Source organism: Pandoraea sp. (assembly GCF_004297875.1).
In the GTDB taxonomy this organism is placed as follows: domain Bacteria; phylum Pseudomonadota; class Gammaproteobacteria; order Burkholderiales; family Burkholderiaceae; genus Pandoraea.
Genome location: NZ_SCSK01000029.1, coordinates 1 through 56,233, shown reverse-complemented (window position 1 = coordinate 56,233; position 56,233 = coordinate 1). Strand labels below are relative to the sequence as shown.

The window sequence follows — 56,233 nt, the reverse complement described above, 5'->3', positions numbered from 1 at the left end:
GGTGCCGTGCCGCAGGCGCTCGGCAAGATCCGGCGTCTGTTCGATCTCGCCTGTCGGCCCGACGTGATCGATCGCCATCTGGGCCCGATATCGCAGCGCCTGCCCGGCATGCGCGTGCCGGGTACGGTCGATGGTTTCGAGATCGCGCTGCGCGCGATTATCGGCCAGCAGATTTCCGTGGCAGGCGCGCGCTGCCTGCTAACCCGTTTGGTCGAACGCTTCGGCGAGCCGCTCGCGGCGGCGCCAGCCGGCCTGACGCACCTGTTCCCGAGCGCTGCCGCACTGTTGGCGGCACCAGACAACGAGATCCAGGCCATCGGCCTGACCCAGGCGCGTACGGCCACCGTCATGGCGGTGACGCAGGCCGTCGCTACCGGCGCCTTGCGCATCGAACCGCTGGCGCCGCTCGACGAGACAGTAGCCGCATTGCGATCCATTCGCGGCATCGGCGACTGGACCGCACAGTACATCGCGATGCGCGGACTGGGTTGGCCCGATGCCTTTCCGGCGGGCGACCTCGTCCTGCAAAGGCATTTTGGCCTGGCCAACGCCAAAGCTCTTGGCATCCACGCCGAACAATGGGCACCCTGGCGCGCCTATGCCGCCCTGCATGCCTGGCAACAACACCAGGAAGAGACCACGGCGGTATGATCTATTGCGCGTCCACTCCCACGCCCCTTGGCGATATGCTGCTCGTGTCCGACGAAAGCCATTTGTGCGGCGCCTACTTTATGGATCAAAAGTACATCCCGCGGGTCGCTCCGCACTGGCGCACGGATGCCGACCTGCCGGTCATGCGACAGGCGCGAGAAGAACTCGATGAGTTTTTTCGAGGCCAGCGACGCCGTTTCACTGTCCCGGTCAACCCGCGCGGCACTGCCTTCCAACGCCGCGTATGGCAATTGCTGGCGGCGATTCCGTATGGTGTGACTGTCTCCTATGGAGACCTTGCCCGGCAATTGGGCAGTGCTCGCCACGCCCGGGCCGTGGGTAGCGCCACCGGCCGCAACCCCCTATCCGTGATCGTGCCTTGCCATCGCGTGCTGGGTGCCGGCGGCAGCCTCACCGGTTACGCGGGCGGGCTGCAGCGCAAGCGCGCACTGCTGTGCCTGGAGGGGATTCATCAGGCATAGTTCGTTTGACGGCAAAGGCATACCGGGACGCAGATGGACTACAATGAAAAGTTTTCCATCTTTGGACCGCTCGACCTATGCGCTCTCGTAACGCCAAACGCCTGACTCCCGACGCCGAAAAGCTGGTGGGCTTTTCCCTGGCGCTCGCCGCCTCGGGAAGCCGCATGGAGGACCGCTTTTGGGAGGGACAACTCGACGAGTTGCTCACCCGCCTGCTGCGCACCGGCAATCAAAACGCGCTCGACGCTGCGCTCGATCATCTGCAGCAGAATCACAGCGATGCCTACGGCGCGCTTGCCGATTTGCTCGAATCTCAGAGCGAGTCCGCTCACTTGACAACGGACTCCGGCGCGCCCGACGCCGCCTCGCGGTGGGATGCCCTGCTGATCGCCATACCAGTGCTGGCCTGGACGCGCTATGTGATACCTTCCGGCCCGATCAAGGAGGATGTGCTTGACACCTTGAAGGCGCATCTGCAGGCCCATGTACTGGCAGGCGAGACGCGTGTGGCGCTCGCTCCATACATCTACAGCATCGACCAGTTGCCCCGCACTCACTGCGAGACCTGGCGTCTGACGCAATTGCTCTCGCAAGCGGCGCTGCAAGGGGACCCGCCGCGCCTTAATCTGGGCGAGCTGCCGGAGACCGCTCCCATCCTCGCCGACCCCCGCTTCCTGCTGGCCGCCGTCGCCGTGCCGGCGGGCACGGCGACGTTCCGCTGGCAGGAAGACGGCGGTCATCGTGCCGAGCGCGGTCAGTGCCAGGAAATGTGGGCACAGCAAGGCGGCCCCAATCTGGCGGCGCTGCTGCCCGCCTGCGAATTCGAATGCCTGCTGCCGGACGCTTACTATGCGAGTTGCCGCGAAGCTGACGAACGCATCCGCCCGCATACGATTCGTACCGCGCTGCGCTATCTGGAGGACGTGCTCTCGCTCACGCCTGCCGAGCTGCGCGCGGTCGTCGCAGGTTTCGGCGAGGAGCGGATCGACGAGTACCGCATCGGCTTTACCACGCGCGGCAGCAACGATGTGATCTACGGCGTGGTGTGGCCGCTCTATGGCCGCGAGAGCGGCGAGGCCGAAAACGGCCTGCTCGACGAGGTGTTGAATTTGCTCAAGGAATGCGGCATTACCGACATCCGCAAGCATCCGGGCTGCTTCGATCCCGAATATTGCGACGATTGCGGTGTACCGCTCTATCCGGACCCGCTTGGCGAGATCGTGCATGCCGAGATGCCCGACGACGCCGAGCCGACCCCACCGCAATTCCACTGAGCGCCGTGCCGCTGCGCGTCAGACGCCGCTGTCGACGCAGCGATGCAATGCGTGCCCGGAGGCCAGGTACTTGCGCTCGAATGGCGTGATCGGTGACGACGGCCGCCAGAGCTCGATCACCGGCGTGCGCCCATTGAGCAACTGCAGCGCGAACGCGAACTCCTCGATATACACCGACCAGTTGCTGCGACACTCCAGCACGCCCCCCAAAGCGGCAACGGTCGGGAACACCGCATGACCATGCCAGCGTCGCGCGAGTTGCCCGAGCTTCGGCCACGGGTTCGGGTACAGGATATAGTGGCGCGCCAGCGGCACCTGCGCCAGTGCCAATTGCCGCCAAAAATCAACCAGATCGGCTCGTATCCATATAAAATTTTCGGGCCAGGGATCGCGCCACCAATCTTTACCGCGCTGTAGTCGATGCGCCGATTGATCGACGCCGACGACGAAATGGTCCGGATAGCGTGTTGCCAGATGCAGGGTACTCTCACCGACGCCGCACCCGGCGTCGAGAATCAGTGCGGGTTCGCCGGCACCACGCCAGGCCTGCATCGCCTGCTCGAATGCCATTACGCTGTATGACGCCAGCGGTTTGCGGAACACCGCGCGTCGATGACGCTCCAACAGCGTGACAAGCCGCTCGTGCGCCCCCACTTGTTCACTGCTGACCGGGCGCGAATTTGCAAACATCGACGACCTTACCTTTGAGATAAAAATGGGCTGTATTTTAGAACCGACACGCACCGGCTAGCCGGAAAAACGATCCATCCATGGCCCGCAATGCCCCGGGCAGCTCAGTTCGGGTAAGATGCACGGACTGCAACGGGGCTTGCCAGCCTTCGCAATTTCCCTCGCCGAAGAATACCGATGTCATCCCGAATTCTGTCAAGATCCCTGAAGAGCTTGATTCGATGGGCCTATGCCGGGCTCGTCCTGCCGCTTGCTATTGCGCCCATGAGCGCGCATGCCGATCAACTCATCGACCAACACGACCAGCTCGTGAAGCAGTTCGAAACCGAACGCCACGCCAACCCATTGATCGCCGATTGCGCCGCCCACGCCAGCTTCGTGGTGTCCACCGCACCGGGCTACGACAGCGTGGTCTATCCGCCCGCCGCGCTCGACACCGATCATGCGCACATCGAGCCGTGGCAAAAACCGTTCGACGATCGCAAACAGCGCATCAACGTATCGACGGTGGTCACCATTGACGCGCTGGGCCACCGCCCCTCCGGCAAGGAAGATCCGATTCACATTCGCTGCGGTTACAACGAAGGCCAGCTAATGGCGTTCACATACAAGGCGCCGCTGCCGCAGGTCGAGCCGGTACATCATTACCGCCACAAGCCGGTCTATCACCGCCGGTACGCGCATCACCGCGTGGTCCACCATCGGGCCACGAAGAAAGTCACTCACGCCAAAACGACTCACCGAAAAGCGAGCACCACGCACACGACCCGGCGCACCACTTCGAGCAAGCACCATGCGCCGCCCGCTCACAAGTCCGGCACCAACTGAGCGCCGCAGGCACGGGCTCAATCCCGCACGGCCATGACCTGACGGCAAATCGCCTCGAGCATCGCAGCGCCGAGCGCGGCGCTGCGCGCGCCGCTCCAGCCGACCCGCGCATCAGGCAGATTGGCGTTGTCCTTGAACGGCATTTCCAGCGTCAGCGAGAGGCAACCGAATCGGTGCGACATATATTTGGAGGCCAGCTTGAGCGCCTCTTCCTGGTATTTGCCTGCCGCATAACCGTACTGATCCTGAAAATCCGGGCTGGCCTGCTTGAAGTGCTCGATGAACGATCGCTGCGCCGCTTCCTGCGTCGGCGTAAATCCAGGCAACATTTCGTTGCCGGCGACGAAGACATAGGGCAACGCCTCGTCGCCGTGGATATCGAAGAACATATCGCAGCCGGCTGCATGGATCGCCTCACGCACATGCCACACTTCGGGGCTGCGCACCGGGTCGGGAGCCAGCCACTCGCGATTGAGATTGGCGCCAGCGGCATTGGTCCGCAGATTGCCCCGCGCCGCGCCGTCGGGGTTCATATTCGGCACCACGTGGAATACGGCATGCTCGAGCAATGCGCGAGCGACCGAATCGCCGGCCCAATCGCCGGCGCCGATCAGGCGGCGCAGCATGCCCTCGACGAACCACTCGGCCATCGTCTCGCCCGGATGCTGTCGCGCAATCACCCAGATTTTCTGCTTCGCCGGACCGGCTGTGCCAATCGTCAATAGGCTGATATCCCGGCCATCGACCGAATTGCCGAGATCGGTCACCCGCACCAGCGGCGAATTTTGCGCAGTACCGACCAGCGCCAGATGGCGTTCCTCGCTGTACGGCTCGAAATAGGCGTAATACACGCTATCGTGCGCCGGGCAGTGTTCGATCACCATCACCTGCCCATCGAACGTCGTCGGCACGCGAAACCAATTGACCCGGTCATACGACGCGACTGCACGATAATCGCGCCAACCCTCTGCAAAAGTGCATTGTGCGGCGTTATCGAAGTGAATACGACAGACCTGCCCTACAGCACCCTGCAAGCGAAAATAGAACCATTGGGCAAACGTCGCGTGCGAGTCCTTGCGAATGCGCACGTGAATATCGTCGGCTTGCCGGCAGGTAATGACTTCGATCGCGCCCGCGTCGAAGTGCTGGCTGATTTTCAGTGTCATGTCAGGTCATTCCCACGATTGCGCGCGAGGCCCGCGCTTTACGCCAGCTTACGCCGAAATACCCAGATCGCGTCGGTTGATGCGTCTTCTGCAAAAGCGTACCCCTCGCTGTCGAACTGCCTCAGGCGCTGCACGTCGCGCACGCCATGCTTGACGGCATAGCGCGCCATCAGGCCGCGCGCGCGCTTGGCGTAGAAGCTGATGATCTTGTATTTGCCGTTCTTCCAATCCTCGAACACCGGCGTAATGATCGGCGCCTGCACCAGGCGGCGCCTGACGGATTTGAAGTACTCTTCCGACGCCAAATTCACCAGCACACGACTTTTGACCGGCTCTTCGGCCAACTGTGCGTTGAGCGCCTGGGTAATCTGTTCGTCCCAATACGCATACAGGTCACGGCCTTTGGCATTGTGCAGACGCGTACCCATTTCCAGGCGATACGGCTGCAGCAAATCGAGCGGGCGCAGCAGACCATATAGTCCGGACAGAATTCGCACATGTCGCTGCGCGAATTCGATCTGCTTGTCCGTCATCGACTTCGCGTCGAGCCCCTCATACACATCGCCATTGAATGCCAGGATCGCCTGCTTGGCGTTTTGCGGACTGAATTGCGGCGACCAGTCGGCATAACGCTGGACGTTGAGGGCTGCCAGCGGATCCGAAATATTCATCAGTTTCGCCACTTGAGCCGGCCCAAGCGTGCGCAGCGTTTCGATCAATTCGTGTGCCTGGGGGATGAATTGCGGCAGTGTGTGGCGGGCGGTGTGAGGCGGCGTGTCGAAATCCAGCGACTTGGCCGGCGATAGAACGATTATCATGGGAGCGAATTTTTCTCGTTTCTGTTGCTTGACTGCGCAATGCCACGGCAGCACGGTTTATGTGGAGCCACCGCGGCAACGCCGTTCATTTCCGACCCGCATTTTAGCCAATGCCCATGATCTTTGCTCCGCCCATGCCGGCGGAATTATTGCGTCTGCAGGAATACGCCCGCACACTGCCCGCCCGTGCACGCTGCGTGATCGATTCGAACGTCTGGATCGATATTCTCGTATTCGACGACCAGGATAGCCGCGCGATTCGCGACGCCTTGCTGGGTGGCGCGCTTGATGCCATCATCAGCACACCTTGCCGCGACGAACTCGCGCATGTGCTCGCCTATCCGCAATTCGCCGCTCGCGCTGTCGACATTGCACAGGCGCTCGCCTGGGTGGATCGTCACACGCGACTGCTCGACGCGCCGGCGGACGGCGCCGCACCCCGCGTTTTGCCGCAGTGCCGCGACCCGGACGATCAGAAATTCCTCGAACTCGCCCGCGACGGCACAGCCCACTGGTTGATCAGCAAAGACAAGGCACTGCTCAGGCTCAAGCCGCGCATTGCCCGCGACTTCGGTTTCCAGATCGTGACCGCGGCAACTTTCTCACGGCTCTCGGCGCCGCCCACGTCACCGCACGGGCCAGAGTAAAATAGCCCGAAGTTCGCGCCGCCGACTCGACGGCGCTCATTGCCCATCGACCGCTTACGTCCTGCCGCCCGTGACCATGAACGCCGCCCTTGACCTGCCTCAAATTGCTTCGCGCCTGCCCAACGTCGGCACCACGATCTTCACCGTGATGTCGGCGTTGGCAACGGAACGGGGCGCGGTCAATCTGGGGCAGGGATTCCCCGATTTCGACTGCGATAGCCGCCTTCCGGACGCAGTCGCGGACGCCATGCGAGAAGGCCACAACCAGTATCCACCGATGGCTGGGGTCCCCGCCCTGCGTCAAGCCATCGCCGCCAAGATTCAGGCTCTGTATGGCGCTCAACTTGATTGGGGGCAGGAAATCACCATTACCGCCGGCGCCACGCAGGCGCTGTTCACGGCAATTCTTTGTTCCGTGCATCCCGGCGACGAGGTGATCGTTTTCGAACCCACCTATGACAGCTACGTCCCGTCGATCGAGCTCGCTGGCGGCAAGCCGGTTTTCATCACGCTCGATGCGCCCGGCTACCGCATTCCGTTCGATCGCCTTGCGGCAGCCATCACGCCGCGCACCCGACTCATTTTGCTCAATACGCCGCATAACCCGAGCGGCACCGTCTGGCATGCCGGCGACATGCAACAGCTCGCCGATCTGGTGCGCGACACCGACATCCTCCTGTTGTCCGATGAGGTCTACGAACACATGGTCTACGACGGGCAACGTCACGAGAGCGTGCTGCGTCATCCCGAGCTGGCCCGGCGCAGCTTTGTCGTGTCGAGCTTCGGCAAGACCTATCACGTGACCGGCTGGAAAGTTGGCTACGTTGCGGCGCCGGTGCCATTGAGCGCCGAATTCCGCAAAGTCCATCAGTTCAATGTATTTACGGTGAACACGCCGATGCAGCACGGTCTGGCGCGTTACATGGAAGACCCCGCCCCCTACATCGACCTGCCGGCCTTTTACCAGAGAAAGCGGGACCTGTTTCGTGCGGGTCTGGCCAACACGCGCTTCAAGCTGCTGCCGTGCGAAGGCACTTATTTCCAGTGCGTCGACTACAGCGCGATCAGCAGTCAGACCGAGGCCGAATTCGCCGCGTGGCTGACTACCGAAATCGGTGTCGCCGCCATTCCGGTGTCGGCGTTCCACCATGCGCCGCACGAATCCGGCGTGGTCCGCTTCTGTTTCGCCAAGCAGGACGCCACACTCGAGCAAGCGCTGGCCCGGCTCGCCAGGATCTAGTGCTTGGCGTGCTGCGCAAGATAAGCCTTGCGATCAGCTGTCACGCGCTGGGCCGAGGGCCGCTCGCCGATCAACTTGACGTACCCCTTCCAGTCGATGCCGTGATCGATCAGCATATCGCTGCCGTAGATCTGCTGGGTTGCCAAGCCAATCACGGGCAAATGCACGAATGCCGCGCAGTCGGCCGCGCTGAATTCTTCCCCCGCCAAATACGGGTCGAATCTGGCTACCTGGCGGAAGGCGCTGATGTGGCGTTCGAGGCGCTTGTGCACGCGTGCCTGGGCGCTCTCGCTCAGCGTGCCGCCAAAGAACGCCTGCGGATAAAGCTCGCGTGCCACCAGCTCCAAATGAAGTTCGAGAAAGACAATCAGCTCGCGCTGCTTGCCGGCAGCAAAGGCGTCGCGCGAATACATCGGCGGCTCCGGGTGGAGCGCCTCAAGATATTCGATCATCGGCTGGGATTCGCATAGCGTGCCGTGCGCCGTCTCGAAAAACGGCACCTTGCCAAGCGGCGAGCGGGCCAGGAATGCCTCATCCTGACTCGGATAGGCAAATGACTCTTCGAATGGCACACCCTTCTCGAGCAGCACCATCTTCACTTTGTTGTAGTAGTTGCTCAGGGCAAAGCCGCACAGTTTAAGCATGTTGTCTCCAGGAGAAAGGCGCAGGCCGTTCCGCAGGGTGGAAACACCGACCACGGGCCGAGCCAGCCACGATAGAATCAAACAATTGACCGATTCTAACCTCCTCCGCAGTCGCATATCATGAGTTCTCCCTCTACAGCCATTCAAACGCTGGGGCTCGTCGGCACCGGCGCCATGGGGCGCGGTATTGCCCAAATCGCCGCGCAAGCCGGGCTCACCGTGAAGCTTTACGACGCCAATCCGGCAGCCGTCGACGCTGCCCTGGGCGCCCTGCGAGACACCCTGGACAAGCTGGCCACCAAGGGCAAAGTGAGCCCCGAACAGGCCAAGGCCGCGCTCGAGCGCCTGCATCCATGCACCCAACTGGCCGATCTCGCCAGTTGCCAACTGGTCATCGAGGCCATCGTCGAGCGACTTGACGTCAAGCGCGAACTGTTCAAGCAACTGGAGAGCATTGTTGCGCCGGACTGCATCCTTGCCTCCAATACGTCGTCGTTGTCGATTACGGCGATTGCCGCCGCGTGCGCCAAGCCTGAACGAGTCGCGGGCTACCACTTCTTCAACCCCGTGCCGCTGATGAAAGTCGTGGAAGTCATCGATGGCCTTCGCACCGGGCGCGCCGTCGGCGACGCCCTGATGACGCTTACCCGGACGCTTGGCCATACGCCCGTGCGTGCCAAGGATATGCCCGGATTCATCGTCAACCACGCCGGCCGCGGCATGAATACCGAGGGGCTGCGCGTGGCCAGCGAGGGCATTGCGGACTTCGCCACGGTCGACCGCATCATGCGTGAGCAGGCGGGCTTCCGGCTCGGCCCGTTCGAGCTGCTCGACCTCACGGCACTTGATGTTTCTCATCCGGTGATGGAGTCCATCTATCATCAATTTTATGAGGAAGCGCGCTTCCGTCCGTCGCCGATCACCGCGGTACGGCTCGCTGGCGGCCTGGTCGGACGCAAGGCGGGCGAAGGCTTCTACCGCTATGTCGACGGCAAACAGCAAGTGCCGGCGGAGGCGCCGGCCCCCGTCACACAGCCGGCACGCGTTTGGGTCAGTCGCGCCGATACGCGCGCTCACGAGGCAACGATGCAGTTGCTGACCAAGCTTGGCGCCATCATTGACCAAGGCGAGCGGCCTGCGGACGATGCGCTTATCATCGTCACGCCGCTGGGCCAGGATGCCACCACCTGTGCGGTCGAACAGCAACTGGATGCGCAGCGAACCGTCGCGCTCGACACGCTGTTTCCATTGCTGGACGCCAAACGCCGCACGCTGATGACGACGCCGGTTACGCGCCCCGACGTGCGCGACGCCGCCCACGCGCTGCTGGCCAAAGACGGCGTGCCGGTCAGCGTGATTCGCGATTCGGCTGGATTCGTCGTGCAACGCATGGTGGCGACGATCGTCAACATCGGTTGCGATATCGCTCAACAACAGATTGCGTCGGCACAGGATATCGATCGGGCCGTCACGCTTGGGCTCGGCTATCCGCGCGGTCCGTTGACGCTTGGCGACGCACTTGGCGCCCGCGAAATCGTGACGATCCTGCGCAATATGCAAAGTTTCTATGGCGACCCGCGTTATCGTCCGTCGCCCTGGTTGACCCGCCGCGCGCAGCTCGGCGTTTCGCTACTGACCGAAGAGAGCTGATATGAGCGCCGAACTGCTGGCTGAACGGGTCGATCAGACCCTGGTCCTGACGCTGTCCAACCCTGGAGCGCGCAATGCCCTGCATCCCAGCATGTATGCGGCCGGCATCGAAGCGATCGTCACCGCCGAGCGCGACGCGTCGGTGCGAGCCATCGTATTGACCGGGGCCGATAATTTCTTTTGCGCGGGCGGCAACCTGAACCGCCTGCTGGAAAATCGCGCCAAGGACAAGTCGGTGCAGGCCGAAAGCATCAATCGGCTGGCCGAATGGGTCGAGGCCATCCGCACCTGCCCCAAGCCGGTGATCTGCGCGGTCGAAGGCGCCGCCGCGGGTGCCGGCTTTTCGCTGGCGCTGGCCTGCGATTTGCTGGTTGCCGCCGACAACGCGAAATTCGTCATGGCTTACGCCAAGGTTGCGCTGACGCCTGACGGCGGGGGCTCCTGGTTTCTCAGCACTGCGCTGCCGCGCCAATTGGCTACCGAGATCCTGCTCGAGGGCAAGGCGATCGATGCACAACGGCTTGCCAACGCCGGGTTGGTCAATCGTGTGGTCAAAGCGGGTGAGGCGCGTGATGCAGCGCTGGCGTGGGCCGAACAGTTAAGCCAACTGTCACCGCATGCGCTTGGCCGCATCAAGGCGCTGATCGAGGCGGGGCCCGCCAACACCCTGCGCCAGCAGTTGCAGCTCGAGCGCGACAATTTTATCGAGGCGCTGCATCATCGCGACGGTCTGGAGGGAATCAGCGCGTTCCTGGAAAAGCGCCGGGCGCAATACAAATGACGAACACGCCACTGACGAATCCGGGCGCGCCACTCAGTGCCGATGCGTACGCGCCACCCAAGCGTCGCCGCATTTATCTAATGCGGCACGGCGCTGTCACTTATTTTGACGACAGCGGCAAACCCATCGTGCCCGAGAGCGTTCCACTCAATGCCGCTGGCCGCGCGCAGGCCCGCGCAGCGGGAGAGTTGTTTGCCACGCAGGCGATTCGCTTCGACCGCGTCATCGTCAGTGGATTGCCTCGCACGATCGAAACGGCCCAACACGTGCTTGCCGAAATCGGCCAGGACATCGCGCTCGAATCCTGGCCGGAATGGCAGGAAATCCGCGGCGGCCGGCTATCCGAGATTGCCCCGCAGGATATTCATGCGGCGTTCGTCGGCGCGTTCGATGGTGTTGCCTCGGAGGATCGCCGCTTCCTGGGCGGCGAAACGGTCGGCCAACTGCTGGATCGGATTTTGCCGTCGATCGCCAAGCTGCGCTCCGATCCAGGCTGGGATACCGTACTGCTCGTGCTGCACGGCGGCGTCAATCGCGCGATCCTCTCGCATGCGATTCATCCGACGCAACGTCTGTTCATTGGTCAATTGGCACAGGCGGCCGGTTGCATCAATGCGCTGGACGTGGGCGATGCACCCCACGACTGGGTCGTGCGAATGCTGAATTTTTCGCCGCCGGCGCCGCTGCATCGCGAAATGCGGCAGACCATCATGGAGACCATGTTCCAGGAATATCTGCGCCATCGCACACGGTGAGCTCGCAGCGAACCCTCCTCATTGATCATCCTTGCGCCCCGCATTGACGGGAACGCGCACTCGGCGCGCTCCTCAGCGCGCTTCCTATTTCTGTGGTGTAATTTTTCGCACACGGCGCATTCGCATCCGTGACTGTCTTGCGCATGGCCAAGGCGCCACGCCTGGGTCAAATGCACGCCCCGACGCCGAAAAATTCAAGGAGAATCAATTGATTGAGCTCTATTCGTGGGCCACGCCCAATGGTCACAAAGTGCATATCATGCTGGAGGAGTGCGGCTTGCCCTACCGTGTGCATGGGATCGATATTGGTGCCGGCGATCAATTCAAGCCGGAGTTTCTGGCAATTTCGCCCAACAACAAAATTCCCGCCATCGTCGATCCGGATGGCCCGGACGGCAAACCGATCTCGATTTTCGAATCCGGTGCCATTTTGCTGTACCTCGCTGGCAAAACGGGAAAATTTCTGCCCGCCGACGTGCGTGGCAAATATGAAACGCTGCAGTGGCTGATGTTCCAAATGGGGGGTGTCGGGCCAATGTTGGGACAGGCCCACCACTTCCGGATCTATGCTCCGGAAAAGATCGACTACGCGGTCAATCGCTACACCAATGAGGCCAAGCGCCTCTACGGCGTGCTCGATAAGCGCCTGGGAGAAGTACCCTATGTGGCGGGCGACACCTACACGATTGCCGATATGGCCATCTGGCCATGGCTGCGCTCCTGGAAAAACCAGGGCGTGGAGTTGGAGGATTTCGCCAACGTCAAGCGATGGTTCGACGTCATCGATGCCCGCCCTGCAGTACAGCGCGGCGTCAAGGTACTCGCCGAAGCGCGCAAGGCCTTGCAAGACGACAAAGCGCGGGAAATCTTGTTTGGCGCCACGCAATACGCACGCCGCTAAGCAGCGCCCACACGGCTTGCAACTGTTGGCGATGCCTTACAAAAGGAAACATTTTAGCCGCCTGCCGCACAGATGCCGATGCTAAGCTGGGGACTTGTTTTCGCAGCCCCCAGCAACCGAGCGGCCTGGGATTTGACGATTCACAGACGGACTTATGTCGGGAACCTTCGAACTCAGACGCACCGCCAACGGCGATTTCACATTCCGCCTGGTATCTGGCCAGGGACAGATCATCGTATCGAGCGCGAACTATAAAGCACGGGCATCGGCGCGCAACGGCATTGCATCGGTGCGCAAAAATGCTTTGGAAAGCGGCCGTTACGAACGCAGGATCTCCACGGCCGGGCGGCACTACTTTATTCTGAAAGCGCGCAATGGCGAACCCATTGCACAAAGCCCGATGCTGGCATCCGATCAGGACGTGCAAGCCGCAATCGACTTACTGAAACAAACCGTAACGGAAGCCGATGTCACGGACGTCTCGTTATGACGCGTGAGCCCGGGACGGAGTCAGCCTGCGCCCGGATAATAACGAACAATCAGTTCTGCTACGCAGACGGATTTCGTGGCGCCCTGCGCTTCGAATTCGGCGCGCCAGACAACCTGGAAAGTTCTTTCTGGCGCTTCGATGGCTTCGACTGACTGCAGGTGCAAATGAACCCGGATGCGGCTGTCGACAAGCACTGGCGCTGGAAAGCGAACCCGATTCAGACCATAGTTGACCGTCATTCGAGCATCGCGGATGGAGACCAGTTGGTCAAGCTGTGCAGGAAGCAGCGCAAGCGTCAGAAACCCGTGCGCGATCGTGCTGCCAAATGGCGACTCGCGTCGCGCTCGCGCCGGATCGACATGAATCCATTGGCGATCGCCGGTGACCTCGGCAAAGGCATCAATCAACGCTTGGGTCACGGTGAGCCAATCGCTGACTGCAATCTCCTGACCAACCATTTGCGCCAGGGAATGTAATTCGATTTGCCGCTGGGCCACTGAATCACTCCGAAGGGGATGAAGACCCGATTACTGTAGCCGATCTTTGAAATCGGCGGGCAGCGGCAACGGCAAGACTTCGATGCCTTCTTCGATGAGTTCAGCGGCTTCCTCGGGCGAAGCAACGCCGTGAATATTGCGCTCCGGCGTCTCTTGATAATGGATACGCCGCGCTTCTTCGGCAAAGCGCTCGCCGACATCCTCGCTGTTGGCGATGACGTGCCGCACCGCGCGAAGCCATAGTTGCTGCAGTTGCTGATGAATCTGCTGCGCATCACCCGCTCCTCGCGCAGCACCAGCCGGTCGCGCGAGCGTCTGTGCGTCGCGTTGCGTCGACAGATTCAGGCGCGGCGCCGACGGCAGGCGCGAGACGACCTCGTCGCCACACATCGGGCATGTAATAAGATGACGCGCCTGCTGGTCGACGAAGTCCTCCTCCGAGGCAAACCAGCCTTCGAAGGTATGGCCGTGCGTGCAGCGCAAATCGAGAACCTTCATGCTCGCATCGTGGGATCAAAGCTACATTATCACCGAAATGTCATTTTAGGGTGGTCGCTCCCGTCGAACCAGAGGATCGTCGGCGGCCGCCCCCAACGACGCAACGTCATCCGGCTTCCGGCTCGACCGACCAGCGGCCATCAAGAATTTTCTCAAGCCAGAACGCCCCAATGACCGTTTTCACGTCGCTGACCTGCCCACAGCGAACCCAGTCGAGCAATTGGGTGGCCGGCATCGTGAAAGTCTCGAGAAACTCACCATCGTCCAGTTGCCGCTGGCCTGCGCTGAGGCCTCGCGCGAGGTAGATATCGATGAATTCGGTGGAGTAGGAAATCACCGGGTGGATGCGGGTAATGCGCTGCCAGCGACTGGCGCGATAGCCGGTTTCTTCAAGCAGTTCGCGCTGGGCGCAGAATAGCGGCGACTCGTCGGCATCGAGCTTGCCGGCAGGAAACTCACACATGACCCGGCGCAGCGGATACCGGAACTGCCGCTCCATCAACACCTGTCCATCGTCGAACAGCGGAATGACCATCACCGCGCCGGGATGTTCGAGAAACTCCCGCGTAGCCTCCTTGCCATCCGGCAGGCGTACGCGATCCCGCTTGAGCGTCAGAAAGGCTCCATCAAAGAGGGTTTCGCCATCGATGCGGGTTTCGATTAGCCCGCGTTCATGGGAGTGGATATCGGGCATGATCGTCTCGTCACAGTAAGGAGCGTCGAGTCTAAGTTACCGGTGTCGCCAGAGATAGCGATAAACGAAGCCGGGAAACGCGAGGACCAAAAACATGCTTGCCGTGACCGCATAGAACTGCCAGCCCTGATGAAACACATTGCCGATACGCGCTTCGATCATCCAGGCCAACAGGCCAACGACAAAATAGATGACGATCAGCTCAAGAAGCCGCAGCCAAGCACTTTTCGCAACGCCGCCCAGCGGTATCAACGCAAACAGGCGCTGATTGATGAACGGCAGGTTGGCCCCGACCAGGGCCAACAAAATGACCAACCACCCGCCCGCCGATAGACTCACGTTGGCCCCGGGATTCAGGAAATCAACGTGAGGTGAATGGTTCTCAGGCACCATTCCATCAGAGAGCCCGGCAGCAGCCCGAACCACAGCATCGCCAAGCCGTTGATCGACAGCAGCAGTCGCATCGATCCGGTGCTCTGCAGGGCTTCGGTGTCGGTGGGTGCGTCGAAGTACATCAACTTGACCACGCGCAGATAGTAGAAGGCCCCGACCAGCGAAGCGAGCACCGCGACCACGGCCAGCCAGACCATGCCGGCATTGACGACGGCCTGCAGCACGGCGAGCTTGGCATAGAAACCCGCCATCGGCGGCACGCCAGCCAACGAGAACATCAGTATCAGCATCATGAAGGCGAACCACGGGCTGCGCTGGTTCAACCCCTTGAGGTCATCGAGCTCACCACCCTCGAAACCTCGGCGGGACAGCAGCATGATGATGCCGAACGTACCCAGCGTGGTCAGGACATAAATGATGCTGTAATACATCGCCGAGCCGTAGGCGCTCGCTACGCCGTCGCTTTTGCCGTTGACCACCCCCGAGAGCAGGCCGAGCAGTACGAACCCCATGTGGGAGATCGTCGAATAGGCAAGCATACGCTTCAAGCTGGTCTGCACAATCGCGGTGAGGTTGCCGACCACGAGGGACAATACGGCGAGGATCACCAGCATTTGCTGCCAGTCGATGGCCAACGGCAACATGCCCTCGACCAACAGGCGCAACAGCAAGGCAAAGGCGCCGAGCTTCGGTGCCGCAGCGACCAGCAACGTAACCGGCGTCGGGGCCCCATCGTATACGTCGGGAATCCACATGTGGAAAGGTGCCGCGCCAATCTTGAAAGCCAGGCCCGCGACAATGAATACCAGGCCGAACACCAGCACGATTTTGTTGACCGCCCCCGAGGCGATGACCTCGAAGACCTTCGACAATTCAAGCGACCCGGTGGCGCCGTACATCATCGACATGCCATACAGCAGGAAACCCGATGCCAAAGCACCCAGCACGTAATATTTCATGCCGGCCTCGGTCGCGCGCGGCGACGTCCGCCAAAGGGCCACCAGCGCATACAGCGATAACGACATGAGTTCCAGCCCGAGATACAAGGTCAGGAAGTTGTTGCCGGAGATCATGACCGTCAAGCCGAGCAGTGAGAAAAGACTCAGGACGAAAAAATCCCCGCGGAACAATTGCCGCGCCTCGAGATAACGGCGTGCGTAGACGAAGGTGAACAGGGTCGCCAGACTACTCAGCGACTTGAGCAGGTTCGACATCGGATCGGCAACGAACAGGTTGCTGAACAGATAGTGCGAATTGGGATCACCGTTGTTCAAGCCGTACCAAACGGTCAGCACGGCAGTCGTCGCGACGGAAAGGCCATAGGTAATGCCGCGACGGGCGTCGGAGATGAAGATGTCGAGCATCATGATCAAAAAGATCATGAGCAGCAGGAAAAACTCCGGCAAGATCGGCGCCAAATTCAGGTTTTGCATGATCGTTCTCTCCCCCTCTTTTATGGCAGTTTCGATTGCGCCACGTGGGCGAGGAGGTTAACCACGGAAGATTGCATCGTATCGGTGAAAGGCTTTGGATATATCCCCATGAACAACACCAGCACTGCCAGTACCGCCAATATGAGGAATTCACGAGCGCCGATATCTTTCATGGCGGCGACCCGCTCATTGGCCACCGCACCGAACACCACGCGCTTGTACATCCACAGCGAGTAGGCGGCGCCGGTAATCAACGTCGTTGCCGCCAGCAATCCGATCCAGAAATTCAACTTGACGGCGCCCAGGATCACCAGGAATTCGCCCACGAATCCCGAGGTCGCCGGCAGACCGCTGTTGGCCATCGCGAACAGCATGAACAGCATCGCAAACTTCGGCATGGTATTGACGACACCGCCGTAATCCGCGATTTGGCGGCTGTGCAAGCGGTCGTACATTACGCCGATGCACAGGAACATCGCGCCGGAGACGAAGCCGTGGGAAATCATCTGAACGATCGCGCCTTGCATGCCGATCTCGCTGAACATGAAAAAGCCGAGCGTGACGAAGCCCATGTGGGCGATCGACGAATACGCCACCAGTTTCTTCATGTCGGCCTGCACCAGCGCTACCAGGCCGATGTAGACGATCGCGATCAACGAAATGGCAATGATGAAACCCGACAGATAGTGGCTCGCGTCAGGCGTGATCGGCAACGAGAAGCGCAGGAAACCGTACGTCCCCAGCTTGAGCATGATCGCCGCCAGCACGACCGAGCCGCCCGTCGGCGCTTCCACGTGGGCGTCAGGCAACCACGTATGCACTGGCCACATCGGCACCTTGACGGCGAAGGCGAGGAAGAATGCGATGAACAGCAATATCTGTACGTTCATCGGCAGCGGCAGCTTGTACCACGTCGCCAGATCGAAAGTGCCGGACTGGTTGTACAGGTAAATCAAGGCCACCAGCATCAGCAGCGAACCCATCAGCGTGTACAGGAAGAACTTGAACGCCGCATATACGCGGTTCGGGCCGCCCCAGATACCGATGATGATGTACATCGGTATCAGCGTGGCTTCGAAGAAGACGTAGAACAGCAGGCCGTCCATTGCGCAAAACACGCCGATCATCAGGCCGGAGAGAATCAGGAACGACGCCATGTACTGGGCAACGCGTTCCGTGATGACTTCCCACCCGGCGACCACCACCAGTACGGTAATCAACGCGGTCAGCACCACCATCCACAGCGAAATACCGTCGATGCCGAGATGATAGGTAATGTGAAAGCGATCAATCCAGGCGGTCTGTTCGACGAACTGCATCGCGGGGGTCGACGGATCGTACCCCGAAATCAACGGCAGCGTGACCAGGAAACTCACCACGGCGCCCAGCAGCGCAAGCGTTCGGACCGTGCCCGGATTACGGTCGGACCCGACAACGAGGACTGCGACGCCGAACAGGATAGGCAGCCAAATGGCCAGACTCAGAAGCGGTAGCGATTGCATTTGTTATTGCTCCCCCTTATTTGCTCAGAGTGACAAACAAGGTCAGGAGTCCTAGCATGCCGATAATCATGGCGAAAGCGTAGTGATAGATATACCCGGACTGCATGAAGCGGATGACACCGGCAAACCAGCCGATCAGCCGGGCACTGCCGTTGACGAGTACGCCATCGATCACCCCTTGGTCGCCGCCGCGCCATAGGCCGCGACCGATCTTGAGCGCGCCCTTGGCGAACACCACTTCGTTGATCTTATCCATGTAGTACTTGTTATCCAGCAGCTTGTACAGGCCAGAGAAGCGTTGCGCGAGGGCCTCCGGAATATCGGGCCGCTTCAGATAGAAGAACCAGGTCACGACGACACCGGCAATCGACAGCCAGACGGGCAGCGTGGTGAACGAGTGCAGCGCCATCGGCACCCAACCGTGAAAATCTTCCGTAATGGCCGCCATTGCCGGATGGTTCGACGCAATGAAAATGACGTCCTTGAACGCCACGCCGTGCTGGAACAAGTCGGAGAACAGCATGGGTTTGATGGCAATTGCACCGAGCACCACCGACGGAATCGCCAACAGGATCAGCGGCAGAGTTATCACCCAGGGCGTCTCGTGCGGCTCGTGTCCGCCATGGTGCGCGTCATCGCCATGATGTGCGTGATCGTCATGGTGATGGGCAATCTTGCGAAAGCGCTCCTCGCCATGAAATACCAGGAAGTACAGGCGGAATGAATAGAACGCGGTGACGAACACGCTGGCCACGACCGCGAAATAAGCAAAGCCCGAGCCGGGCAAATGCGAGGCAGCAACTGCCTCGATGATCGAGTCCTTCGAATAAAACCCGGCGAAGAACGGCGTGCCAATCAGCGCCAGGGAACCAATCAGCGACGTGATCCACGTAATGGGCATGTACTTATAGAGCCCGCCCATGTGACGAATGTCCTGATCGTGATGCATGCCAATGATGACTGACCCGGCGCCCAGGAACAACAACGCCTTGAAGAAAGCGTGCGTCATCAGGTGAAACATTGCCACCGGATAGGCCGAAGCACCCAGCGCCACGGTCATGTACCCGAGCTGCGACAGCGTCGAGTAAGCGATCACGCGCTTGATGTCGTTCTGGATCATGCCGAGGAAGCCCATGAACAGCGTGGTGATCGCGCCGATGACGAGGATCAGCGACAGCGCAGTATCGGAGAGCTCGAACAGCGGCGACATGCGGCTGACCATGAAGATACCCGCGGTCACCATGGTGGCCGCATGGATCAGAGCGGAAATCGGGGTCGGACCTTCCATCGAGTCAGGCAGCCAGACGTGCAGCGGAAATTGCGCCGACTTGCCCATCGCGCCGATAAACAGGCAAATGCAGGTCACGGTGATCAGGTGCCAGTCGGTACCGGGAAACGATAGCGCCGCCAGATCGTTGGCCTTGGCGAAAACTTCGCTGTAGTTCAACGAGCCGGTAAAGGCGAGCACCAGACCGATCCCCAGCAGGAAACCAAGGTCACCGACACGGTTGACCAGAAAGGCTTTCAGGTTGGCGTAAATCGCCGTGGGACGCGTATACCAGAAACCGATCAGCAGATAGGAGACAAGACCCACCGCTTCCCAGCCGAAAAACAGCTGAAGGAAGTTGTTGCTCATCACCAGCATTAGCATCGAGAAGGTGAACAGCGAGATATAAGCGAAGAAACGCTGATAGCCGGGGTCGTCCGACATGTAACCCACGGTGTAGATATGCACCATGAGTGACACGAAGCTGACCACACACATCATGATCACGGTGAGAATGTCGACCAGGAAACCGACCTCGAACTTGATTGATCCGATCCGCGCCCATTCGTAAATGGTGCCGTTGAAACTGGCGCCATTGAGCACGTCGACAAAGGTTATCGCCGATAGGATGAAAGCGACCAGCACGCCAAGGATGGTGACAGTGTGGGCTCCGGAGCGGCCGATTTGCTTGCCGAACAGACCGGCCAACACCGCCCCTGCCAGCGGCGCCAGCGGAATCGCGAGCAACAGGTTGGGATTGAGTGTAGTTGCCATAACAGCGTTCGCTTTTTATTAACCTTTGAGCTGGTCGAGATCTTCGACGTTGATCGTATCGAGCTTACGGAACATAGTGACCAGGATGGCCAGCCCGATGGCGGCTTCCGCCGCCGCGACCGTAAGAATGAAGAACACAAATACCTGCCCCGCCATGTCACCGAGATAGTGAGAAAACGCGATGAAATTGAGGTTGACCGAGAGCAGCATCAATTCGATGGCCATCAGCAACACAATCACATTCTTCCGGTTCAGGAAAATACCGACGATGCTGATGGCGAACAGAATCGCGCCAAGCACCAGATAATGCGCAAGCGACAACGACAACATGAGGCCTCCTTATTCCGATGCCGGCGTGTCGCCGGTAGCTTGCCGCGCTTCGGCCGGCATCGACACCAGCCGCACGCGGTCCTGGCGGCGTACCTTCACCTGACGGCTCGGGTCGGTCTGTTTGTGATCCTTGCGCGCGCGCATCGTCAGGGCAAGGGCCGCCACGATGGCAACCAGCAGCACCAGGCCCGCGACCTCGAAGGCGAAAATATAGTTGGTGTAGAGCAGACGTCCCAACGCCTGCGTATTCGGCACGTCGGAATTTGCCATGGCGTGCACCGGCGCATGGGTCGCGCCATAGCCGCGCATCAGCACCAAGGCGGACTCGACGATGATGATCGCGCCGACCAGACTGGCCATCGGCACGAAGCGCCGGAAGTCGCGGCGTAGCGCGTCGATGTTGATGTCGATCATCATCACCACGAACAGGAACAGCACCATGACCGCGCCGACGTACACGACGACCAGCATGATCGACAGAAACTCGGCCTGCAGCAGCATCCAGATGGCGGCCGCGTTGAAGAACGACAGCACCAGAAAAAGTGCTGACTGAACCGGATTGCGCGCGGTCACGACCTTGAGGGCCGAGATCACCAGAATCAGCGCAAACACATAGAAGAGAAAGGTTGTGAATTCCATAATCACCGGACTTTCACCGAACTTAGCCTACGGAGTACCATGGCGAGACGCATTGCATCTCAACGGTACGGAGCATCGGCCGTTCTGGCCGCCGCGATTTCTTTTTCATACCGGTCGCCGACGGCGAGCAGCATCTCCTTGGTGAAATACAGATCGCCCCGCTTCTCGCCGTGATATTCGAGAATGTGGGTCTCGACAATGGAATCCACCGGACAGCTTTCCTCGCAAAAGCCGCAGAAAATGCATTTGGTCAGATCGATGTCATAACGCGTCGTGCGGCGCGTGCCGTCGGCCCGCACATCGGACTCGATGGTAATGGCCACGGCCGGACACACCGCTTCGCACAGCTTGCAGGCGATGCAGCGCTCTTCCCCATTGGGGTAGCGGCGCAGCGCATGCAGTCCGCGAAAACGCGGCGACAGCGGTGTTTTTTCTTCCGGAAACTGAACGGTGATCTTACGCGCGAACGCGTAACGCCCGGTCAGGGCCAGCCCCTTGAACAGCTCGGCCAGCAAGAAGCTGCCAAAAAAATTCTTGATTGCGCTCAGCATCGCATTCCCCCAGTTTTTCCCATCACTTCCAGATATTCCACGGCGACATGATCCAGAAGCCGACCACGAGCAGCCAGAACATCGTCAGGGGTAAAAACACTTTCCAGCCGAGGCGCATGATTTGGTCATAGCGATAGCGCGGAAACGTTGCGCGCACCCAAATGAACACCGACAGCAACAGAAAGACCTTGAAGGCCAACCAGAAGATACCCGGGATAAATGACAGGAAGCCGAACGGCGCGCTCCACCCCCCCAGAAACAGTACCGAGGCGAGCGCCGAAATAACAATCATGTTGATATATTCGGCGAGGAAGAACAGCGCAAAACCCATCCCCGAATATTCGATCATATGACCCGCGACGATTTCCGACTCGCCCTCGACCACGTCGAACGGATGGCGGTTGGTTTCCGCAATGCCGGAGACGAAATACACGACGAACATCGGCAGCAGCGGCAGCCAGTTCCAGGACAGCAGATTCAGGCCCATACCAGCGAAAATGCCGCGCTCCTGCGAATGGACGATATCCGACAAGTTCAGCGTGCCGGATGTCATCAACACGGTCACCAGCGCAAAACCCATGGCGATTTCATAGGAAATCATCTGAGCCGAAGCGCGCATTGCACCGATAAATGCGTACTTCGAGTTCGATGACCAGCCGGCCAGAATCACGCCGTAAACACCCAACGAGGAGATCGCGAGCACGTACAGCAGTCCGGCGTTGATGTTGGCCAACACCATTTTCGATTGAAATGGAATGACTGCCCAGATCGCGAAAGCCGGCATCACGGCCATGACCGGCGCGATGGCATAAATCCATTTGGTCGCCTGGGTCGGCGTAATGACTTCCTTGAGCAACAACTTCAGCACGTCGGCGATCGGCTGCAGCAGACCTCGCGGGCCAACCCGGTTCGGCCCGATCCGCACGTGCATCCAGCCGATCAGCTTGCGTTCCCACAGAATCAGATAGGCGACGCACAGCAGCAATACGACCGAAACCACCAGAATACGCACCAGTGCCCACACCGTCGGCCAGGCTGCGCCGAGCCAAGCCTGACCATGCGATGTAATGATGTCAACCAGACTCATTGCGCCTTCTCCACCTTGATTTGGCCAAACATCGGGCCCAGTGCCGCCGAGGCCGGCGTCGCGCACGGCAACCGTACCGTGTTGGGGGGCAATGCCGCATCACGTGCTGCGGGCAGCGTCGTCACGCACTCGCCTTGGCGTACCGTGACGGCATCCCCTTCATGCAAGCCCAGGCTGTCGAACAACTCACCGGGCAACGAAGCAACCATCGCGCGTCGCGCGTCGTTCGTCAGGTGCAACGAGGGTGCCCGCCGCACCAACGGATCGGCGTGATAGATCGGCACATCGGCGATGCGCTCGAGGCCATTGGATTCGGCAGCAGTTGCCACGACCGGTGCGGTCGTGGCGTTGTTCAGCGCGGCGCTCATGTCGATAGCCGCCAGCACTTCGTCTCGCACCTGCTCCGGGGTTTCATATTCGAAGCCAGGCAGTTTCAGGAGATTCCCCAGCACGCGCAATACTTTCCACGCCGGACGCGTCTCACCCAAAGGGCGAACGACACCGTTGAAGCTCTGCGCCGTTCCTTCGCAATTGACGAACGTGCCCGCCGTCTCGGTGAACGGCGCCACCGGCAACAGGACATCGGCGTAGTCAAGAGCCGCAGTATTTTTATACGGCGACAGCACCGCAACCATTTTGGCACCACGTAACGCGCTCAATACGGCCGCAGGATCGGCGCTATCGAATTCGGGCTCGGCATGCAGCAGCAGGTATGCCTGGCGGGGCTTCTCAACCAGTTCTTTCGTGCCCAGCGGACTGACCGCGCGCGTGAGATAACCGCCCACCGTATTGGCCGCTTCTGTGAGAAACCCGAATTTGGCGCCGGTAGCGTCGGCAATCCATTGCGCAAGTGCATGCAATTGCGCGAACTGCGGATGTTGTACCGCACTGTTGCCGAGCAACACGGCACGACGCTCGCCGCTGAGCAGCGCTTCGGCAATTTGACGCGCACGCTGGCTGGGCTCGGCATCGCTGAGCGCCGACGGCAGCGCGACGTCCTTGGCCGCGGCGACGGCCGCCGCGACGCCGGCCAGCTCACTCGTCCATGCCCCCGGAGCCGCGATGATCTTGCCGGTCAGCGGAATCAAAGGATCGTCGTCGCAAGCGTGGAGCACGCTCAGTTTGCCGCCATTTTTAACCGCGTGACGCAGGCGAGCAGCGAGCAGTGGATGGTCCTTGCGCAAGAAGGAACCGATCACGAAAGCTGCGTCAAGCCGCTCGACATCTGCAATCGCCATGCCGAGCCACGGTGCGCCCTTGAGTTGATTGGAAAAATCGCTCTGCCGCAGTCTGAAATCGACGTTGCTGCTGCCAAGGCCGCGCACCAGCTTCTGCAGCAGGTAGAGTTCTTCAAGTGTGGCGTGGGGCGTCGCCAGTGCCGCGATACCGTCGCTGCCATGTTCGCGCTGGATATCGGCCAGCCCGTGACCGAGATACTCGAGCGCAGTCTGCCAGTCGACCTCGTGCCACTGCCCGCCCTGCTTGAGCATCGGCTTGGTCAAGCGCTCGTCGCTGTTGAGCCCTTCGTAGGAGAAGCGGTCCTTGTCCGAGATCCAGCATTCGTTGATAGCTTCGTTCTCGAGCGGTACGACGCGCATCACCTTGTTGTTCTTGACCTGCACCGTCAGGTTCGCCCCAAGTCCGTCATGCGGGCTGACCGACTTGCGGCGAGACAACTCCCACGTCCGCGCACTGTAGCGAAACGGTTTGGATGTAAGCGCGCCGACCGGGCACAGATCGATCACGTTGCCGGACAACTCGGAATCGACCGTCTTGCCGACAAATGAAGTGATCTCGGAATGCTCACCGCGTCCCAGCATGCCAAACTCCATGACGCCGGCGATTTCCTGGCCAAAACGTACGCAGCGGGTGCAGTGGATGCAGCGGGTCATCTCCTCCATCGAGATCAGCGGCCCGACGTTCTTGTGGAACACCACGCGCTTCTCTTCCTGGTATCGGGAGGCGGACTTGCCATAGCCGACGGCGAGATCCTGCAACTGACATTCGCCACCCTGATCGCAAATCGGGCAATCCAGGGGGTGGTTGATCAGGAGGAATTCCATCACCGACTGCTGCGCCTTGATGGCCTTTTCCGACTTGGTACGCACGATCATGCCAGCGGCAACAGGCGTAGCGCAGGCAGGCACGGCCTTGGGCGCTTTCTCGATGTCGACCAGACACATGCGACAGTTGGCTGCGATCGACAACTTCTTGTGATAGCAGAAATGCGGGATATAAGTGCCGACTTTCTTGGCTGCCTGGATCACCATGCTGCCCTCGGACACTTCGACCTTTTGGCCGTCTATTTCGATTTCAACCATAGCGGTTCAGAGCCACGCCTTGTCAAAGAGAATGGGATGCGCCGACCATGCAACGCTTGTGCTCGACGTGGTACGCGAATTCGTCCCAGTAATGTTTGAGCATGCCGCGTACGGGCATCGCGGCGGCGTCACCCAACGCGCAGATGGTGCGTCCCATGATGTTTTCAGCCACCGAGTTCAGGAGATCGAGGTCTTCCTGACGCCCCTTTCCATGTTCGATGCGATTGACCACGCGCCACAGCCAGCCGGTACCTTCGCGACAAGGCGTGCACTGACCGCACGATTCCTCGTAGTAGAAGTACGACAGGCGCAATAGCGAACGCACCATGCAGCGGGTTTCGTCCATCACGATCACCGCGCCGGAACCGAGCATCGACCCGGCTTTGGCGATCGAATCGTAGTCCATGTCGGTCTGCATCATCACGTCGCCGGGCACGACGGGCGCCGACGACCCGCCGGGAATGACCGCCTTGATCTTCTTCCCGCCACGCATCCCGCCACACAATTCCATCAGCTTGGAGAATGGGGTGCCCATGGGAATCTCATAGTTGCCGGGGCGCTCGACGTCGCCCGACACGGAGAAAATCTTGGTGCCGCCGTTGTTCGGCTTGCCCATCTCCAGGTACTTTTGCGGGCCGACGGCCAGAATGAAAGGCACCGCGGCGAATGTTTCGGTGTTATTGATCGTGGTCGGTTTGCCGTAGAGCCCAAAGCTCGCCGGGAACGGCGGCTTGAAGCGCGGCTGGCCTTTCTTCCCTTCGAGCGATTCGAGCAGTGCGGTTTCCTCGCCACAAATGTAGGCACCGTATCCGTGGTGAGCGTGCAGTTGGAACGAGAATCCTGAGCCGAAGAGATTATCGCCAAGGTATCCTGCGGCACGGGCTTCTTCGAGCGCACGCTCGAAGAGTTCGTAGGTATCCCAAATTTCGCCGTGGATATAGTTGTAGCCGACCGAGATGCCCATTGCGTAAGCGCCAATGGCCATCCCCTCGATCAGGGAATGCGGGTTATAGCGCAGGATGTCGCGATCCTTGAACGTGCCGGGCTCGCCTTCGTCAGAGTTGCAAACCAGGTACTTCTGGCCGGGAAACTGGCGCGGCATGAAGCTCCACTTCAAGCCAGTCGGGAAGCCTGCGCCACCGCGGCCGCGCAAGCCGGATGCCTTGATATCGGCAATCACCTGCTCCGGCGGGACCTTCTCGGTGAGAATACGCCGCAACTGTGCATAGCCACCGCGCGCGACGTAATCTTCCAAATGCCAGTTCTCGCCGTTCAATCCGGCCAAAATAAGCGGTTCGATATGGCGATCGTGCAAACTCGTCATGCCTTTTCTCCTCGATCCGCGGCCTTCAGCTCAGCAATCAGTGCATCGAGCTTTTCGTCGCTCATGAAACTGCACATGCGCTTGTTGTTCACCAGCATCACCGGCGCGTCGCCGCAAGCGCCCATGCATTCGCCCTCCTTCAGCGTGAACAGGCCGTCGGCCGTGGTCTCGTTGAAGTCGATGCCGAGCTTTTGCTTGAGATAATCGGCCGCATGATCGCCGCGCGACAGTGCGCACGGCAGATTCGTGCAAACGGTCAGCTTGAATTTGCCAACCGGCGCGGTGTCGAACATGCCGTAGAAGGTCGCCACCTCTTCCACCGCGATCGGCGGCATTTGAAGGTAATTGGCGACGAACTGCATGACTTCCGGCGACAGCCAGCCCTTTTCGTCCTGTGCGACCGCAAGTGCGGCCATCACCGCAGATTGCTTCTGCTCCGCCGGATACTTGGCGATGGCATGGTCGATTTTCTTTAGCGCTTCGGGAGAAAGCATTTCCGATCCGACTTGGTCTCTACTTAACGATTGCTCCGGCCGCAACGAAGCCGGCAATTGCGCTTTCGCGCGATTCCTGCCTCATCGCTAATTGCTGGAACGGCATTGTTACGTCTTAGATACAACCGGGGGGGCGATTCCATCGCCCACGCCCGCATTACTATCGGTCAATTTCACCGAACACGATGTCCTGCGTACCGATGATCGCCACCGCGTCGGCGATCATGTGTCCCCTGGCCATTTCGTCGAGCGCAGCCAAGTGCACGAATCCAGGCGCACGAATCTTCAGGCGATACGGCTTGTTGGCGCCGTCTGAAACCAAATAGATGCCGAACTCGCCCTTCGGATGCTCGATCGAGGCGTAGGCTTCGCCTTCCGGCACGTGGAAGCCCTCGGTGAAGAGCTTGAAGTGGTGAATCAGCTCTTCCATGTTCGACTTCATATTGACCCGTTTGGGTGGCGCGACCTTATGATTGTCGATCATCACCGGACCGGGATTTTTGCGCAGCCATTCGATGCACTGCTTGATAATGCGATTGGATTGCCGCATTTCTTCGACGCGCACCAGATAACGGTCGTAGCAGTCACCTTCTGAACCCACCGGCACTTCGAATTCCATCCGATCGTAGACTTCGTAGGGCTGCTTCTTGCGCAGGTCCCAGGCAATCCCGGAACCGCGAAGCATTGCGCCGGTGAAGCCGAGTTGCAACGCGCGTTCGGGGCTGACGACACCGATACCGACCAGACGCTGCTTCCAGATGCGGTTGTCAGTCAGCAGTGTCTCGTACTCGTCAACATACTTGGGAAAGCGATTGGTGAAGTCCTCGATGAAATCGAGCAGGGAACCTTGGCGGTTCTCGTTCATTTTGCCAATCGCACGGGCATTATGCTGTTTCGATGCACGGTATTGCGGCATGGCATCCGGCAAATCGCGATATACACCGCCTGGCCGGTAGTAGGCCGCGTGCATACGAGCGCCCGAGACCGCCTCGTACATGTCGAACAGATCTTCGCGCTCGCGGAAAGCGTAAAGAAAAATCGCCATCGCACCGACGTCCAGGCCGTGCGATCCGATCCACATCAGGTGATTCATCAGTCGCGTGATTTCATCGAACATCACACGGATGTATTGAGCGCGGATCGGCACTTCGATGTTGAGCAACTTCTCGATCGCCATCACGTAGGCGTGCTCGTTGCACATCATCGAAACGTAATCGAGCCGGTCCATGTAGGGCACCGACTGGATGAATGTCTTCGACTCGGCCAGTTTTTCGGTCGCGCGATGCAGCAAACCGATGTGCGGGTCGGCACGTTGAATCACCTCGCCGTCGAGTTCCAGCACGAGCCGCAGCACACCATGCGCCGCAGGGTGTTGCGGACCAAAATTCAGCGTGTAGTTCTTGATATCTGCCACGAGCGCACCTTAATGTTTCAACCCGCCGTATTCTTCCTCGCGGATCACGCGTGGCGTGATTTCGCGCGGCTCGATCGTCACCGGCTGGTAGATCACCCGCTGCTGCTCGGGGTCGTACCGCATTTCCACGTAGCCGGACAACGGAAAATCCTTGCGGAAAGGATGGCCGATGAAACCGTAGTCGGTCAGAATGCGGCGCAAATCCGGATGGCCCTCGTAGACGATGCCCAGCAAATCGAACGATTCGCGCTCGAACCAGTTGGCAGAACTCCAGATATCGACCATCGATGCCACGACGGGCAGATCGTCGTCCGGTGCGAAAACACGCACTCGAACCCGCCAGTTGTGGGTAATGGAAAGCAACTGAACGACCGTGGCAAAGCGCGGGCCACTCCAGGCGCCATCGCCGAAGGCGGAGTAATCCATTCCACACAAATCGATGAGTTGCTCGAACTTCAGACTGGGATCGTCTCGCAGCTTGAGCGCGACTTCGCGGTAGTCCGCCGCTTTGACGATCAGCGTCAACTGCCCCATTGACTCAGTCAGATTCTGAATCGCGCCGCCCAATACGTTTTGCAGATTGCTTTTTAGTGTTTCGAGTTTCGACATGCGCGTCCCCGGTTATTTGCGCGCGATGGTGCTGGTACGCTTGATCTTGGATTGCAGCTGGATGATTCCATAGACCAGCGCTTCGGCCGTCGGCGGGCATCCCGGCACATAGACATCCACCGGCACGATGCGATCGCAGCCACGCACGACCGAGTAAGAATAATGATAGTAGCCGCCGCCGTTGGCACACGACCCCATCGAAATTACCCAGCGCGGCTCCGCCATCTGGTCGTAAACCTTGCGCAACGCGGGCGCCATCTTGTTGCATAGCGTGCCGGCCACGATCATCACGTCGGACTGACGAGGGCTTGGGCGAAACACCACGCCAAAACGATCCAGATCATAGCGGGACGCGCCGGCGTGCATCATTTCGACAGCACAGCAGGCCAACCCGAACGTCATGGGCCATAGCGACCCGGTGCGCGTCCAATTGATAAGCTTGTCAGCCGTGGTGGTGACAAACCCTTCGCGCAATACCCCTTCGATACTCATATGCTTTTCCAGATTTCCGCTGAAACGCCATTGCCTTACAGGCTACGCGCTCACTCCCAATCGAGTGCGCCACGCTTCCAGAGATAGATGAAACCGATCAGCAACTCGACCAGAAATACCACCATGGAAATGAAACCAGGCCAACCGATGTCACGCAACGCTGCGCCCCAGGGGAAAAGGAAGGCCGTTTCCAGGTCAAACAAGATGAACAGAATGGCGACGAGATAGTAGCGCACATCGAATTTCATGCGCGCATCTTCGAAAGCTTCGAAGCCGCATTCGTAGGGAGAGAGTTTTTCGCTGCCTGGATTGTTAGGCCCGAGGAATTTGCCCAAGCCAACCAGCGCAACACCTAGGCCGGTACCTACCAGAATAAAAAGCAGGACGGGAAAATAGGCTCCGAGGTTCAATGCAACCCTCTATCGGTTAGTTCACAAACCGCCTTACCTGGCCTGGGGACCGGCCGGTAGCGCGGGACGGACAAAAGCACAAAATAAAATGCCAGCCGGAGCGCATAAGCAAGGCTGGCATCGTAGAACTGTGGTGCCGACGATGAGACTCGAACTCATACGGCTTTCGCCACTACCCCCTCAAGATAGCGTGTCTACCAATTTCACCACGTCGGCATTCATAGTCTGCAATCCGCAACCTCGAATCGCTTCAAGACCGCCATTGTAACGCCAATGCTTTTTTTGTTCAACGCACAATGCGGCGTACATGAACATAAATAGTATCGTTGTCTTATTGCAAAATCTTACTTTGGTACGTCTTGCGAATTAGTTGTCGATGCCGCTGCCGGCGCCCCGACTCCCGACGCTGCCCCGCCAACTGCGGAGGCCGCCGAAGCCGCGGCCGGAGCCGTCGTCACCGGCACGCTGCCCAACACGCCGGCGGACAGATTCGGCTTGTACGACCCCATATAAGTCAGCGAGAGCGTGACGACGAAAAAAATGGTTGCAAGCACTGCCGTTGTGCGGGACAAAAAATTTGCCGATCCGGAGGCTCCGAACAGACTGCCTGAGGATCCGCTACCGAACGCCGCTCCCATGTCGGCACCCTTGCCATGCTGAAGCAAAACCAAACCGATGATCCCCAGTGCCGATAGCACCTGAACCACGACCAACACTGTTTTCAATAACCCCATCTCATCACCTATTCCAAAAATTCATGTGCCGCCCCTGCGTGGGCGGGTTGAGCGGCAACTTCATGCCGCGCCGCAAATCGCGAGGAAATCCTCGGCCTTGAGCGACGCGCCACCAATCAGTCCGCCATCGATGTCAGGCATCGCAAACAATTCGGCGGCGTTATCGGGTTTGACACTGCCGCCATAAAGAATCCTTACCGCAGCCACCTCGCCCCCTTTAGCCGCCAGTTGAGCGCGCAAGCGTTCATGCACCGCTTGCGCCTGCTCGCGTGTCGCCGTCTTGCCGGTGCCAATCGCCCAGACCGGCTCGTAAGCGACAACCATGCGCGCGGCCTGGGACGCGTCTAGCTCGGCGAGCACCGCTCCCAACTGCCGCCCGACGACTGCGTCGGTCTGCCCGGCCTCCCGCTGAGCCAGCGTCTCGCCAACGCAAACGATCGGCGTCATTCCCGCTGCCAGCACCCGCCCAGCCTTGGCAGCGACCTGCGCATCGGTCTCGCCGTGATACGCGCGGCGCTCCGAATGACCAACGAGCACGTAGGTCGAGCCGAATTCACCGATCATCGGCGCCGAGACCTCGCCGGTGTAAGCCCCATGCAGCTCAGCCGAAACATCTTGCGCGCCCCAGGCCAGCGGGCTGCCGGCGAGCAATTGCAGGCACTGCGCCAAATAGGGGAACGGCACGCATACGGCAGTGGCGACCGTCCCCTGCCCCAGGACTGGCGATGCCAGCAGCCGCGTCAACAATTCCGCGTTGGCAGCCAAGCTGCCATGCAACTTCCAGTTGCCGACGACCAGTTTTGCCGCCGCCTTGTTCGCCTTCGCGCTTGCGGAATCCACGCCCTTTCACCCCATCAATAAGCAAAAAACTCTCTATTTTAATTCCCACCGGCCCAAAGGGTCAATTTAAGATCTGACAGACAGATATCAGGGCCACGTTAATACGATTTTGCCGATGTGCTCGCTGCTCTCCATCAACGCGTGTGCCTGTGACGCGTCGGCAGCCGCAAAGGTCCGATAAATCACCGGCCGAATGGTCCCGCTCGAAAGCAGCGGCCAGACACGCTCCTTGAGCTGGGCGGCGATTTTTGCCTTGAATGCGACCGAGCGAGGCCGCAGCGTCGACCCGGTGATGGTCAGGCGACGGCGCAGCACCTGCCCCAAATCGAGCGGCGCCTTTGCGCCCCCAAGCAAAGCAATCACGGCGATGCGTCCGTCGGTGGCAAGGCAATCGATCTCGCGCGGCAGATAGGCGCCGCCGACCATGTCCAGTATGACGTCGACGCCACGCCCGCCGCTCAGCTCCTTCACGACCTGCGCAAAGTCCTCGCTCTTGTAGTTGATGCCGCGCTCAGCCCCCAATTGCTCGCAGACGCGGCACTTATCGTCTGATCCGGCAGTCGCGAAGACCCGGTGGCCGAGCGCCGTCGCCAATTGAATGGCCGTCACGCCAATACCGCTCGTGCCGCCCTGCACCAGCAGACTCTCCGGCGTGCCATCCTCGGTGGCGCCGAGGTGAGCGCGATCGAAGACGTTGCTCCAAACGGTGAAAAACGTCTCCGGCAGCGAAGCGGCCTCCACGTCCGACAGCCCGTCCGGCACCGGCAGGCACTGCGCCAGCGGCGCGGTGCAGTATTGCGCGTAGCCACCGCCCTGTACCAGTGCGCAAACCCGATCCCCAACCCGCAGCCCCCAGCGGTTATCCGGGCCACCCAACTGCCCCTCGACGATCTCGCCAGCGACCTCCAGGCCCGGCAGGTCGGAGGCGCCCGGCGGCACCGGATAATTGCCTTGCCGCTGGAACACGTCAGGCCGGTTGATGCCCGCTGCCGCCACTTTGATCAACACCTCACCCGGCTTGGGTTGCGGCATCGGCCGTTCGACCAATTGCAATACCTCTGGCCCGCCATACTTGGTAATTTCAATCGCTTGCATCACACATTCCTCGTCATTAATGAGCATTCCGCATCAACGCCGTCGGGACGACGCCACGACCGCTACGATAGCATTGACCGGCGGCTTTGCCCTGCCGCCGTGCCGCGATTACTTGCGCTTGGCGTTGAGCACTCCGCCGACGCCGCCCAATTGCGCCAATGCACGCTGCAATTGGCCGGCGTCGCGCACCTCGACCGTAAATTGCATATACGCGCGCGCAGTGCGTGACTGCGTATTCACGCTCGTCACATTGATTTTCTCTCGCGAAAATATTTCAGAGATGTCGCGCAGCAACCCCTGCCTATCCGTCGCTTCGATCTGAATATCGACCGGATACGCCGCCTCCCCACGGCCTTCGAGCACCTCGTTCGACCAGGCCGCCTGCAGCACACGCTCAGGGGCGCGGCGCCGCATCGCGACAAAATTCCGGCAATCGCAGCGATGCACGGAGATACCCTTGCCGTGCGTGACGAAACCCACGATGTCGTCGGGCGGCGCAGGTTTGCAGCACTTGGCCAGTTGCGTGAGCAATGCCCCCACGCCAAGCACCAGCACGCCGCTGGACGCACCCTGCGCCACGCTGCTTTCGAGGCTCTTCTTGGCGACCAGCGCCTCGTCGCTGCGGACCTCCGGCGAAGGCGTTCCCGAGAGCGCCATTTCGACGTGCCTGAGACTGAGCTCTTCCTTGGCAACCGATGCGTAGAGCTCGTCGGCATTCCTGAACCCAAGGCGCGCGGCCAGTTCGTCCAGATTGGTCGATGTCTTGCCCTCGCGCTGCAATGTTTTGTCGATAATCGCGCGGCCGTGGGCGATGGTTTCCTGCAGTTCAACTGCGTTGAACCACGCCCTCACCTTGTTCCGGGCGCGCTGACTGTGCAGATAGCCGAGCTGGCTGTTGAGCCAATCGCGCGACGGCCCGCCTTGCTTGACCGCCACGATCTCGACAGTCTGGCCGTTGCGCAACGGCGTATTGAGCGGCACCATCGCGCCGTCGACCCGGGCGCCGCGGCAGCGATGGCCCAATTCGGTGTGCAGGTAATAGGCAAAATCGACGGGTGTGGCGCCTTGCGGCAAAGCAATCACGCGCGCCTGCGGCGTCATGACATAAATATGATCGTCGATGTTGGCATGCTTCAACTGCTCCCACGGAGCGACGTCGTCGTGCTCAACGCGATCCGCGACGTCGTCTTTCCAGGCCAGCAATTGCCTGAGCCAGGCGATCTTCTCATCGTAGCTTTCATTGGCCACGACCTGCCCGGCATAGCCACGCTGTCCGGCCTCCTTGTAGCGCCAATGCGCGGCCACGCCGTACTCGGCGAAATGATGCATCTCGTGGGTACGAATCTGCACCTCGAAGGCACGTCCCTGCTCATCGATGACAACGGTATGCAGTGATTTGTAGCCGTTTGGCTTGGGCCGCGAGATGTAATCGTCGAACTCTTTCGGAATCGGCTGCCACAGGTTATGAACGATGCCAAGCACCGTATAGCAATCTTTAACGTCGTCGACGATGACGCGAAACGCGCGCACGTCGTAGAGCTCGGCAAAGTCCAGATCCTTGCCGCGCATCTTGCGCCAGATGCTGTAGATATGCTTGGGTCGACCCGACACCTCCGCTTTCACGCCGGCCGCGGTCAGCTCATGCTGCAGGCGCTCGATCGCCCCGCGGATAAACTGCTCCCGCTCGACGCGCTTCTCGTCGAGCAGGCGAGCGATACGCTTATAGGTATCGGGATGCTCGAACCGGAAGGCCAGATCCTCGAGCTCCCATTTCAATTGCCAAATGCCCAAGCGATTGGCCAGCGGCGCATAGATTTCCAGTACTTCGTGCGCCAGTTCGGGCGGCGGTGTGAGCTTCTGCCCGGCATACCAGCGCAGCGTCTGCACCCGAGACGCCAGGCGAATCAACACCCCCCGAATATCCTGCGCAAACGCCAGCAGCATTTTGCGCAACGCTTCGACCTGCGCCTTGCGCGCCGCTTCGGCGTCCCTGCCTGCGGCCGGCGCACGGGCAGTCACGCGCGTGCTCACACCGCCCAGCAGTTGCAGCTTTCGCACATTGACCACCAGCGTGGCAATTTCAGCGCCGAAGCGTTGCGTCAGCGTCTCTTGCGCATCCGAGATTCGCTCGACCACGCCGAACAGCGCGGCAGCCTTGCGGGTCACATCGTCCACCCTCAGCGTATCGAGGATCGACAGCATACCCCGGGCGTGCGTCATCACCGGCTCGCCGGAACTCAGCGCGACGTCGCCGCAGCGCTCGTCGGCAAAGGCCAGTGCGTCCTCCAATGTCGATTCGATAACAGGCGTTGTCTCGGAATTGTTCATACTGCTTTCAAGCAGAAGCGCCGCAGGATCGTATCCACTCGTCAGCCACCGCGTTGGGCAGCGATCACCACGACCTCGATCAGCAATTCGGGGCGCGCCAGACGCGCCTGCACCGTCGCCCGCGGCGGCGCATTGCCCGGGATGGCGGCCACCCAGGCATCCCAAACACGATTCATTGCTTCGAAATTCGCCATATCCGACAAATAAATCTGACAGGAGAGAATCAGCGACTTATCGCTGCCCGCCTCGGTCAGCAGGCGATCGACATGACCGAGTACTTCCCGCGCCTGCCCATCGATACCCTGGGTCGTGTCGTCCGCGACCTGCCCGGCCAGATAAACCGTGCCGTTATGGACCGCGATGTCCGACCAGCGGGATTCCACATGAAACCGTCGTACCGTCATAATGCAATCGTCCTTGATAAATGCTGACAAATCATTTGACGAAGAACTCGCGCGCCACGCGAATCTGATCGTCGTGCACAAAAGTCGGCGCGTGACCAACGCCAGGAATCTCAACGCTGCTGACCTGGCGGCCGCGCATTTTCATCTCCGCTACCGTCTCGCGCGAGAGCAAATCCGACTGCTCGCCCCGCGCCACCAGCACCGGCCCGTCGAAAGCCTCGAGCGCTGCCCACAGCGCCATCTCGCCGGCCATCGCCAGTTGCGGCGTCACCGCGGCAAACGGCACGGCAATCGCGGGATCATAACGCAGTACGAAATAGTCATTTTCCTGCCGAATCAGCGGCAAACTGAGCGCGCGCCACTCTGCCGCCGTGTGCGGACCGAACGGCAAAGAGGTCATGCGCAGATAGTCGATGCAGGCGTCGAGCGTTGGAAAGCGAGGTGCCTGCCCCAGATAATCGCCGATGCGGGTCAGTGCCGGGGCGTTGATGCGCGGCCCGACATCGTTGAGCAGCATTTTCCGAATCGGCGTGTCCGGCACACCGGCCAACCCCATGCCGATCAGCCCGCCCATCGAGGTGCCGAACCAATCGACGTGCGTTGCCCCGAGCCGGGCAATCAGCGTCACCATATCACTTACATATTGCGGCACCGCATACCCGGCAGGGTTCTTCAACCAATCGGATGCGCCGCGGCCGACGACGTCAGGGCACACGACGCGGTAGACGTCGCTGAGCGCTTGCGCCAGCACGTCAAAATCTCGTCCGCAACGCGTCAGGCCATGCACACAAACCAGCACGCGAGGGTTGGCCGGATCGCCCCATTCCGTGTACGCCATGTGATGCAATCCTGAGGGGCTCAGGCACTGTACCGTGGCCAAGCGCGGTTGTGATATCGACATGGTTCTCTCATCTGCGGGGACGAAGGGCAATGTCGATTCTACCGCGCTTGATCGCTTTGAGGCTCGCCAGACGACGTCGCACCGTCGCTGAATAAAAAAAGGCGAGACGGATTGTCTCGCCCCAGAGTTCAGGCCGTGCGGCCTGCTTCGGTCAAACCGCGCTCACATCGAGCGGCGCGCCCGTCTTTTGCTGGATTTCCTCTTTGCTGACCCCAGGCGCAAGTTCCACGACCTTCAGGCCATCCGGCGTCACATCGATCACGCCCAGGTCGGTAATGATCTGGTCGACCACGCCCACGCCCGTCAGCGGCAATGTGCATTCCTTAAGAATCTTGTGCGCGTCGCCCTTGGCCACATGCTCCATCAGCACCAGCACCCGACCCACGCCGGCCACCAGGTCCATCGCGCCCCCCATGCCTTTGATCATCTTGCCGGGGATCATCCAGTTCGCCAGATCGCCATGCTCGCTGACCTGCATGGCTCCCAGGATTGCCAGATTGATATGCCCGCCTCGGATCATCGCGAACGAATCGGCCGACGAGAAAATCGACGAACCCGGCAGGGTCGTCACCGTCTGCTTGCCGGCGTTGATGAGATCGGCGTCGACCGCATCCTCGGTCGGGAATGGGCCGATGCCCAGCAGACCGTTCTCCGATTGCAGCCAAACCTCCATATTGGCCGGCACGTGATTGGCCACCAGCGTGGGCAAACCGATGCCGAGGTTCACATAAAAGCCATCCTGCAGTTCACGCGCCGCGCGCGCTGCCATTTCATCGCGATTCCATGCCATGTCTATCTCCTCGTCGGTCCGTTACTTGGCACGTACCGTGCGCTGTTCGATGCGTTTTTCCGGGTGTTTGTTGTGGACGATGCGCTGTACGAAAATGCCCGGTGTGTGGATCTCGTCCGGATCCAGCTCGCCGGTTTCGACCAGAATCTCGACCTCGGCCACCGTCACCTTGCCGGCCATCGCACATACCGGATTGAAATTGCGCGCAGTGCGCCGGAAGACCAGATTGCCAGCCTTATCCGCCTTCCAGGCCTTGACCAGCGCCACGTCGGCGCGCAGCGTGCGCTCCATGACGTATTGCTGTCCATCGAATTCGCGGATTTCCTTGCCTTCGGCGACTACCGTGCCGACCCCGGTCTTGGTGAAGAACGCCGGAATGCCGGCGCCGCCCGCACGCAGCTTCTCGGCCAGCGTGCCCTGCGGCGTGAATTCCAGTTCGAGTTCGCCGGCCAGATATTGCCGCTCGAACTCCTTGTTCTCGCCTACGTAGGAAGAAATCATTTTGCGGATCTGGCGGGTCTCCAGTAACAGCCCCAGGCCGAAGCCGTCGACACCCGCGTTATTGCTGATGCAGGTCAATTGCTTGACACCGGATTCGCGCAACGCGGCAATCAGCGCTTCCGGAATGCCACACAGCCCGAACCCGCCCACGGCGATGGTCTGCCCGTCTTGCACGACCCCCGCAAGGGCCTCTTTGGCACTGGCGTATACCTTGTTCATCGGTTGTCCCTTTTTCCTCGGTGGATGATTCAACTCAGTCGAACGACAAAAATCTGCGTTAAATCTTGTTGTTAGCGGATTAGCTTACGCCCGGGCGGCGATCGGGCACAATACGTGAAATTACATATCGGCAGCAAACGTTGCCGACCCGATGCTCCCCGTATGACGACACTCGATTACCGTACCGCCTTCCATCTCGCTCCGATCGGCCTGGTCATCTCCCGACAGCGCGTCATCGAGGATTGCAACGCGCAAGTCAGCATGATTTTCGGCTACCCGCGCGATGCCCTCATCGGGCAGTCATTCGAGGTGCTTTACCCGTCTTCCGACGAATTCGAACGTACCGGCGAGCGCATCCCGCCTATTATGGTCACCCAGGGCAGCTACTCCGACGAACGCATTATGCGACGCGCCGGCGGTGAACTGTTCTGGTGCCATGTGACGGGCCGCTCGCTCGACTTGAGCGCGCCACACGCAGCAGGCATCTGGACATTCGAGGATATGTCGGCGACCCGCCGCGTAGCGGTCGCGCTTACCGCGCGCGAACGGGAAATCGCCGCCCAGTTGGTGCAAGGCAAGACCAGCAAGCAAATTGGCAAGACGCTGGCCATCAGCCCGCGCACTGTCGACATCTACCGCGGCCGCCTGATGCAGAAATACGCGGCGGGCACGGCCACCGAGCTGGTGCAGCGCCTGCTCGGCGCGTGAACTGCGGGACTGCCACCGGCGCCCCGACTCAGCGCTCGGCGCGCTTTTGAGCAGACACATCGCGCCGGGCCGCCAGCGCCACCTCCCTTTCGGCCTGGGTAACCAGGTCACGCCCGATCAGCATTTTCCATTTCGAATAAACGGGGCGGGTCGCGTCGATAAAGCGCTGACGTTCAGCCGGCGTCAGTCGGATCACCTTGACGCCTCGCTTGGCCATTGCCTGCCAAACGGTCTGACCGGAATCGAGCGTGTCATCGCGTTCCAGCGAGACTTCCAGATGCGCCGCGTCGACCGCCGCCTCCCGTACGATCTCCTGATCGCGGACAGTCCAACTGTCCCAAACCTGGCGATTGACCACAAATACCAGCGGGTCGGCCATGTAATCCCAAAGCGTCACATAGCGCTGGCCGAAATTGAACAGTTTGGCGCTGCAATAAATGGAAATGGGGTTTTCCTGTCCATCGATCTCGCGTGACTTAAGCGCGGGCAGCACCTGGGACCAATTCATTTGAGTCGGATACGCGCCCAGCGCCGTGAAAATATCATTGAACAACAATGAGCCGACCACGCGAAAGCGCAAGCCGCGCATGTCCTCGGGCGTGCGAATGGGATGACGGGAATTGCTCAGTTCGCGAAAGCCGTTTTCGCCCCACGCCAGGGGCACCACCCCTTGTTCCTCGATGCGGGCAAACAGCTCTCGCCCCACCTCGCCTTGCGTGATGGCGTCCATCGAGTGCGCATTGCGCAACAAAAACGGTAGCGAAAACAGGTTGAATTCGGGAATCTGCGGCGACCAGTTGATAGTAGAGCCCACCGCCATGTCGATGACTCCCTGGCGCAAGGCGGCGAATTCTCGTGTCTGGTCCCCGCCAACCAGCGACGCTCCGGTGTAGAGCTTGATTTTGATGCGGCCCTTGGTCCGCTGGCGCACCAGGTCGGCCCAGATCTGCGCGCCACGCCCCCAGGGCGATGTCGCGTCCGGCATGACGGACAAACGATATTCGGGTTTATAGTCCTGCGCCCTGGCCGGCCCTCCCGCCACGCTCAAAAGAAATGCCGCGGCCGCCAGCAGCAACCGCCAGCGGTGCCTTTGCATGCTGACCTCAAGAAAATTTTAATCGACACCCCATCCACTCGGGATCGGCGGTGCCCGCTTTACGCTAACCAAACGACATTATGCCCGTCGTTAGCGCCGTCGCGTGCCCGGAAAATCCCGTAGGAGTGCAATCATGCGGCGCTCATGCCATCGTCGGCGGTCATGATGGCGCCATTGATGAAATGCGACTCGTCGGACGCCAGCAGCAGCAGCAAACCGTCAAGATCGGCCGCCGTGCCCACGCGCTTGCGCGGCAGCATATCGATGAGCTTGCGTCCGGCCTCGGTTTCCCAGTGGTGATGATTGATCTCCGTATCGATATACCCGGGGCAAATCGCGTTGACGTTGATTCCGTAGCGCCCCCATTCGACCGCCATGGACCGCGTCATGTGGATCACGGCCGCCTTGCTCATGCAGTACACGCCGATCTGCGGCAATGCACGCAAACCGGCGATCGAGGCGATATTGATAACGCGGTGTTGCTGCCCTGGCTGGCCCTTGGCGCGCAAAATCATGCGCTTGCCCACTTCCTGGGCCATGAAGAAAGCGCCGCGCACGTTGGTATCGAAAACGAAGTCGTAGCCCTGTGGCGTCACGTCCACCAGCCGTTCCGTAGTCGACACGCCCGAATTGTTGACCAAAATGTCGATCGCCCCCGCCTCGGTTTCCGCGTGCGCGACAGCCGCCCGAATACTGTCGTGGTCGGTCACGTCGACGCGCACCACGTGCGCCTCGCCGCCGGCGGCCTCGATCTCGGCGCGCAGCTCCTTGAGTCGCTCGACTCGCCGGCTGGCCAGCACGACCTTGGCGCCAGCTTGCGCCAGCACCTGCGAGAACCGCATGCCCAGACCGCTCGACGCCCCTGTGATCAGGGCGACCTTGCCCTCCAAATTGAGCGACCGTCCCATAAACGTCTCCTTGCACCGATGAATTAGAGGCTTATTTTCACCCACGATCGAACGATCGTGCTAAAAATACTTCTTTGCGAGGTGGCCGGCATTCCCGGAAAATGCCCGCAACCCACGAATTCTAACGTTAAGTGAGGAGAAACAATGAGCCAGAGCCTACTCGAGCAATATGGCCCGAGAGAGTCCATGGAATATGACGTTGTGGTCATCGGCGCCGGTCCGGCCGGATTATCCGCCGCGATCCACCTGAAACAGCTCGCGCAGGAGCAGGACCGGGAAGTCTCCGTTTGCGTGCTCGAAAAGGGCTCGGAAGTCGGCGCTCACATTTTGTCGGGCGCGGTGATGGATCCGCGCGCCATGACGGAGCTGTTTCCTAACTGGCAAGAGCTCGGCGCGCCGCTCGACACCCCCGTCACGGAAGACCAGTTTCTGTTCCTCAACGAGAACGGCGGCGCACGCCGCACGCCCAACTGGGCATTGCCCGGGTGCTTTCAGAATCACGGCAACTATATCGTCAGTCTCGCCAACGTCGTGCGCTGGCTGGGCCAGCAGGCCGAAGCCCTTGGTGTCGAGATTTTCCCGGGGTTTGCCGCCGCGGAAGTGCTTTATAACGACGACGGTTCGGTCCGAGGCGTCGCGACCGGCAACATGGGCGTGGGCCGAGACGGCCAGCCGACCGAAAACTTCCAGCTTGGGATGGAGTTGCACGCCAAGTACACGCTGTTTTGCGAAGGCGCCCGCGGACATCTGGGCAAGCAGCTCATCGCCCGCTACAGGCTGGCCGACGGCAAGGATCCGCAAGCCTATGGCATCGGCATCAAGGAATTATGGGAAATCGATCCGGCCAAGCACAAGGCAGGGCTAACCATCCATACCGCGGGCTGGCCGCTCGATAGCAAGACCTATGGCGGATCGTTCCTCTACCACATGAGCGATAACCAGGTGTCGATTGGTTTTGTGGTGGGCCTGGACTACGAAAACCCCTACCTGTCGCCCTACGAAGAATTTCAACGTTACAAGACCCATCCGGCGATCCGCCATTATCTGGAAGGCGGCAAACGCATTGCATACGGCGCCCGGGCCATCACCGCCGGCGGCATCCTTTCCTTGCCCAAGCTTGTATTCCCTGGCGGAGCGTTAGTGGGTTGCGAGGCTGGATTCCTGAATGCCAGCCGCATCAAAGGCAGCCACGCCGCGCTCAAGACCGGCATGCTGGCGGCCAAGGCGGTATTCGACGCGCTGGCCAGCGGCCGGCAGTTCGACGAATTGACCGACTACCCGCTGGCTTTCGAAAATTCATGGCTGCATGACGAATTGCAAAAAGCCCGTAATTTCAAGCAATGGTTCAAGAAAGGCCGCACGATCGCCACGCTGATGACCGGCATCGAGCAAAAATTGCTCGGCGGCAAGATGCCGTGGACGATTCATCGCACCAAGGCCGACCATGAATGCTTGAAGCCGGCTGCGCAATGCCAGCCGATCGCTTATCCCAAGCCAGACGGCAAGTTGACGTTCGACCGGCTCTCGTCGGTGTTCATTTCGAACACCAACCACGAGGAAAACCAACCGTGCCACTTGACGCTCAAGGACACGACAGTGCCGGTGGGCGTCAATCTGGCCGAATACGCCGGCCCCGAGCAGCGCTACTGCCCGGCAGGCGTGTATGAATTCGTCAAGAACGACGACGGCGCAGAGCGGCTGCAGATCAACGCGCAGAATTGCGTGCACTGCAAAACCTGCGATATCAAGGACCCGACGCAGAACATCGTGTGGGTGGTCCCTGAGGGCGGTGGCGGGCCGAACTACCCCAATATGTGACCCGCCGCGCCGTCGAGCAACAAAAAGCCGCGGGGCCTGGAATTCAGGCCTCGCGGCTTTTTATCCCTCTGTCCCGCGGTGTTGCTCAGGTCGATTCTGGTGCACGCGCGGCAATCACCGGCGTGCCGACCGACACGTCGCCGCATTGCGCGCGGTGGCGCAATGCATGATCGATCAACACCAGCGCCAACAGCGCTTCGGCGATCGGCGTCGCACGAATGCCGACGCAGGGATCATGCCGGCCGAATGTCTCGACCGTAGTGGGCTGGCCAGCCTTGTCGATCGAGCGGCGCGGCGTACGTATACTGGAAGTGGGCTTGATCGCAATCGACACGGTAATATCCTGGCCGGTCGAAATACCGCCCAGCACCCCGCCGGCGTTATTGCTGAGAAAACCCGCCGGCGTCAGCTCGTCGCCGTGCTCGGAACCCCGCTGCGCGACGCAGGCAAAACCCGCACCGATTTCGACCCCCTTGACGGCGTTGATACCCATCATGGCATAGGCAATCTCGGCATCCAGCTTGTCGAACAACGGCTCGCCCAGCCCGACCGGGATACCGCTGGCAACCACGTTGATGCGAGCACCGACCGAATCGCCGACCTTGCGCAAATCGTCCATATAGGTCTCGAGCTGCCCGACCACATCGGCGTTGGCCGCGAAGAACGGATTGTTGCGCACATGCTCCCAGCCGACGAACGGCACGTCGATCTCGCCCAATTGCGCCATGTAGCCGCGAATCTGCGTGCCGAATTTCTTGTTCAGCCACTTGCGTGCAACCGCGCCGGCCGCCACCAGCGGCGCAGTCAGGCGCGCCGAGGACCGGCCGCCGCCGCGATAGTCGCGAACGCCGTATTTATGCCAATAGGTGTAATCGGCATGTCCGGGACGAAAGGTCTCGACAATGTTGCCGTAATCCTTGCTGCGCTGATCGGTATTGCGGATCAGCAACGCGATTGGCGTGCCGGTGGTGACGCCCTCGAACACGCCGGACAGGATCTCGACAGTGTCGGGCTCCTTACGCTGCGTCACATGGCGGGACGTGCCGGGTTTGCGGCGATCCAGGTCGGCCTGGATGTCGGCTTCATTGAGCGCGAGCCCCGGGGGACAGCCGTCGATCACACAGCCGATGGCGGGGCCATGCGATTCGCCGAAGGTCGCAACGGTAAACAGAGTCCCTAGAGTATTGCCGGCCATGCGTCGTCATTCGTGCAGATACGGAAACCGCCATTATGCCAGCGAATCAGGCCGATCAGCATGGCCACGGCCCACGCAGGGCCAACACTTGTTCGCGCAGGTGCTCCGGCGTAGCGTCGGCGGCGCTCACCGGATCGCCGATCACGAGCTCCAGACGGTTGAGCACGCCACGCCGAAAGGGTCGTGTCATCGCAGCACCGTCCCTGCGAGAGAAGAAACTGCCCCACAGGCCGCGCAAGGCCATTGGCAACACCGGCACTGGCGAGCGGGACAGAATGCGCTCGACGCCGCGGCGAAACGGCTGCATTTGCCCGGTATCGGTCAAGCGCCCCTCCGGAAAGAGGCATACGATCTCGCCGGCCTGCAGCGCCTTGGCGATCTGCTCATAGGCTTGCGCCAGCGTGTCGGCATCTTCGCGCGCGGGCGCGATCGGGATCGCCTTGACAGTACGGAAGAACCACGCCAGCAAGGGAATCCGGGAAATGCGATGATCCATGACGAAGCGCACCGGACGCCGGATCGAGGCCCCGATCACGACGGCATCGACGAAGCTGACGTGATTGCAGACCAAAAGACACGCTCCCTCGTCGGGCACCCGTTCGGCGCCCGTGACACGAATGCGGTAAACGGTGTGCAGCAACAACCACATCACAAAGCGAATCAGAAACTCCGGCACCAGCAAGTAGATGTAGATCGCGACTGCGGCATTGAGCAACCCGGTGACCAGGAAAATCTCCGGAATCGAGAATCCCGCATGCGTCAGCGCCATTGCCATGAGCGCTGAGGCAATCATGAAAAGTGCATTGAGGATGTTGTTGGCCGCGATAATGCGGGCGCGATGGGTCGGCGCGCAGCGGCTCTGGATCAGCGCATAGAGCGGCACGCTGTAAAAACCGCCGAACATCGCCAGCAGGAACAGATCGACAAGGATCCGCCAATGCACGCCTCGTCCGAGGAACTCCGTCACACCCTGCAAATGAGCAAGCACCGGCAGGTGGTGACTGGCGAAATAGAGATCCACCGCGAATACCGTCATGCCGATCGAGCCGAATGGCACCAGGCCCACCTCCACCCGCCCGCCCGACAGGCGCTCGCACAGCAGCGAGCCGATGCCTATCCCGATGGAAAACATCGCCAGCATCACCGTCACGACGTTCTGATCGGCCGACAGGACGTCCTTGCCGAAATTGAAGAAGGCGGTCAGGAACGTCGCCCCGAGGAACCACAGCCACGAAATGCCCAGCAATCCCGTGAAAACCACGCGACTCTCGCGCGCCAGCGCCAGATTGCGCCAGGTTTCCGAAAAGGGATTCCAGTTGATGCGCAAATCGGCCTGTGCGGCCGCCGACTCGGGAATCCAGTGGGAAGCCACCCGCCCGGCCAGCGCCACCGAGAGACAAACGCCGCCGATCGCCAGCAAACCCGGCTCCCCCAGCCCGGCGATTTCACCGCCCGAGATCGTGCCGATCAAAATGGCAACGAACGTGCCCATCTCGACCATGCCGTTGCCGCCGACCAACTCCCGTTGATTCAAATGTTGAGGCAAGTACGCGTATTTGACCGGCCCGAAAAGAGTCGAATGCAACCCCATCAGGAATGTGCCGGTATAGAGCAGCGGTGCGCTGTGCCAGTAAAAACCCGCGGTGCCGAGCAGCATGATGCCGATTTCGAGTGTTTTGACCAGCCGGATCAGGCGCGACTTCTCCCATTTGTCGGCAATCTGGCCGCTGGTGGCGGAAAACAGCACGAACGGTACGATGAAGATCGCTGAAATCAGAAATGCCGCCGTTTTGCCATCCACCCCGGCGAACAGCGCCGTATGGTAAGTCACCAGCGACGTGAAGGCGATCTTGAAGATGTTGTCGTTCATTGCACCGAGAAACTGGGTCCAGAAGAACGGCGCGAAGCGGCGCTGCTTGAGCAGTTGGTATTGACTGGCGGGGGATTGGCCAGGCGCGTTTTGCGTCATGCGTATCCTTGCAGAGAGATGTCATCGGCGCATCGGGGGGGGAAGCGACGGCGCATAAAAAAGCGCGCTTCACAGGCGCGCTTTCGTCGACGGGAGATCGGCTCACCCGGCGTTCTGCTCCTCTTCCGGCCAATCTCGAATGTAGGCCTTGAGCATTTTGTTCTCGAACGACTGCTCTTCCACGACCGCCTTGGCGACGTCGTAGAATGAGATCACGCCCATGAGCATGTTGCTGTCCATCACGGGCAGATAACGCGCGTGGCGCTCAAGCATCATGCGGCGTACTTCGTTGACGTCGGTTTCGAGCGTGCAGATCAGCGGATGATCGTCCATCACCTTCCGGATCGTCGTGCTGCCGACCGAACCGCCGTTGGCGCTGATCGTCTCGATGATTTCCCGGAACGTCAGCATGCCGACCAGATTGCCGGACTCCATCACGACCAGCGAACCGATATCGTTCTGAGCCATCGTGATCACGGCTTCGTTCAGCAGCGTATCCGGCGTCACAGTGAACAGGGTGTTGCCCTTCACTTTCAGGATGTCACTCACACGCATGATTCGCTCCTCTTTTGGGGTGGCAGCGCCGCCGCTTGTGTTTTGAGCGACAGCGTCGAAGCCATATTTCGATGCTAGCCGAAACGCCTCGAAAAATAAAGGCGAAACTGCCCTGTCGCCGCGGCTGAATGTCAATGTTAGGATGCATTCTACTTTGACTAAAGCGGCCGTCCAACCGCTTCCGACCATGCCTGCCAATCAGTTCGACACGCTGGCCCTGCACGCCGGGGCGGCCCCGGATCCTGCGACCGGCGCACGCGCCACGCCACTCTACCTGAGCACATCGTTCGTGTTTCGCGATAGCGATCATGCCGCCGCGCTCTTCAATATGGAACGCGCGGGGCATGTTTACTCCCGCATCTCGAATCCCACCACCGCCGTCTTCGAGGAGCGTATCGCCGCGCTGGAGAATGGCGTGGGTGCGATCGCCACTGCCAGCGGCCAGGCCGCCCTGCACCTGGCCATCGCCACTTTGATGGGGGCTGGCGCCCATATCGTCGCATCAAGCGCCCTGTATGGCGGTTCGCACAATTTGTTGCATTACACACTGCGGCGCTTTGGCATCGAAACCACCTTCGTGCGCCCGGGCGACCTGGCGGGCTGGCGCGCCGCGCTGCGCCCCAACACACGCCTGCTGTTCGGCGAGACGCTGGGCAATCCCGGTCTCGACGTACTGGATATTCCGCAGATTTCCGCCATCGCGCACGATCACGGCGTGCCACTGCTGGTCGATGCGACTTTCACCACGCCCTATCTGCAGCGTCCCTTCGAGCACGGCGCCGATCTGGTCTACCATTCCGCCACCAAATTCCTCGGCGGACACGGCACCACGATTGGCGGCGTGCTGGTCGACGGCGGGACATTCGATTTCGAGCGCTCCGGCAAATACCCCGAATTCACGGAACCCTACGACGGCTTTCACGGCATGGTATTTGCCGAGGAGAGCACCGTCGCCCCGTTTTTGTTGCGCGCCCGCCGGGAGGGACTGCGCGATTTCGGCGCCTGCATGCACCCGCAGGCGGCCTGGCAGTTGCTGCAGGGCGTCGAGACGCTGCCGCTGCGCATGGCCAGGCATGTCGAGAACACCCGTCGCGTCGTCGAGTTCCTGGTCGCCCACCCGGCCGTCGAGTCCGTCGCATACCCGGAACTGGCTAGCCACCCCGATTACACGCTGGCCAAGCGGTTACTGCCCAAGGGTGCCGGCGCGGTCTTCAGCTTCAATCTACGGGGCGATCGCACCGCCGGCCGGCGTTTCATCGAGAGTTTGCAACTGTTTTCGCATTTGGCCAACGTTGGAGACGCGCGTTCGCTGGTCATTCATCCAGCCTCGACCACGCATTTCCGAATGGACGCCGCCGCGCTGGCGGCCGCGGGAATCAGCGAAGGCACAGTGCGCCTGTCGATCGGCCTCGAAGATCCGGATGATCTGATCGCCGACCTGAAACGCGGGCTCAAGGCCGCCCAAAAATCCTGAGAGACCGATCCCATGATCCTGAACATCGCCGGACAAACCGCCTACGCCTATACGGGCGGCAAACCGTTCGACCCTGCGCTGCCCACCGCTGTATTTCTGCACGGCGCGGAGCACGACCACAGCGTCTGGATTCTGCAGACGCGTTACTTTGCGCATCATGGCTTCAATGTGCTGGCCGTTGATCTACCCGGTCACCATCGCAGCTCCGGCGCTCCGTTGACCAGCATCGAAGCGCTGGCCGATTGGACTGTCCAGTTGCTCGACGCCGCCGGCGTGGCCCGCGCGCTTCTCATCGGGCACAGCATGGGGTCGCTGATCGCCCTGGAGGCCGCCGCCCGTTACCCGGAACGCGTCGAAAAAATCGCACTGGTCGGAACCGCCTACCCGATGAAAGTATCGGACGCGCTGCTCGATGCGGCCGCACATCGCGAAGCCGAAGCCATCGACATGGTCAATACCTGGTCGCACGCGAGTATCGCCAACAAGCCGTCGTTTCCAGCGCCCGGGTTCTGGATGCACGGGGGGAATCAACGCCTGATGGAACGCGTGTCGCACAGTAACGCCGCGCAAGTATTTCTGATCGACTTCTCGGCGTGCAACAGCTATCAGAACGGTCTTGCCGCGGCCGCGCAAATCCGCTGTGCGGCCCTGTTCGTCCTTGGGCGTCGTGACGTCATGACGCCCCCCAGGGCGGCCCAGGCCCTGATCGACACCATGACTGCACACGGTGTGACAGTCGACACCGTGCTGCTGGACGCCGGTCACGCGATGATGGGGGAACAGCCCGATGCAACCCTTGACGCGCTGTACGGGTTCGCGCGACGGTGACGCTCTGCCCGCCCTTGCCACCGCGCGCGAACGGAACAACAATGAACCAGTGAAGAGGCCCCACCGGAGTCTGGCATGAGCGATGTTCGTACTGATCACTTTCGCACGTTCGCCGAGTTTTATCCTTACTACCTGAGCGAGCACCGTAACCGCACCTGCCGCCGCCTGCACTTTGCCGGGTCTCTTGGCGCGCTGGCGCTGCTGGCGGCTTTCGCTGTTACGGCAGATCCGTGGTGGCTGTTGGGCGTGCCAGTCTGCGGTTACGCATTTGCCTGGGTCGGACACTTCTTTTTCGAGAAAAATCGCCCCGCAACATTTCGCCACCCATGGTATAGCCTGATCGGCGACTGGGCTATGTTTCGCGACATTTGTCTCGGCCGCATCCGGCTGTAGCGCCGCCTTATGCCGCAGGCTGGCGCAACACTTCCGCCAGCGGCACATCCCAACGCCCCTCGCGCAGCATCGTCGCTATGCGCTCGCCATCGAGCTGGCGTCGCGTCAACTGCTGCGACAGTTCGCCGAAATCGATCGTCAGTTGCACAACCAGGCGCTCCAGGGACGCGGTCTCCGGATTGACCAGCAATACCCAGCGGTCGGGTCCCTTCGAATTGGCGAGACGACCGATCCACTGGAATTGCTCAAGCTCGCCCAGCAATTTTGCCGTGTGAGTCAAATCGGAATAGGTCTGGCGGGCCAATTGAAGCTGCGTCAGACCGGGATTGCCGCTATCGCGCGCCTTGTTGAGCGCTGACAGTATCGTCAGCGCATCGAGCAAATAACTGCCAGGGAACTCGCGATGATGGAAATGGCGCTCCCGGAACGATGGCAGCACCGCCGTCAAAGTCGCCCCCCACAAAGTCACCAGCCAACTCAGATAAACCCATAGCAAAAAAATCGGTATGGCGGCAAAGGCTCCGTAGACGGCTGTGTATGTCGGGAATTTCTTGATATACAGCGCGAAACCGCGCTTGGCGATTTCGAAGGCCAGCGCGGCGATTGTCCCTCCGGTCAGCGCATCGCGCCAGTCGACCCGGCAATGCGGCATGTAAAGATAGAGCAGCGTGAAGGCCACCGCCGACAGCAGCGCCGGCAAAAGGCCCAGCGGCCAGGCCACCGCCAGCGGCAGTGTGTGCACCAGCGACATCGACTGACTCAGCGCGTAAGAACTGATCGACAGGCTCACGCCGAACAGCAGTGGCCCGAGCGTGAGAATCGCCCAGTAGACCAGCACCCGCTGGGCCAGCGGCCGGGGCCGCGGCACCCGCCAAATCACGTTGAAGACCGACTCGATGGTCATCATGGTGGCCACCGACGTCAGCAGCAACCCGATCAGGCCGACCGTGGTCAAGCTTTTGGCCTTGGCCGCAAACTGATTCAAATAACGGAAGATCTGGTCGTTGACCGTGTCGGGCATCAGATGCGAGAGCAGGAACTCCTGCAGCGCATCGCGAAACGTATTGAACATCGGAAATGCCGTGAACAGCGCGAACGCCACGGCCAGCAGCGGCACCAGCGCGAGCACGGTGGTAAACGTCAGGCTCCCGGCGATTTGTGGCACGCGGTCTTCCCGGCTACGCCGCATCACGAACCTGACGATTTCCCGGATACTTTCGAAGTCCAATCGGCTCGGTTTGTGCAAGAGTGTCCTCCCGGAGGGCTTGTGGCCGGCCGCGCGCGTGGCCGCCGTGAGAGCCCCTATAATAACTGCTTGCTCATCGAGTTCGCCATGAAAGACATCCTGGTTTTGTTTTACAGCCGACACGGCACGACTGCCCAATTGGCACGTTTTATCGCGCAGGGGATCGACAGCGTGCCCGGCGCTCAGGCAAGAGTGCGCACCGTGCCCGGGGTCTCTACCGTGTGCGAGAGCAGTGCGCCGGAAATTCCCGATAGCGGCCCGCCATATGCCGAATTGCGCGATCTCGAGGAGTGCGTCGGGTTGGCGCTGGGCTCCCCCACCCGCTTCGGCAATATGGCCGCCGCGCTCAAATACTTTCTCGACGGCTCGACCCCGCAGTGGCTATCCGGTGCGCTGGCCGGCAAACCAGCCTGCGTCTTCACCTCCAGCGGCAGCCTGCACGGCGGACAGGAAAGCACCTTGCTGTCGATGATGATCCCGCTGCTGCACCATGGCATGCTTCTGCTGGGCCTGCCTTACACCGAAAGCAGCCTGATGAGCACGCGCACCGGCGGCTCGCCCTATGGCGCAACGCACTTTGCCCAGACCGGCGGCACCATCAGCGACGACGAACGGCAACTGGCCGTGGCGCTCGGCGCCAGGCTCGCGCGCACCGCGCTCAAATTGGCCCATTGACGCATGCGACGCATCTGTTACGCCGGCACCACCGTCAGCCTCCTGGGACTGATCGGGCTTTGCCTGGCCTGGGAGCTATGGCTGGCGCCACTACGCCCTGGCGGCTCTTGGCTGGCACTCAAAGCCCTGCCGCTGTTGCTGCCGTTGCGCGGCGTACTCAAGCGCGACGTCTACACTCTACAGTGGTCCAGCATGCTGATGCTGCTCTACCTGGCCGAGGGCGTGGTACGCGGCATGAGCGACACGGCGACGACGTCGGCCACGCTCGGCTGGATCGAGAGCGCACTGAGCTTCGCTTTCTATCTGTGCGCGATATTGTATGTGCGTCCGTTCAAGCAGGCCGCGCGTGCCAAGGCTCGAACGAACCTCCCGCGCGACTGACCTGGAGCGCATGATGAACGATGCTGAATTTTTATCGGAGTGCGCAGCGATCGTCGGCGATTCGCATCTGCTTCGCCAAGACATCGATATGGCGCCATATTTGACCGATTGGCGGCGACGCTACACCGGCCAGGCCCTCGCCGTGGTTCGTCCGATCGATGCCGCGCAGACCGCGGTAGTGGTGCGCGCCTGCAATCGCCACCGCATCGCGATCGTGCCACAGGGCGGCAATACCGGCCTGGTTGGCGGAGCGACCCCGTGCGAGCAGGGCCGCCAGATCGTCCTGAGCCTGCGCCGACTGGACCGCATTCGCGATATCGACGTCGACAACCACACACTGACCGCCGAGGCTGGCTGCATTTTGCAAAACGTTCAGGACGCGGCCCAGGAGGCAGGCCGGCTCTTTCCCCTGAGCCTTGCCGCCGAGGGCAGTTGTACGCTGGGCGGCAATCTGGCGACCAACGCCGGTGGCACGGCGGTGCTGCGCTACGGCAACGCCCGGGAATTGTGCCTGGGGCTGGAGGTCGTGACCGCACAGGGAGAAGTCTGGGACGGCCTGCGCGGGCTGCGCAAAGACAACACCGGCTATGATTTGCGCGACATTTTCATCGGCTCGGAGGGCACGCTCGGCATTATTACCGCTGCGACCGTCAAGCTGTTCCCGCAGCCTCGCGCTCGTGTCACCGCCTTGGCGGCCGTGAGCACACCGCGCGCCGCCGTGACCTTGCTGGGCATCGCACAGGAGCAGGCCGGTCCGCTGCTCACCGGTTTCGAACTGATGTCGGATTTCTGTCTGCGATTGGTGCAAACCCATTTCCCGGCATTGCGCTATCCGTTCGACACCACGCACGCGTACATGGTCCTGCTCGAGTTGTCCGATAACGAGAGCGAAGCGCATGCGCGCGGCCTGCTCGAATCAATACTCGAGGCAGGCCTCGAACGGGGCGCCGTGGACGATGCCCTGGTGGCGCAAAGCATGCAGCAATCACATGCCCTCTGGCATTTGCGCGAGAGCATTCCGCTGGCCCAGGCCCAGGAAGGCTTGAACATCAAGCACGACATCGCCGTGCCGGTGTCGCGCATCGCCGGCTTTATCGAGGCGACCGACCCGTTGATCCAGCGGGAATTCCCGGGGGCGCGCATGGTGACCTTTGGCCATCTGGGCGACGGCAATTTGCACTACAACGTGCAGGCGCCGGAAGGAAGCGATCCCAAGTATTTCTTGCAGCACGAGGCTGCCATCAATCGTCTCGTGTTCGATTCCGTATTCGCCCAACATGGCTCGATCAGCGCCGAACATGGCCTGGGCCGCCTCAAGCGTAATGCCATCGAACGCTACAAAGGTCCGGTCGAAATCGGGCTGATGCGCGCGCTCAAGGCATCGCTGGACCCCAACGGCCTGCTTAATCCGGGGAAGGTGCTGCCCGACGGCCAGTAGGTTTTGTGGCGGCGCAGCGGGCTAATTTTCAGGGTTACCGAAAATTTTGCGCAACTTGTTGTTTTTCTGGCATAATTCGCGTTTTATCAACTCGGCAAGTGGTTCGCACAGGTGTGCGGGCTGGCTACCTACCGACAAAGGCTTGATCATGAAAGAAGGCATTCATCCGAATTATCGCGAAGTCGTATTCGTCGACCTGTCGAACGACTTCAGCTTCAAGACCCGCTCGACCATTCAGACCAAGGAAACCATCAAGTGGCAGGATGGTAAGGAATACCCGCTGGTGAAGATCGAAGTGTCGTCCGAATCGCATCCGTTTTACACCGGCACGCAAAAGATCATGGACACCGCAGGGCGCGTGGAAAAATTCCGCCAAAAATTTGGCAACCGGACCGGCAAAACCGCTGCAAAGTAAGCGTATCGGCACCAAGCCATCAAGGCAGCTTCGGCTGCCTTTTTTCATGGCGCGGGCTCGCGTGCCACATGTTCGTTACGGGGCGTTACAGCATACGCGGCGTTATCAAATTAGCTGTCATACTCTCGGACTAATCGAATCGGCCATCATCTGTCCAATCACCTGATGAAACGCTTCCGTCTCACTGCTTCGGCCACCAGCGCGCTTCCTCGCTCCCTGCTTTTCGCGATTTGCGCCATCTATGTGCTGGCGGGCTTGTTCGGCCGCGATCCATGGAAAAACGAGGATGCCGCAGGCTTCGGCGTGATGTGGACCATGGCGCAGGGTCATTGGCACGACTGGCTACTGCCAAATATCGCCGGTAAGTCCGTGTTCGACAGTGGTCCGTTGATCTTCTGGTTCGGTGCCCTGGTCATTCGCCTGATGCATCGCTGGATGAGCGCGCCGGACGCTGCTCGCATTGTCACTGGCCTTTGCTTCTACGCCACGTGCGCCTTCGTCTGGTACAGCACGTATCTGCTCGGTCGCCGCGCCGAGGTTCAGCCCTTCAAATATGCTTTCGGTGGTGAACCCGAGCCCCGCGATTACGGCCGCACGCTGGCCGACGGCGCTCTGCTGATTCTGCTCGCGTGCTTCGGCCTGGCCGAGCGCGGCCACGAGACGACAGCCGAAGTCGGGCAATTGACGTTTGTCGCCATGACGCTTTACGGCCTTGTTCGATCGCTCGACAAGCCGTGGCAGGGCGCAATCTGGTTCGGTTTTGCGCTGGGCGGATTGACGCTGACCGGGTCGCTTGCACTTTCGCTGGCCGTCCTGCTGGCCAGCGCCATACTCTTGCTGGTGTGCCGCCCGCTCCCCCGACTTGCGCTGCTGCTGGCCGGCGCCCCGATCGGCATCGCGCTATCGGCCACATGGCCGCTCGCCACGATGAAATGGGCGCCTGGCGGCCAATTCTGGATCGGCGAGTGGTTGGACGTTGGTTTCGACACGTTCGGCGGCCCGAACAGCGATGCGCTGTTTTATACCGTCAAGAATCTGGCGCTGTTCGCCTGGCCAGCATGGCCGCTGGCCTTGTGGTCGCTGCATAGCTGGCGCGGGCTTCACCGCGCGCCGCACATCGCTGCCCCGCTGGCGGTACTGGCCCCGCTGGCCCTATTGGTGCTGCTGCAAGCTCACCAGAGCAACCGGTTCTTCATTCTGCTGTTGCCCTCGCTGGCAATACTGTCGGCGTTCGGCTTGCCGACCCTCAAACGGGGCGCCATCAACGCTTTCGATTGGTTTGCCGTCCTGAGCTTCACGATTCTGGGCAGCTTCGTCTGGCTCGTCTGGCTCGCGGGCCTGACGGGATTCCCCAGCCAGATCGCCAGAAATCTGCACCGCCTGGTACCAGGCTTCCAGGCGACTTTCAGTTGGGTCACGCTTGTCTGCGCTTTTGCCGTCACGGCCGCCTGGATCGTACTGGTGGTATGGCGCATTTCGCGTAATCCCAAAGTGCTGTGGCGCAGCGTGGTGCTTTCGGGCGGCGGCACCACGTTGATGTGGGTGCTGCTGATGACGCTGTGGCTGCCATTGGTGAACTACGGCAGAACGTACCGTGACGTTGCGGCACAAATCGTTGCCCATCTGCCGTCCAACTATAACTGCATCCGCACCGCCCGAGTCGGAGATGCACAGCTGGCGTCATTCGCGTATTTTGGTCATATGCGATTTGGCGAGGACAACTGCAATATTCTGCTGCGCCAGGATACGCAGGATTACGACCAACCTGGCGCACTCGCCCCTTACGAGTGGCACCTGCTGTGGGAAGGCCGACGCGCGGCGGACCGCGACGAGCGTTTCCGCCTCTACGAATTGCAGGAACGTCCTCACCATTGACGATCGAGACGGCGCCAATGTTGAGAGATATTCGTCGGATCGTCAGTCTGGCATGGCCTGTGTTGATCGGCCAGTTGGCGGTAGTCGCCTTCGGGGTCATAGATACGGGCATGGTGGCGCGCTACACCGCAACCGACCTCGCCGCACTGGCGCTGGGCGGCTCGATATACATCACCGTCTATGTCGGCATGATGGGCGTGCTTGTGGCGCTGTCCCCTATCGCAGCGCAACTGTATGGCGCTCATCGCCATACCGAAATCGGCGAGGAGGTCCGGCAAGCCCTGTGGCTCGCAGCCGGCCTGTCGGTGCCAGGCATGGCGCTGTTGCTGCACCCCTATGCCCTGCTGCACATCGCTGACGCAAAACCGGCGCTCGAAGGTCGCACGGTAGCCTACTTGCAGATTCTCGCGCTGGGGCTACCGGCCGCACTGGCATTTCGCGTCTATTCATCGCTGAGCAACGCGATCGCCAGGCCGCGCATCGTGATGATGATTCAGTTGATCGGCCTGGCACTGAAAATCCCGCTGAATTTCATTTTCATCTATGGCACCGGTCGGCTGGGAGTGTCCCTCGTGCCGGCGCTGGGTAGCGCGGGGTGCGCGCTGGCGACCACGCTCATCAACTGGGTGTCGTGCCTGCTTGGGCTATTTCTGATGCAGCGTCATTCGCTGTTGCGTCAGTTCGGCATCTATCACCAATTTTCGTGGCCGCAATGGCCTCGCATCAAGTCGTTGCTCAAGCTCGGCGTTCCCATGGGACTGGGCTATCTCATCGAGGTCACCGCGTTCACGTTCATGGCGATCTTCATCGCGCGATTCGGCGCCACCGTGCTGGCAGGGCATCAGATCGCCGCGAATCTGGGAACCGTTCTGTACATGCTGCCGATGTCGCTGGGCATCGCCACCGCGACGCTGGTGGCGCAGGCGCTCGGCGCGCGGGACTTCGCCGCGGCGCGACGGCTGGGTCGCCACGGCATCTCATTCGCGGTCGGGCTGGCGATGTGCATCAGTCTGCTGGTGTGGATTAATCGTGCGAACTTGATTGCGGCGTACACACCGGATCCCTTGATCGCACATGCGGCAGCGCCTCTGTTCGTGTTCGTCACGTTCTACCACGTGTTTGACGCGATGCAGGTAAGCACGATCTTCGTGTTGCGCGCGTACAAGGTTGCCGTGGTGCCGACCGTGATTTACGCCGTGGCATTGTGGGGAGTCGGGCTCGGTGGAGGTTATGCGCTGGGTTTCGATACGTTCGGCATTACACCGCACTATTTGCTGGGGGCATCGGGTTTTTGGTTTGCCAACAGCCTGAGCCTGGGCCTGGCTGCGGCGGGCCTGATGTTATATCTGCATTGGATCGGCACCTGCAGCGCAGACCATCTGCCCCGAAGTCACGCCAAATAAAAAAGCCCGCAACGATGCGGGCTTTAAGCGGTCTTTATGTCATCGACTGCGATGAGACCGAGCATTTGGCGGAGCGGACGGGGCTCGAACCCGCGACCCCCGGCGTGACAGGCCGGTATTCTAACCAACTGAACTACCGCTCCAAACTCAACAGCGCCCGCTTGTCTCGCGGGTTTGGGCCAACTCGCGTCGGCACCGTTCAGAACTCAACCGAATGACTCCGGCGTCGAATCCTGGCGTCCCCTAGGGGATTCGAACCCCTGTACTCACCGTGAAAGGGTGATGTCCTAGGCCTCTA

58 protein-coding genes and 2 tRNA genes (1 of these 60 cut by a window edge) are annotated in these 56,233 nt (G+C 60.7%); 22 read left to right on the top strand and 38 right to left on the bottom strand.

Going from position 1 to position 56,233, the window contains the following annotated elements:
* From EPN80_RS08455 to EPN80_RS08445, 3 genes are all read left to right on the top strand, one after another.
* Positions 1–651, top strand: the 3' portion of a protein-coding gene (locus EPN80_RS08455; RefSeq protein ID WP_293025745.1) for an AlkA N-terminal domain-containing protein. The gene continues 801 nt to the left of window position 1, outside the view; 651 of the gene's 1,452 nt are visible here — the last part of the coding sequence; its start codon lies beyond the left edge, outside the window; it ends in the stop codon at positions 649–651.
* Between the two features lie 35 nt (positions 652–686).
* Positions 687–1,133 carry a methylated-DNA--[protein]-cysteine S-methyltransferase gene (locus EPN80_RS08450; RefSeq protein ID WP_293025743.1) on the top strand — a complete coding sequence of 149 codons (447 nt, stop codon included), beginning with the start codon at positions 687–689 and terminating at the stop codon, positions 1,131–1,133.
* A gap of 77 nt (positions 1,134–1,210) precedes the next feature.
* Complete coding sequence (locus EPN80_RS08445) at positions 1,211–2,407, top strand: DUF2863 family protein (RefSeq protein WP_293025741.1); 1,197 nt, start codon at positions 1,211–1,213, stop codon at positions 2,405–2,407.
* Between the two features lie 18 nt (positions 2,408–2,425).
* Here EPN80_RS08445 and EPN80_RS08440 read toward each other — a convergent pair whose 3' ends face one another.
* Complete coding sequence (locus EPN80_RS08440; protein ID WP_293025739.1) at positions 2,426–3,097, bottom strand: methyltransferase domain-containing protein; 672 nt, start codon at positions 3,095–3,097, stop codon at positions 2,426–2,428.
* Positions 3,098–3,361: 264 nt separating this feature from the next.
* On the opposite strand from EPN80_RS08440, the gene EPN80_RS08435 reads away from it, so the two are divergent.
* Positions 3,362–3,925: a hypothetical protein gene (locus EPN80_RS08435; protein ID WP_293025737.1), complete on the top strand. Its 564-nt coding sequence runs from the start codon at positions 3,362–3,364 to the stop codon at positions 3,923–3,925.
* A gap of 17 nt (positions 3,926–3,942) precedes the next feature.
* On the opposite strand, the gene EPN80_RS08430 is transcribed toward EPN80_RS08435, so the two are convergent.
* The gene (locus tag EPN80_RS08430) at positions 3,943–5,091 is read right to left on the bottom strand and encodes a M14-type cytosolic carboxypeptidase (RefSeq protein WP_293025735.1); all 1,149 of its coding nucleotides are present in this window, start codon (positions 5,089–5,091) and stop codon (positions 3,943–3,945) included.
* Positions 5,092–5,129: 38 nt separating this feature from the next.
* A complete protein-coding gene (gene yaaA, locus EPN80_RS08425; RefSeq protein ID WP_293025733.1) occupies positions 5,130–5,909 on the bottom strand; it encodes a peroxide stress protein YaaA in 780 nt (259 codons plus the stop codon).
* A 134-nt stretch (positions 5,910–6,043) separates the two neighbouring features.
* Here yaaA and EPN80_RS08420 point away from each other — a divergent pair, with 134 nt between their 5' ends.
* On the top strand, positions 6,044–6,556 hold the full coding sequence (locus EPN80_RS08420; protein ID WP_293025806.1) for a putative toxin-antitoxin system toxin component, PIN family: 513 nt from the start codon (positions 6,044–6,046) through the stop codon (positions 6,554–6,556).
* A gap of 76 nt (positions 6,557–6,632) precedes the next feature.
* Positions 6,633–7,796, top strand: a complete 1,164-nt coding sequence (locus EPN80_RS08415; RefSeq protein ID WP_293025731.1) for a pyridoxal phosphate-dependent aminotransferase — start codon at positions 6,633–6,635, stop codon at positions 7,794–7,796.
* On the opposite strand, the gene EPN80_RS08410 is transcribed toward EPN80_RS08415, so the two are convergent.
* Positions 7,793–8,440: a glutathione S-transferase gene (locus tag EPN80_RS08410; RefSeq protein ID WP_293025729.1), complete on the bottom strand. Its 648-nt coding sequence runs from the start codon at positions 8,438–8,440 to the stop codon at positions 7,793–7,795. The genes EPN80_RS08415 and EPN80_RS08410 overlap by 4 nt on opposite strands.
* A 120-nt stretch (positions 8,441–8,560) precedes the next feature.
* On the opposite strand from EPN80_RS08410, the gene EPN80_RS08405 reads away from it, so the two are divergent.
* From EPN80_RS08405 to EPN80_RS08385, 5 genes are all read left to right on the top strand, one after another.
* Positions 8,561–10,090, top strand: coding sequence for a 3-hydroxyacyl-CoA dehydrogenase (locus tag EPN80_RS08405; protein ID WP_293025727.1), 1,530 nt, complete (start codon positions 8,561–8,563; stop codon positions 10,088–10,090).
* 1 nt (position 10,091) lies between these two features.
* Positions 10,092–10,871: an oxepin-CoA hydrolase, alternative type gene (locus EPN80_RS08400; RefSeq protein WP_293025725.1), complete on the top strand. Its 780-nt coding sequence runs from the start codon at positions 10,092–10,094 to the stop codon at positions 10,869–10,871.
* The gene (locus tag EPN80_RS08395) at positions 10,868–11,626 is read left to right on the top strand and encodes a histidine phosphatase family protein (protein ID WP_293025723.1); all 759 of its coding nucleotides are present in this window, start codon (positions 10,868–10,870) and stop codon (positions 11,624–11,626) included. The genes EPN80_RS08400 and EPN80_RS08395 overlap by 4 nt, the downstream gene beginning before the upstream one ends.
* Positions 11,627–11,834: 208 nt before the next feature.
* Positions 11,835–12,527 carry a glutathione S-transferase N-terminal domain-containing protein gene (locus EPN80_RS08390; protein WP_293025721.1) on the top strand — a complete coding sequence of 231 codons (693 nt, stop codon included), beginning with the start codon at positions 11,835–11,837 and terminating at the stop codon, positions 12,525–12,527.
* A gap of 154 nt (positions 12,528–12,681) precedes the next feature.
* Entirely contained in the window at positions 12,682–13,017 is a 336-nt protein-coding gene (locus tag EPN80_RS08385) for a YegP family protein (protein WP_293025719.1), read from the top strand.
* A gap of 20 nt (positions 13,018–13,037) precedes the next feature.
* Here EPN80_RS08385 and EPN80_RS08380 read toward each other — a convergent pair whose 3' ends face one another.
* The 27 genes from EPN80_RS08380 to EPN80_RS08250 form a co-directional block, all read right to left on the bottom strand.
* On the bottom strand, positions 13,038–13,475 hold the full coding sequence (locus EPN80_RS08380) for a MaoC family dehydratase (protein WP_293025804.1): 438 nt from the start codon (positions 13,473–13,475) through the stop codon (positions 13,038–13,040).
* A 69-nt stretch (positions 13,476–13,544) separates the two neighbouring features.
* On the bottom strand, positions 13,545–14,012 hold the full coding sequence (locus tag EPN80_RS08375; protein WP_293025717.1) for a DUF1178 family protein: 468 nt from the start codon (positions 14,010–14,012) through the stop codon (positions 13,545–13,547).
* Between the two features lie 106 nt (positions 14,013–14,118).
* A complete protein-coding gene (locus tag EPN80_RS08370) occupies positions 14,119–14,706 on the bottom strand; it encodes an NUDIX hydrolase (RefSeq protein ID WP_293025715.1) in 588 nt (195 codons plus the stop codon).
* 36 nt (positions 14,707–14,742) lie between these two features.
* Positions 14,743–15,099, bottom strand: coding sequence for a DUF2818 family protein (locus EPN80_RS08365; RefSeq protein WP_293025802.1), 357 nt, complete (start codon positions 15,097–15,099; stop codon positions 14,743–14,745).
* Positions 15,060–16,532 carry an NADH-quinone oxidoreductase subunit NuoN gene (gene nuoN / locus EPN80_RS08360; RefSeq protein ID WP_293025713.1) on the bottom strand — a complete coding sequence of 491 codons (1,473 nt, stop codon included), beginning with the start codon at positions 16,530–16,532 and terminating at the stop codon, positions 15,060–15,062. The genes EPN80_RS08365 and nuoN overlap by 40 nt, the downstream gene beginning before the upstream one ends.
* 20 nt (positions 16,533–16,552) lie before the next feature.
* Entirely contained in the window at positions 16,553–18,034 is a 1,482-nt protein-coding gene (locus EPN80_RS08355) for an NADH-quinone oxidoreductase subunit M (RefSeq protein ID WP_293025711.1), read from the bottom strand.
* 16 nt (positions 18,035–18,050) lie between these two features.
* Positions 18,051–20,075, bottom strand: coding sequence for an NADH-quinone oxidoreductase subunit L (gene nuoL / locus EPN80_RS08350; RefSeq protein WP_293025709.1), 2,025 nt, complete (start codon positions 20,073–20,075; stop codon positions 18,051–18,053).
* Positions 20,076–20,093: 18 nt separating this feature from the next.
* Positions 20,094–20,405, bottom strand: a complete 312-nt coding sequence (gene nuoK, locus EPN80_RS08345; RefSeq protein ID WP_206093647.1) for an NADH-quinone oxidoreductase subunit NuoK — start codon at positions 20,403–20,405, stop codon at positions 20,094–20,096.
* A 9-nt stretch (positions 20,406–20,414) separates the two neighbouring features.
* The gene (locus EPN80_RS08340) at positions 20,415–21,044 is read right to left on the bottom strand and encodes an NADH-quinone oxidoreductase subunit J (protein ID WP_293025704.1); all 630 of its coding nucleotides are present in this window, start codon (positions 21,042–21,044) and stop codon (positions 20,415–20,417) included.
* 59 nt (positions 21,045–21,103) lie between these two features.
* Entirely contained in the window at positions 21,104–21,592 is a 489-nt protein-coding gene (gene nuoI, locus EPN80_RS08335) for an NADH-quinone oxidoreductase subunit NuoI (protein ID WP_293025800.1), read from the bottom strand.
* A 25-nt stretch (positions 21,593–21,617) separates the two neighbouring features.
* Positions 21,618–22,682, bottom strand: coding sequence for an NADH-quinone oxidoreductase subunit NuoH (gene nuoH, locus EPN80_RS08330; protein WP_293025702.1), 1,065 nt, complete (start codon positions 22,680–22,682; stop codon positions 21,618–21,620).
* Positions 22,679–25,003, bottom strand: coding sequence for an NADH-quinone oxidoreductase subunit NuoG (nuoG, locus tag EPN80_RS08325; protein WP_293025700.1), 2,325 nt, complete (start codon positions 25,001–25,003; stop codon positions 22,679–22,681). Before nuoG ends, nuoH begins: the two co-directional genes overlap by 4 nt.
* A gap of 22 nt (positions 25,004–25,025) precedes the next feature.
* Entirely contained in the window at positions 25,026–26,327 is a 1,302-nt protein-coding gene (gene nuoF, locus EPN80_RS08320) for an NADH-quinone oxidoreductase subunit NuoF (protein ID WP_293025698.1), read from the bottom strand.
* Complete coding sequence (gene nuoE / locus EPN80_RS08315; RefSeq protein ID WP_293025696.1) at positions 26,324–26,821, bottom strand: NADH-quinone oxidoreductase subunit NuoE; 498 nt, start codon at positions 26,819–26,821, stop codon at positions 26,324–26,326. Before nuoE ends, nuoF begins: the two co-directional genes overlap by 4 nt.
* Before the next feature lie 160 nt (positions 26,822–26,981).
* Positions 26,982–28,235 carry an NADH-quinone oxidoreductase subunit D gene (locus EPN80_RS08310; RefSeq protein ID WP_293025694.1) on the bottom strand — a complete coding sequence of 418 codons (1,254 nt, stop codon included), beginning with the start codon at positions 28,233–28,235 and terminating at the stop codon, positions 26,982–26,984.
* Between the two features lie 9 nt (positions 28,236–28,244).
* Entirely contained in the window at positions 28,245–28,844 is a 600-nt protein-coding gene (locus EPN80_RS08305; protein ID WP_293025692.1) for an NADH-quinone oxidoreductase subunit C, read from the bottom strand.
* Between the two features lie 12 nt (positions 28,845–28,856).
* A complete protein-coding gene (locus EPN80_RS08300; protein ID WP_047214404.1) occupies positions 28,857–29,336 on the bottom strand; it encodes an NADH-quinone oxidoreductase subunit B family protein in 480 nt (159 codons plus the stop codon).
* 50 nt (positions 29,337–29,386) lie between these two features.
* Positions 29,387–29,746 carry an NADH-quinone oxidoreductase subunit A gene (locus tag EPN80_RS08295; RefSeq protein ID WP_047214406.1) on the bottom strand — a complete coding sequence of 120 codons (360 nt, stop codon included), beginning with the start codon at positions 29,744–29,746 and terminating at the stop codon, positions 29,387–29,389.
* 131 nt (positions 29,747–29,877) lie between these two features.
* Positions 29,878–29,962, bottom strand: a tRNA-Leu gene (locus EPN80_RS08290).
* 128 nt (positions 29,963–30,090) lie between these two features.
* Positions 30,091–30,480: a preprotein translocase subunit SecG gene (gene secG / locus EPN80_RS08285; RefSeq protein WP_293025690.1), complete on the bottom strand. Its 390-nt coding sequence runs from the start codon at positions 30,478–30,480 to the stop codon at positions 30,091–30,093.
* 60 nt (positions 30,481–30,540) lie between these two features.
* The gene (gene tpiA, locus EPN80_RS08280; RefSeq protein WP_293025688.1) at positions 30,541–31,320 is read right to left on the bottom strand and encodes a triose-phosphate isomerase; all 780 of its coding nucleotides are present in this window, start codon (positions 31,318–31,320) and stop codon (positions 30,541–30,543) included.
* An 87-nt stretch (positions 31,321–31,407) separates the two neighbouring features.
* Entirely contained in the window at positions 31,408–32,415 is a 1,008-nt protein-coding gene (locus EPN80_RS08275; protein ID WP_293025686.1) for an NAD(P)H-quinone oxidoreductase, read from the bottom strand.
* Between the two features lie 108 nt (positions 32,416–32,523).
* Positions 32,524–34,743: a bifunctional (p)ppGpp synthetase/guanosine-3',5'-bis(diphosphate) 3'-pyrophosphohydrolase gene (locus EPN80_RS08270; protein ID WP_293025684.1), complete on the bottom strand. Its 2,220-nt coding sequence runs from the start codon at positions 34,741–34,743 to the stop codon at positions 32,524–32,526.
* Positions 34,744–34,784: 41 nt separating this feature from the next.
* Entirely contained in the window at positions 34,785–35,147 is a 363-nt protein-coding gene (locus tag EPN80_RS08265) for a RidA family protein (protein ID WP_293025682.1), read from the bottom strand.
* A 31-nt stretch (positions 35,148–35,178) separates the two neighbouring features.
* Positions 35,179–36,048 (bottom strand): alpha/beta hydrolase, encoded by an 870-nt coding sequence (locus tag EPN80_RS08260; protein ID WP_293025680.1) that lies wholly within the window; start codon positions 36,046–36,048, stop codon positions 35,179–35,181.
* A gap of 151 nt (positions 36,049–36,199) precedes the next feature.
* Complete coding sequence (locus tag EPN80_RS08255) at positions 36,200–36,838, bottom strand: CoA transferase subunit B (protein ID WP_293025678.1); 639 nt, start codon at positions 36,836–36,838, stop codon at positions 36,200–36,202.
* Between the two features lie 21 nt (positions 36,839–36,859).
* Positions 36,860–37,558 carry a CoA transferase subunit A gene (locus EPN80_RS08250; protein ID WP_293025676.1) on the bottom strand — a complete coding sequence of 233 codons (699 nt, stop codon included), beginning with the start codon at positions 37,556–37,558 and terminating at the stop codon, positions 36,860–36,862.
* 162 nt (positions 37,559–37,720) lie between these two features.
* Here EPN80_RS08250 and EPN80_RS08245 point away from each other — a divergent pair, with 162 nt between their 5' ends.
* A complete protein-coding gene (locus EPN80_RS08245) occupies positions 37,721–38,266 on the top strand; it encodes a PAS and helix-turn-helix domain-containing protein (RefSeq protein ID WP_293025674.1) in 546 nt (181 codons plus the stop codon).
* A gap of 28 nt (positions 38,267–38,294) precedes the next feature.
* Here the strand turns inward: EPN80_RS08245 and EPN80_RS08240 are convergent, their stop codons facing one another.
* Both EPN80_RS08240 and EPN80_RS08235 read right to left on the bottom strand, forming a co-directional pair.
* Positions 38,295–39,362, bottom strand: coding sequence for a DctP family TRAP transporter solute-binding subunit (locus tag EPN80_RS08240; RefSeq protein ID WP_293025672.1), 1,068 nt, complete (start codon positions 39,360–39,362; stop codon positions 38,295–38,297).
* 131 nt (positions 39,363–39,493) lie between these two features.
* On the bottom strand, positions 39,494–40,270 hold the full coding sequence (locus tag EPN80_RS08235; RefSeq protein WP_293025670.1) for an SDR family oxidoreductase: 777 nt from the start codon (positions 40,268–40,270) through the stop codon (positions 39,494–39,496).
* A gap of 144 nt (positions 40,271–40,414) precedes the next feature.
* Here EPN80_RS08235 and EPN80_RS08230 point away from each other — a divergent pair, with 144 nt between their 5' ends.
* Complete coding sequence (locus EPN80_RS08230) at positions 40,415–42,088, top strand: electron transfer flavoprotein-ubiquinone oxidoreductase (protein ID WP_293025668.1); 1,674 nt, start codon at positions 40,415–40,417, stop codon at positions 42,086–42,088.
* Between the two features lie 85 nt (positions 42,089–42,173).
* Here the strand turns inward: EPN80_RS08230 and aroC are convergent, their stop codons facing one another.
* From aroC to EPN80_RS08215, 3 genes are all read right to left on the bottom strand, one after another.
* Entirely contained in the window at positions 42,174–43,283 is a 1,110-nt protein-coding gene (gene aroC, locus EPN80_RS08225) for a chorismate synthase (RefSeq protein ID WP_293025666.1), read from the bottom strand.
* A gap of 55 nt (positions 43,284–43,338) precedes the next feature.
* Positions 43,339–45,252: an MFS transporter gene (locus EPN80_RS08220; protein WP_293025664.1), complete on the bottom strand. Its 1,914-nt coding sequence runs from the start codon at positions 45,250–45,252 to the stop codon at positions 43,339–43,341.
* Between the two features lie 102 nt (positions 45,253–45,354).
* Positions 45,355–45,807: a CBS domain-containing protein gene (locus tag EPN80_RS08215; RefSeq protein WP_047214421.1), complete on the bottom strand. Its 453-nt coding sequence runs from the start codon at positions 45,805–45,807 to the stop codon at positions 45,355–45,357.
* 187 nt (positions 45,808–45,994) lie between these two features.
* On the opposite strand from EPN80_RS08215, the gene EPN80_RS08210 reads away from it, so the two are divergent.
* From EPN80_RS08210 to EPN80_RS08200, 3 genes are all read left to right on the top strand, one after another.
* Positions 45,995–47,281 carry an O-acetylhomoserine aminocarboxypropyltransferase gene (locus tag EPN80_RS08210; RefSeq protein WP_293025661.1) on the top strand — a complete coding sequence of 429 codons (1,287 nt, stop codon included), beginning with the start codon at positions 45,995–45,997 and terminating at the stop codon, positions 47,279–47,281.
* Between the two features lie 12 nt (positions 47,282–47,293).
* Entirely contained in the window at positions 47,294–48,109 is an 816-nt protein-coding gene (locus EPN80_RS08205) for an alpha/beta hydrolase (RefSeq protein ID WP_293025659.1), read from the top strand.
* Between the two features lie 75 nt (positions 48,110–48,184).
* Positions 48,185–48,502: a DUF962 domain-containing protein gene (locus tag EPN80_RS08200; RefSeq protein ID WP_293025657.1), complete on the top strand. Its 318-nt coding sequence runs from the start codon at positions 48,185–48,187 to the stop codon at positions 48,500–48,502.
* 7 nt (positions 48,503–48,509) lie between these two features.
* Here EPN80_RS08200 and EPN80_RS08195 read toward each other — a convergent pair whose 3' ends face one another.
* A complete protein-coding gene (locus tag EPN80_RS08195) occupies positions 48,510–49,691 on the bottom strand; it encodes a YihY family inner membrane protein (protein ID WP_293025798.1) in 1,182 nt (393 codons plus the stop codon).
* Positions 49,692–49,835: 144 nt separating this feature from the next.
* On the opposite strand from EPN80_RS08195, the gene wrbA reads away from it, so the two are divergent.
* From wrbA to EPN80_RS08165, 6 genes are all read left to right on the top strand, one after another.
* The gene (gene wrbA / locus EPN80_RS08190) at positions 49,836–50,423 is read left to right on the top strand and encodes an NAD(P)H:quinone oxidoreductase (RefSeq protein ID WP_293025655.1); all 588 of its coding nucleotides are present in this window, start codon (positions 49,836–49,838) and stop codon (positions 50,421–50,423) included.
* 3 nt (positions 50,424–50,426) lie between these two features.
* Positions 50,427–50,804 (top strand): DUF2069 domain-containing protein, encoded by a 378-nt coding sequence (locus EPN80_RS08185; protein ID WP_293025653.1) that lies wholly within the window; start codon positions 50,427–50,429, stop codon positions 50,802–50,804.
* 10 nt (positions 50,805–50,814) lie between these two features.
* Positions 50,815–52,242, top strand: coding sequence for an FAD-binding oxidoreductase (locus EPN80_RS08180; RefSeq protein ID WP_293025651.1), 1,428 nt, complete (start codon positions 50,815–50,817; stop codon positions 52,240–52,242).
* A 148-nt stretch (positions 52,243–52,390) separates the two neighbouring features.
* Positions 52,391–52,657, top strand: coding sequence for a type B 50S ribosomal protein L31 (locus EPN80_RS08175; protein WP_293025649.1), 267 nt, complete (start codon positions 52,391–52,393; stop codon positions 52,655–52,657).
* 165 nt (positions 52,658–52,822) lie between these two features.
* Entirely contained in the window at positions 52,823–54,532 is a 1,710-nt protein-coding gene (locus EPN80_RS08170; protein WP_293025647.1) for a glycosyltransferase family 39 protein, read from the top strand.
* 17 nt (positions 54,533–54,549) lie between these two features.
* A complete protein-coding gene (locus EPN80_RS08165) occupies positions 54,550–55,935 on the top strand; it encodes an MATE family efflux transporter (RefSeq protein ID WP_293025645.1) in 1,386 nt (461 codons plus the stop codon).
* Positions 55,936–56,001: 66 nt separating this feature from the next.
* Here EPN80_RS08165 and EPN80_RS08160 read toward each other — a convergent pair.
* A tRNA-Asp gene (locus EPN80_RS08160) sits at positions 56,002–56,078 on the bottom strand.
* Positions 56,079–56,233 lie beyond the last annotated feature (155 nt).

Excerpts from the sequence above, each read along its gene's own strand:
- EPN80_RS08185 (WP_293025653.1), top strand. The coding sequence starts at position 50,427 with ATGCGACGCATCTGTTACGCCGGCACCACCGTCAGCCTCCTGGGACTG.
- EPN80_RS08270 (WP_293025684.1), bottom strand. The coding sequence starts at position 34,743 with ATGAACAATTCCGAGACAACGCCTGTTATCGAATCGACATTGGAGGAC.
- EPN80_RS08380 (WP_293025804.1), bottom strand. The coding sequence starts at position 13,475 with ATGGTTGGTCAGGAGATTGCAGTCAGCGATTGGCTCACCGTGACCCAA.
- EPN80_RS08405 (WP_293025727.1), top strand. The coding sequence starts at position 8,561 with ATGAGTTCTCCCTCTACAGCCATTCAAACGCTGGGGCTCGTCGGCACC.
- EPN80_RS08415 (WP_293025731.1), top strand. The coding sequence starts at position 6,633 with ATGAACGCCGCCCTTGACCTGCCTCAAATTGCTTCGCGCCTGCCCAAC.
- EPN80_RS08450 (WP_293025743.1), top strand. The coding sequence starts at position 687 with ATGCTGCTCGTGTCCGACGAAAGCCATTTGTGCGGCGCCTACTTTATG.
- EPN80_RS08240 (WP_293025672.1), bottom strand. The coding sequence starts at position 39,362 with ATGCAAAGGCACCGCTGGCGGTTGCTGCTGGCGGCCGCGGCATTTCTT.
- EPN80_RS08395 (WP_293025723.1), top strand. The coding sequence starts at position 10,868 with ATGACGAACACGCCACTGACGAATCCGGGCGCGCCACTCAGTGCCGAT.
- EPN80_RS08300 (WP_047214404.1), bottom strand. The coding sequence starts at position 29,336 with ATGAGTATCGAAGGGGTATTGCGCGAAGGGTTTGTCACCACCACGGCT.
- nuoF (WP_293025698.1), bottom strand. The coding sequence starts at position 26,327 with ATGACGAGTTTGCACGATCGCCATATCGAACCGCTTATTTTGGCCGGA.
- nuoL (WP_293025709.1), bottom strand. The coding sequence starts at position 20,075 with ATGGCAACTACACTCAATCCCAACCTGTTGCTCGCGATTCCGCTGGCG.
- wrbA (WP_293025655.1), top strand. The coding sequence starts at position 49,836 with ATGAAAGACATCCTGGTTTTGTTTTACAGCCGACACGGCACGACTGCC.
- EPN80_RS08385 (WP_293025719.1), top strand. The coding sequence starts at position 12,682 with ATGTCGGGAACCTTCGAACTCAGACGCACCGCCAACGGCGATTTCACA.
- EPN80_RS08250 (WP_293025676.1), bottom strand. The coding sequence starts at position 37,558 with ATGAACAAGGTATACGCCAGTGCCAAAGAGGCCCTTGCGGGGGTCGTG.
- EPN80_RS08195 (WP_293025798.1), bottom strand. The coding sequence starts at position 49,691 with ATGCGGCGTAGCCGGGAAGACCGCGTGCCACAAATCGCCGGGAGCCTG.
- EPN80_RS08340 (WP_293025704.1), bottom strand. The coding sequence starts at position 21,044 with ATGGAATTCACAACCTTTCTCTTCTATGTGTTTGCGCTGATTCTGGTG.
- EPN80_RS08235 (WP_293025670.1), bottom strand. The coding sequence starts at position 40,270 with ATGGGACGGTCGCTCAATTTGGAGGGCAAGGTCGCCCTGATCACAGGG.
- EPN80_RS08215 (WP_047214421.1), bottom strand. The coding sequence starts at position 45,807 with ATGCGTGTGAGTGACATCCTGAAAGTGAAGGGCAACACCCTGTTCACT.
- EPN80_RS08420 (WP_293025806.1), top strand. The coding sequence starts at position 6,044 with ATGCCGGCGGAATTATTGCGTCTGCAGGAATACGCCCGCACACTGCCC.
- EPN80_RS08445 (WP_293025741.1), top strand. The coding sequence starts at position 1,211 with ATGCGCTCTCGTAACGCCAAACGCCTGACTCCCGACGCCGAAAAGCTG.
- nuoN (WP_293025713.1), bottom strand. The coding sequence starts at position 16,532 with ATGCAAAACCTGAATTTGGCGCCGATCTTGCCGGAGTTTTTCCTGCTG.
- EPN80_RS08165 (WP_293025645.1), top strand. The coding sequence starts at position 54,550 with ATGTTGAGAGATATTCGTCGGATCGTCAGTCTGGCATGGCCTGTGTTG.
- EPN80_RS08260 (WP_293025680.1), bottom strand. The coding sequence starts at position 36,048 with ATGTCGATATCACAACCGCGCTTGGCCACGGTACAGTGCCTGAGCCCC.
- EPN80_RS08410 (WP_293025729.1), bottom strand. The coding sequence starts at position 8,440 with ATGCTTAAACTGTGCGGCTTTGCCCTGAGCAACTACTACAACAAAGTG.
- EPN80_RS08275 (WP_293025686.1), bottom strand. The coding sequence starts at position 32,415 with ATGCAAGCGATTGAAATTACCAAGTATGGCGGGCCAGAGGTATTGCAA.
- EPN80_RS08220 (WP_293025664.1), bottom strand. The coding sequence starts at position 45,252 with ATGACGCAAAACGCGCCTGGCCAATCCCCCGCCAGTCAATACCAACTG.
- EPN80_RS08355 (WP_293025711.1), bottom strand. The coding sequence starts at position 18,034 with ATGCAATCGCTACCGCTTCTGAGTCTGGCCATTTGGCTGCCTATCCTG.
- EPN80_RS08435 (WP_293025737.1), top strand. The coding sequence starts at position 3,362 with ATGAGCGCGCATGCCGATCAACTCATCGACCAACACGACCAGCTCGTG.
- nuoG (WP_293025700.1), bottom strand. The coding sequence starts at position 25,003 with ATGGTTGAAATCGAAATAGACGGCCAAAAGGTCGAAGTGTCCGAGGGC.
- EPN80_RS08175 (WP_293025649.1), top strand. The coding sequence starts at position 52,391 with ATGAAAGAAGGCATTCATCCGAATTATCGCGAAGTCGTATTCGTCGAC.
- EPN80_RS08210 (WP_293025661.1), top strand. The coding sequence starts at position 45,995 with ATGCCTGCCAATCAGTTCGACACGCTGGCCCTGCACGCCGGGGCGGCC.
- nuoH (WP_293025702.1), bottom strand. The coding sequence starts at position 22,682 with ATGAGTCTGGTTGACATCATTACATCGCATGGTCAGGCTTGGCTCGGC.
- aroC (WP_293025666.1), bottom strand. The coding sequence starts at position 43,283 with ATGGCCGGCAATACTCTAGGGACTCTGTTTACCGTTGCGACCTTCGGC.
- EPN80_RS08400 (WP_293025725.1), top strand. The coding sequence starts at position 10,092 with ATGAGCGCCGAACTGCTGGCTGAACGGGTCGATCAGACCCTGGTCCTG.
- EPN80_RS08170 (WP_293025647.1), top strand. The coding sequence starts at position 52,823 with ATGAAACGCTTCCGTCTCACTGCTTCGGCCACCAGCGCGCTTCCTCGC.
- EPN80_RS08230 (WP_293025668.1), top strand. The coding sequence starts at position 40,415 with ATGAGCCAGAGCCTACTCGAGCAATATGGCCCGAGAGAGTCCATGGAA.
- EPN80_RS08265 (WP_293025682.1), bottom strand. The coding sequence starts at position 35,147 with ATGACGGTACGACGGTTTCATGTGGAATCCCGCTGGTCGGACATCGCG.
- EPN80_RS08255 (WP_293025678.1), bottom strand. The coding sequence starts at position 36,838 with ATGGCATGGAATCGCGATGAAATGGCAGCGCGCGCGGCGCGTGAACTG.
- EPN80_RS08245 (WP_293025674.1), top strand. The coding sequence starts at position 37,721 with ATGACGACACTCGATTACCGTACCGCCTTCCATCTCGCTCCGATCGGC.
- EPN80_RS08205 (WP_293025659.1), top strand. The coding sequence starts at position 47,294 with ATGATCCTGAACATCGCCGGACAAACCGCCTACGCCTATACGGGCGGC.
- EPN80_RS08365 (WP_293025802.1), bottom strand. The coding sequence starts at position 15,099 with ATGGTGCCTGAGAACCATTCACCTCACGTTGATTTCCTGAATCCCGGG.
- nuoE (WP_293025696.1), bottom strand. The coding sequence starts at position 26,821 with ATGCTTTCTCCCGAAGCGCTAAAGAAAATCGACCATGCCATCGCCAAG.
- EPN80_RS08375 (WP_293025717.1), bottom strand. The coding sequence starts at position 14,012 with ATGAAGGTTCTCGATTTGCGCTGCACGCACGGCCATACCTTCGAAGGC.
- EPN80_RS08440 (WP_293025739.1), bottom strand. The coding sequence starts at position 3,097 with ATGTTTGCAAATTCGCGCCCGGTCAGCAGTGAACAAGTGGGGGCGCAC.
- EPN80_RS08370 (WP_293025715.1), bottom strand. The coding sequence starts at position 14,706 with ATGCCCGATATCCACTCCCATGAACGCGGGCTAATCGAAACCCGCATC.
- EPN80_RS08180 (WP_293025651.1), top strand. The coding sequence starts at position 50,815 with ATGATGAACGATGCTGAATTTTTATCGGAGTGCGCAGCGATCGTCGGC.
- yaaA (WP_293025733.1), bottom strand. The coding sequence starts at position 5,909 with ATGATAATCGTTCTATCGCCGGCCAAGTCGCTGGATTTCGACACGCCG.
- secG (WP_293025690.1), bottom strand. The coding sequence starts at position 30,480 with ATGGGGTTATTGAAAACAGTGTTGGTCGTGGTTCAGGTGCTATCGGCA.
- EPN80_RS08200 (WP_293025657.1), top strand. The coding sequence starts at position 48,185 with ATGAGCGATGTTCGTACTGATCACTTTCGCACGTTCGCCGAGTTTTAT.
- EPN80_RS08305 (WP_293025692.1), bottom strand. The coding sequence starts at position 28,844 with ATGTCGAAACTCGAAACACTAAAAAGCAATCTGCAAAACGTATTGGGC.
- nuoK (WP_206093647.1), bottom strand. The coding sequence starts at position 20,405 with ATGTTGTCGTTGTCGCTTGCGCATTATCTGGTGCTTGGCGCGATTCTG.
- EPN80_RS08430 (WP_293025735.1), bottom strand. The coding sequence starts at position 5,091 with ATGACACTGAAAATCAGCCAGCACTTCGACGCGGGCGCGATCGAAGTC.